We start from the raw sequence: 47,525 nt of genomic DNA on the forward strand, positions 1-47,525 counted from the left end.
GCCGCAGGACTTGCGGTGTCAGTCTGTGGAGCGAGTGTAAGACCAGAGCGGAGTAAATCCGTAAAGGCAACTGCTATGAAGCAGAAACCTAAATTGTGAGGTTTAGGAATCACCGCCCTTCTAGGGCGGTGAGGATGTCAATCTCCCTCTTGTGTCAATTTCAGAGATCGCGTCGCCGTTCCTGCAAGAGTTCTAGAATTCAGTCAAAAAAAGGGTTTTCCCAGTTTGACAAAAGAGGGCTAATCGAGTCCCTGGTCACCTATAAATCAGGATTTGGTCGCGGGAAAAGTGCCCAAGGGTGCGTAAAGCAGGGGGCAGTGGCGATCGCAGATGTATACGCTCTGGAGGATGGGTGACTCCTCCCCAATGTCGGGCTAATGTGCCCAGTAATTCGTCTTGCTGAAGACGAAACCCTTCAATGTCCCAGCCTTGGTTCATGATACTAAACCAGACTAACCCCCGATCGCGGGTAAAGATTACGCCCGCTAAAGCGCTCACAGTTGATAATGTACCCGTTTTAACGATACTATACAGGGGTGGCTGGCGATCGTGAATCGTTCCTCCATCATACCCAACCACCGGAAAAATATCGGCAATACTGAGATGGTAAAACTGTAAATAAGATTGAATGGCCATCAATAACAGGACAGAAGCACGGGGAGACATGCGATTGTCTTGACCTAATCCCGATCCATTGATCAGGTGTAGTTCGGCTGCGGGAATACCGGCAAACGTGCGTGCCATCTCTTCGACCCGATCGCCTCCTCCTAGGGATTGGGCAATGGTTTCCGATAACCGATTGTGACTATAGACATTCATGCGTCTGAGGATCTCCACCAGTGCCAGAGACCGATGATATAACACTGGGGTCAAGGGATTAGGGGGAACTTGGGAACGAATGGAACCGGCGATCGCTACTTGGGGCCGTGGTAAATGATGGGGTAAACTGCGATAGTGATTTTCCAGGTGAGTATCCCAGAGATCGGCGTTAATGCTGCGATAAAACAGTTCCCCCACCGTAGCTAGATCGGTTTTATAGTTCATCCACATCGGGCCCGTAATGATTAAATCGCCGGTAACTTGCGTAATTCCTAATTGATGAAGCTGCTGACCCATGGCGATCGCCTCTTGCCACACCAACAGGGGATCGCCTCCCCCGATAATCACTAAATCCCCTTCCACCACACCATCTTCGATTTTACCGGCGATCGCCACTTGCGTCGTAAACTGATGATAGGGGCCCCACTCTTTCAGAGCCGCTAACGTGGTCGCTACTTTGGTTAAGGAAGCACCAGAAAATAACGCTTTGCCCTGATGGTTAAATAAAATCTGTTCTCCCGATTGTAACCATACACCATGAGCGCTTTGACCGAGGCTTTTTTGACTCCAACTTTTGAGATACGGGTCAATCTGGTTAGCCAGATCAACCGTTGGATCGGAATACAGAACCCATCGAGAGGTATTTTGTTGCCAAGTCACCGGGATTTGCAAAACCGCCTCTAATCCCGCTCGATCTAACCATAAGGCTAGGGGTATTGCACTTAACCATTCCAACACGATCGATCTCCAGTCGCGGAAAACACTCTAAGGTTAACTACCGTTGAAGATGCACCCAGGCTCTCCCATCGCAAGTTGCCTCAATGATTTATCATAAATTTTATGTAACTTAAGATAACATTGTTATGCCCTCAACCGCAGATTTTTTACAGGCTTCTGAGTGGTTTGCGATCGCCACTGGAGTCAGCATTGCCTTTACCGTCCTTTGCTTTTTATTTAAGTGGGGGTTTCGCTTCCGCTTTGTCGGCATCAGTTCGTTTATGGTGGTCTTAACCGTCAGCTTATTTTCCTTGAGCTTAGTTCCCTTTACCCAAACGGTCGTTCCTGGATCGGTGCGTTATTCTCTCGTGTTTGATAATGGCGCAACCCATACTGTGATTGCCGTACCGCCCCAAATTACGGAATCGGAATTAGAAGCAACCCTCAAGCAAGCAGCCATTAACCTCTTTTCCTATGGGCGATCGGCAACCGATAGCGATCGCTTAACCGTACTTGCACGCACCATTGTCCACCCCGACTCCAAAGTATCAGAGGCGATATATTTAGGAAAAGCGGAACAATCCATTTATCAAGGAGACGATCAAAACATTACTGTGGAGATTGACCAACAAAAACTCAAACAACTTCAGACATTGAACCTTTCTTAATCGGGAGATCCAGAGTTCAAATCCTCCCCGCCCTGGAAGGACGGGGTTTCAGCCCCATTTTTGGGGTGAACTTAACTTTGTCCGGGAATCGTAATATCGATCGCCGTCACCTGACCATCGTCACTTAACGCGCTCAAAGGTGGGTTAATTTGTTCTTGATTTCCTACCACCAAGGTCACCATTTTTTCCGGTTTCAAATACTCCTGAGCCACTCGTTGTACATCTTCAATGGTGGTTGCTTCCACACCCCGTTGATATTGGAAAATAAAATCTTCAGGATAGCCATAATAGGAATAGCGCATCAGGCGGGAAAGGGTTTGGGAGGGTTTTTGGAAATTAAACACAAAAGAATTGAGTACCCCATCCTTAGCGGCCGTTAATTCTTGGTCAGTAATCGGGTTTTGGATGATGCGATTCAACTCTTGGCGCAGGGACTCAATAAAGGGAACCGTTGCTTCTGAACGAGTTGAACCCCCAGCAATTAATATCCCTGGATAGTCATAACGAGGACTCCAAACGCCATAGACAGCATAAGCTAACCCTTGACGCGATCGCACCTCATTAAACAAACGACCCCCCAACCCATTCAACACCTCATTCATCACCGACAGGGCAAAAAAGTCAGGATTATCCAACTGTCCCCCCAAATGACCCATCAACACATTGCTCTGAGTCAGTTGGGGTTGATTAACCATAAAGATCCCTTCGGTTTGCGCTTGGGAAACCTGGGGTAGGGGAGGACGCTTAAAATTAGGATTCGGTTGCCAATCTCCAAATGTCGCTTCTAACTTTGCTCGCATTTGGCCTGGATCGAAATCGCCGACCAAACCCAACATCATATTATTGGGGACAAAATACTGTTGATAAAAGTCAATTAAATCCTGCCGTTTAATCGCGTCTAAAGTCTCATATTCCACCGTCCGCGCATAGGGACTTTCTGCCCCATAAATCAACTTCTGAAATTCTCGACTAGCGATATTATCTGGGCTATCATTGCGACGGGCAATACTGCCTTCGAGTTGAGTTTTGGCTAACTCCAGTTGCTGGGGATCAAAGGCCGGTTGACGCAACACTTGGGCAAATAGTCTTAACACCTCATCCGTATCCGGGGTTAGGGCGCTAAAATGGGCGGTAGCAGCCGAGGTACTAATCGAGGTTTCAATGGAAGCGGCTCGATCTTCGAGCGCTCGGTTGAGTTGATCGGGGGTATAGGTTTGGGTTCCCCCACTACGCATCACGGTTCCGACTAACCCCGCTAACCCGACTTTTTCCTGGGGTTCCAGGCGATCGCCCGTATGAAACATCGCTCTTCCCGTCACCAAGGGTAAGTCCCGGTCTTCCATCAAAAAGACCTCAATCCCATTGTCCATCGTAAATTGGGTATACTCTGGAACCGTCACCTCCGGAAGGGGAGGAAAGGTTAACTCGTCGTAGGGCTTGGCCTGAGCTGCAACCGCCGATTCATGCCATTGAACCGTTAAGGTTAAACTGAGTACCATTAAAGCCAGCCACAGCCCCCGAACTATCTTTTTGATCACTCGTCTTACTTGCATCATTGTTTTGGGTAATGGGTAATGGGTAATGGGTTTTAATTACTTGCCGTTAACAAGCGCCCGATGGTGCGATTTTCTGGGGTAAACGTTGTTTTTGCGACGCGCTGAATCGCTTCCGGAGTCACCGCTTCAATGGCTTCAATTTCCTGAAATAAATTGCGCCAAGATCCACTTTTAGCTTCATATTCAGCTAACAAACTGGCTAAACCTGAATTCGAGTCCAATGTGCCGAGTAAACTGGCTTTGGCTTGAGTTTTCACCCGGTCTAATTCTTCTTGGCTCACGGGTTCGGTTTTCAGTCGTTCAATTTCCATGCCTAAAGCTTCTGCTACCCGATCAACCGTACTTCCTGGAGCGGTTAAACTGTAGAACAGCATTAAATTGGGGTATTTATCTCCAGGGAAGCCACTAAACCCAGCCGCAGATAGGGAAACTTGTTTCTCTTCGACTAAGGATTTATACAAGCGAGCCGTGCGCCCATCACTGAGAATCGCCCCCATCAGATCGTAGACCGCGTGATCGGGATGACTTCCGGCTGGCCGGTGATAGCCTTCGAGGTACATGGGCTGGGTGGGTAATTCTAGGGTGACTTCTCGCGTTTCGGTTTGCGGGGGTTCCACCGGTAGATTGACCTTGGGAGTGGGGCGAGCAGGAAAGCGACCAAAATAGGTTTGAGCTAGTTTTTTGACTTCTGAGGTGTTAATATCACCGACGATCGCCACAATTAGATTATTGGGCACATAATAGGTCTCGAAGAAATCTCTCACATCTTGCCGTCTCAGGTTGCGTAAGTCTTCTTCATAGCCGATCACGGGTTGGCGATAGGGATGAACTTTGAAGGCGGCATCTTGGAAGGCTTCAATCATTTTGCCGATGGGGGAATTATCCGTACGCATCCGTCGCTCTTCGAGAATCACGTCTTTTTCTTGATAAAATTCCCGAAATACGGGGTCTAGGAAGCGATCGGATTCTAGGGACATCCACAACTCTAATTTATTAGAAGGCAGGCTAAAGAAGTAGCGAGTAGCATCAGTCGAGGTTGTGGCATTGAGTCCGACTCCTCCGAAGCGTTCGACGATTTGACCAAATTCGTTTTGTTTGATGTATTGGGAGGCTTTTTGATTGATCCGAGTGAATTCGGCTTGTAGGTCTTGCGCTTTTTCGGTATTTCCGTTGGCTTTAGCGGCTTGAATTCGATCGAAGAGGCGATCGAGTTCATCCATTAAGGGTTTTTCGGCTTCATAGTCCGTTGTGCCAATATCTGTCGTTCCCTTAAAGGCTAAGTGTTCCAAGTAATGGGCAACACCGGTTTCACCTACGGGTTCATTGGCTCCGCCGACATCTGCGTAGAGCATGAAGGAGACTACCGGGGCTTGATGGCGTTCTAGGACAATAAATTTGATGCCATTTTCTAGTGTAAAGGTTTTAACTTGTTTTTCAACTTTATCTAAATAGGGTTGAATGGAAAACTCGCTCGAATCTTGAATTAAGGCGATCGCCGGTTGTACCCCCAGTACATAAATACTCAGAAATACACTCAGCAGTATCACGCCTAATTTCTTGAGATTCCCCGGATCGATTGACCAGATGTTTTTCATAATTCACATAACCTTAACTTGTTAGCAATACTGATTACCGATTACCCATTACCGCGCAAAGCCCTATAACTTAAGACTTCACTTTACCAAAGCGGCGATCGCGCTTTTGGAACTCCCATAGCGCCCGATGCATCTGGGCGCGGTCAAAATCCGGCCACAGGGTATCCGTAATATAAATTTCCGAGTAGGCCAACTGCCACAGGAGGAAATTACTAATTCGCATTTCCCCACTGGTGCGAATCAACAGATCCGGATCGCCAATACCTACGGTACACAAATGGCGCTCAAACAAGGCTTGGTCAATATCTTCAGGATTTAATGTGCCCTGTTTCACTTCAGCCGCTAGAGCTTGACAGACTTGTAAAATTTCCTGCCGTCCCCCATAATTCGTCGCCACCGTAAAGCGCATCCCTTGATTTTCCGTCGTGCTGCCCACGCTGCGATGCATTTGTTTTTTCAAGGACTCTGGTAACTCTTGAAGTTTGCCCACTAACTCTAAATGGATCTGGCGCTGCATCAGTTCCGGTAATTCCCATCGCAAGAACTGCTCAATCAACGTCATAATCACGTTAACTTCCTGCTGGGGGCGATTCCAATTTTCTGTAGAAAACGCATAAACCGTCAAGGCTTGAATTCCCCAATCATCACAACAGCGCACCAATTCTCGCAAGGCATCCACCCCACGGGGATGTCCCATAATTCTAGGAAGTCCTCTGCGCTGGGCCCACCGACCATTACCATCCATAATTACTGCAACATGACGAGGAAGCTTTTGGGGATCGAGGTCACTAGGGAGAGTCTTCAAAGTATTGTCAATAATTTGCTTTGCAGTCATTTTTTCTTTTGAGAATCAGAAGAAGGTAAACGGAGTAGGCGTGCAACCATGGCTGCGCCTTGAGAATTGATTTGGCGGCCCAAATTTCGCAAATCGGGGGCTACAGCCTCCCGTTCTACTGATTGAGAGAATTTGGCTTCCAAGAGTTCCTTTAGTTTACTGCTGGTTAAGGGACGATTCAGGAGACCCCCCTCGGCCAGAGAAATAGAGCCAGTTTCTTCAGAAACAACGACGCACAGACAGTTTTCTACCCGGTCAGTAATGCCCATGGCGGCTCGGTGACGAGTGCCCAGCTTACGGGAGGCGGTGCGATCGGATAGGGGTAAAATCACTCCGGCAGCAATAATGCGAGACATGCGAATCCAAACGGCTCCATCATGTAACAGGGTACTGGTTTGGAAAATAGTTTGTAATAACTCCTTGGAGACTTCTGCATTTAACCTTACACCAGGAACTGAAAAATCGCGTTCGTCAATGGGCCCGGTGGTTTCTAAAATCAGCAGTGCCCCGGTTCGATTTTGAGAGAGGTCTTTGACTGCATCGACAATTTCATCAATTACACTCTCAGCTTTGGGGGGAGGTTCCGATGGGGGGAGGAACAAATCAATGATTTGTCCTTGGCCCAATTGTTCTAAGAATCGACGAAACTCGGACTGCAAAATTACAGCCATCGCGACAGCAGAACCAATAACTAATTTGTTTAACACAAAGCTGAGTAGGGTTAAGTTGATGAGGGTACTGATGGCGGTGGCCAGCATTAAAAGAATGAATCCTCGCACCATCCACAAGGTTCGACGTTCACCAATAATCATCAAGACCATGTAGGTCAATATCAAGACCAAGATGAAGTCAACCGTATGCAGCAGGTTTTTTTGAGTATCAGTTAAGTTGGATAACCATTGTGTTAACAGATCTCCCATAGCTAGGGAATAGGGAATAGGGAATAGGGAATAGGGAATGGGGAATGGGGAATGGGGAATGGGGAATGGGGAATACTGCTATATCCTACCTTGGACACTTGAGGCTAGGGACAGATTGAGTCTATCCCTAGCTTCGAGTCTGGGGTGACGGTTAAGAGATGGATTTGAGGCGATCCGGAAGGCGATCGCAGCTCACCAAGTCTTGATAGGTTTCCCGCTCAATAATCACTTGCCCTTGCCCATTTCCCACTAAGATAGCGGCTGGTCGGGTGACGCGGTTATAGTTGGAAGCCATACTATAGTTGTAGGCTCCGGTGGCAAAAATGGCGATCGCCTCTCCGGGTTGCAAGGGGGGAAATTGGGCCTGTTGAATGAGAATATCACCCGATTCACAATGTTTACCCGCTAGGGTTACGGTTTCTGTACAGGCTTCACCCATGCGATCGGCGGCCACCGCACGATAGAGGGCTTGATAGGTGATGGGACGAGCATTGTCGGACATGCCCCCATCCACGGCGATATAGGTTCGCATGTTGGGAATGGCTTTACGGGAGCCAACGGTGTAAGCGGTGATACAGGATGAACCGACTAAGGATCGGCCCGGTTCACAGATGATATGGGGGGGAGCAATTTGGGCGCGATCGCAGGCGGTAACCATGGCGGTACATACTTGTTTTACCCAAGCTTCAATGGAGGGGGGATCGTCCTCTTCCGTATAGCGAATGCCTAAACCCCCGCCCACATTTAAGACTGAGGGAGATAAGCCGATTTCCTTAGCTTTCAGGAACCATTGCACCATCACAGCCGGGAGATCGTGGTGGGGTTCTAGTTCAAAAATCTGCGAGCCGATATGGGCGTGAAATCCTTGGAAATCTAAGCTCTTTTCTTGGGCAATCCCTTCTAAAACGGCTTCAATTTGATTGGGATCGAAGCCAAATTTACTGTCAATATGGCCCGTGCGAATATATTCATGGGTGTGACATTCGATGCCAGGTGTCAGCCGAATCAGGATGGGAACGGTTTTGCCTTGCTCTCGACTAAGTTGGGCTAGGGTTTGCAGTTCTAACCAGTTATCGACAACCACATGACAGCCCACGTCTAGAGCTTCTGCGAGTTCGGTAGCCGATTTATTATTGCCATGGAAGTAAATCCGAGGGGCTTGAACTCCTGCTTGTAGGGCAGTGTAGAGTTCTCCACCAGAAGCTACATCAATGCCTAACCCTTCTGAGGCGGCGATCGCACAAATAGCTAAACAATTCCACGCTTTCGAGGCATATAGAACCGTGGCTTCTCCCGGATAGTAGCGCTTAAAGGCTTCTCGATATTGGCGACAGGCAGCGCGTAAGCCCTCCTCATCGAGGATATAGAGGGGAGAGCCATAGGTTTTCACTAACTCAGAAACAGTTACACCCCCAATGGTTAATTGATCGTTGCTGTTAACTTGAGCCGTTAGGGGCAGTAACTGTTGATTGGGCGATCTCTCACCCACAAGATTTTCGACGGAAGAAAGATAATCTGTGCCACGGGGTGGAGTAATACGGGAGGGTGTCGATACCATAATCTCAGGAAAGCGAGTTCGTCATTCATTATTAATTCGTTCTATACTCTATTGTCCATGGTGAACTGCAAATCACCAATAGTTATCTGTCAATCGGCTCAATACTCCTTTATGAACTCATCTATTGCTGTGCCTTTTGTTCTCCATGCGATCGCCCCAGAACACCTTAACGCCGTGGTTACCCTCGATCGCCTCTGTTTTGGCCAGTTATGGAGTTTGGAGGCTTACCAACGGGAACTCGACAGCCCCAATAGTGAGTTATTGGGTCTATCCTTGGGTGAGGAACTGGTCGGCTTTGGCTGTTATTGGGCGATCGTCGAAGAAGCCCATCTCACCATCTTAGCCATTCATCCCCAGTATCAACACCAAGGCTTAGGGCAAACTCTGCTCTGTGCCTTATTAGACTCCGCCCGCCACCGGGGACTAGAGCGAGCTACCCTAGAAGTCAAAGCCTCCAACCACCGCGCCCTGGGACTCTATCAAAAATTCGGCTTTCTCACCGCCGGACGGCGACGCAATTATTATCAAGAAACCGGTGAAGATGCCCTAGTCCTATGGCTCAAGGGTTTACAATCTCCCCAATTTCCAGAACAGTTAAGCCAGTGGCAACAGCAGAGCATCAATCTAAATCCTTAACCCAGAACAACTACCAGAACAAGTATGAGACAATCTAGAGCGAACTCGATCCAAAACACTCAACCATGACGACCCTCACCAACGTACTGGAAACTCCCCAAGAATGGGATCTTTCCGACCTCTATCAAGGACTCGACGACCCCAAAATTCAACACGATCTCGACCATCTCCAACAGCAAGCCACCACCTTTCGCCAAACCTATCGCGGCCAAATTTCCCAACTTTCCCCAGAGCAAATCCTTAACGGTTTACAACAACTCGAAACCCTCTTTCAGTCCTGTGGATACCTTTGGGCCTATCCCAGCCTAGTCTTTGCCGCCGACACCCGCAACAGCGCCGCCAAGCAACTCCTCGACCGGGTAATGGAAGCCGTCACTACCCTAGAAAATGAAGTCCTCTTCTTTGATTTAGAACTCAAAAATTTATCTGAATCCCAACTCGAACATCTGCAAAACGATCCCCTCTTAGCCTCCTATCGCTATTACCTGCAACAAATTGCCCAGTTTCGCCCCTATGCCCTTTCTGAAGAAGTTGAACAAACCCGAAATCAGGATAATTTAACCGGCCGTAGCGCTTTTATCCAACTGCGCTCTTTGCACCTAGGGGAACAGCAGTATACCCCAGTCACCACCCCAGAAGGAAAAAGGGCCGAAACCGAAGCCGATCTTTCGGCCCTGCGTTTGCATCCTTCCTCAGACATTCGCTATCAATCTTACATTTCCCTACGGGAAGTCATGCAGCAGCATAACTTGCTCTATGGCTATATTCTCAATAGTGTTGCCCAAGATCATAAGCTCGAAAATAAAATGCGGGGTCATGACTCGACTCTCAGCAAACAGCTTTTAGAAGATCGAGTTTCTCGACCCGTGTTTGAAGCGATTATGACTGGCATGGGCGATCGCTACGATCTCTTCCAACGCTATTATCATCTCAAGGCCAAAACCCTAGGCGAACCCATCCGCAGTTGCGATATTTATGCTCCTTGGACACAAGATCCCAGCCCCTCTTTACCCTATAACCTAGGAGTCGAAACTCTCTTAAAGGCCCTAGAGCAATTTGATATTAACTATGCTCGCCGCGCCGAAGAATTTTTCCTCAACAATTGGGTCGATGCCAAAGTCAGACCCGGAAAACTCGGCGGTGCATTTTGTGCCTATAACCATGGCAAACATAGTTATTTATTGCTCTCCTATACCGAGGATTATGACTCCCTGTTTACCTTGGCCCACGAAATGGGTCATGGTTTACATTTTGCCTGGATTGATGACCACCAGAGTTATTTTAACAGCAATCCTCCTATGGTCATGGCTGAGGTCGCTTCTACGTTTAACGAATTGTTGTTATTAGATTTTCTGTTGGCCTCTTCCGATCCGGCCTTAAAGCTCTCCATTTTAACCGGACAACTCGAAGATCAATTAAGCTTACTGTTCCGTCAGAGTACCGTTAGTCGCTTAGAATTACTCATCCATGAGCGAGCCACAGAAGGGAGTTTTGACCACCATTTTGTCAATCAGAAGTGGATGGAGTTGTATGAACAGCTTTGTGGAGAGGCGATTACCCTATTGCCCGAACATCAATATGATTGGGGGAGAATTGGTCATATTTTCTTTAAGCCGTTCTATTGCTATCAATATACTGCTTCCCATATTGTTAGCTTGGCCTGTTATCAGCAATATCGACAACTGGGTAAGGAATTTGTCTCTGGATATTTAGAATTGTTATCCACAGGAGGAAGTGTGGATCAGGTTGAGGCTCTAAAACAGTATGTTGGCGTTGATTTAACCGATCCAGCCACAATTCATCTGGCTCTGGAGTATGTTCAAGGGTTGATCGATCGCTTGGAGGAAACCTTAAGCATTAATAAATCTTGAACCATCACCGCCCATAGCGCAACTAGCCAGAGGCCGTGCCAAACCAGTACCATGCTGGCTCTTGCCAGGGAATTTCCATCAAGGTACAAAACTGCCGAATTTTTGCTGGCCAAGAGGATGAAACCTCAAAATCAAGAGGACTAGCTTTGCCCATCGAACCTAGGGTGACCGACTCGCGCACGTAGATGTAAACAGCTTGCTCTATCCACTGCTTCAAGCGTAAACCCCAACTCTTGCCATCGGGGTTCGATATTTGTCAATGAATACAGCGTTTTTCGATGTTATGAGGTACAGTAATCGAAATGTTCCTTGAGAGTGTTGTCCCATGAAAAGCCTGAAGAATGGGCACGCATAGCGTAAAAAATGGTTTTCCCATTACCCATTACCCATTACCCATTACCGCGCGAAGCGCTGTATATCGCAATCAAGCCTTAGCGTTTGCATTCGATTCCTTAGCCTTAGCCCTAGCTCAAGAGGCGATCGCCTGTGAAATTCAGCAATCTCTTACCCTCGAACAAAAGTCATTCCTTTATCTACCTTTCATGCATAGCGAATCACTGCACATTCATGAAAGAGCAGTAGAATTATTTAGCGAACCGGGATTGGAGTCCAATCTTGAATTTGAATACAAGCACAAAGAAATCATCGAGATATTTGGACGCTATCCCCACAGAAATCATGTGTTAGGTCGCTTGTCTCTACCAGAAGAAACTGAATTTCTCAAACAACCCGATTCATCATTTTAATGGCTTGGCGATATGATGAGTGTACTATCTCTCCTCATTCCGGATGGGCTAACCCTTGTAAAGTTTGTCCTTTTTCCTGCTCGTTTAATCCCTTGCTCTGGAACAACACTTTAAACCCACCTAAACCCAGGGGATCGATGAGCTGATGTAAGGCATCTCGACGGCTTAAGAGTTGGGTAATGGAGAGGGAACTTTCCGATAAGGCGGCTAGGCGATCGCCTAAACCCAAAGCCATTAAAAACAAGCCTTGTTGCGTACAGCCTAATGGCTCTAGTCCCCAGGATTTACCCTCCTGTTCTAGGGTGGTAAAATCTACATGGGCAGTAATATCTTGATAGCCTATATTCACATAGGGGCAATCATGGCGATGGTGGCGGGTATAACATTGGAGGGTTCCGGTGCTGCGTCCGGGTTGATAATATCGCTCGGCAGTATAGCCGTAATCAATGGTGATCACATAACCCCGATCTAAGTGGGTGGCGATCGCCTTTAACCAGTCTAACATCGCTAAATTCACTTCCGTGCGATAGCCCTCTGGATAGGCATCCGAGCATAAATCAATGCCCAAGCGATCGAAATATTTCCCTAATTTCGGCGTAGATAACTCCCCCAACGCCTCCACCAAATTCTCCTCATCGTCCAGGGTAACAAACACTTCTTTCAGCCTCTCCCCAGAACGCACCACTAGATGAACTGGAAATGCATCGACCAATTCATTAGAAAAAAAACAGCCCTGAACTGACCTTAAATCTTCCCAGTTGCACCACTCTACTCTCTGGTTTTCACCTAACCAAGGGGCTAAAGTTTGTTGCTGTACCTGCCTTAAACCGGCAGATTTTTCGATAATCCGATAGTCGAGACTCTGAAAAAACTCAGCATTATTGGCTTCTAATTCTCCTAAAACATCCGCCGCCACTTGTCCCGTTCCCGCGCCCATTTCCACCAGAGAAAAGGGAGCCGGACAGCCCAAAATCTGCCACATTTGCACCCATTGCCGGGCCAAAAGCTGGGCAAAATCTGCCCCTAGACTGGCGGAAGTGAAGTAATCGCCAGATTTGCCAATTTCCGTCTGATAGGCACTGTAATAGCCAAATTCAGGGTGATACAGCACCGATTCCATATACTGGGCAAAGGAAATTTTTTTCCCTGGCGATCGCCGAATTCGAGCCTTGAGCCAGGGATACAACTGGGGATGATTGGACTCTTGCATAACTCCCTATTCTTCCTCTGGCGATGAAGTTCTCACCCGGACAGAATGGGCATGGGAGGGGAGTCCTTCCGCATCGGCTAAGGTCATAATGGCGCTGGCCATTTTATTTAGGGCAGTGGGGGAATATTGAATTAAGCTCGAATGTTTCATAAAGGTTTCGACTCCCAGTGCCGAAGCATAACGGGCTGCTCCTGAAGTGGGTAGGGTATGATTGGGCCCGGCTAAATAATCGCCCACGGCTTCCGGGGTGGAATAGCCCAGGAAAATCGCCCCAGCATGGCGAATTTGGGGCAGCAGATCCCAGGGTTCGGCCACTTCCAGTTCTAGGTGTTCGGGGGCAAACAGATTAGAGAGTTCTACGGCCTCCTGTAGGGAGTCTACCACCACAATTAACCCATAATGGGCGATCGCCTTTTCCGTGAGGATTTGGCGCGGATGGTTAATCAGTTGTTTGTCCACCTCAGCCGCTACTTCCCGTGCTAACGTGCGATCGGTGGTGATTAAAATGGCTGCTGCGATGGGGTCATGTTCCGCTTGAGCTAACAAATCAGTCGCCACATGCACCGGGTTCGCCTCACGATCGGCAATTACCAGCACTTCCGAGGGCCCTGCCAACGAATCAATCCCCACCACTCCATAGACCATTTTCTTAGCTAGGGTGACATAAATATTTCCTGGCCCCGTAATTAAATCTACCTTGGGAACCGTTTGTGTACCATAGGCTAACGCAGCGATCGCCTGAGCGCCTCCCACCCGATAAATCTCGTTCACTCCAGCAAACTGAGCCGCTACCAGCACGGCTGGACTAATGCCTTGATGAGTTCCTGGTGGCGTACACATCACAATCCGGGGCACACCCGCTACCTTCGCCGGTATCGCATTCATCAACACCGTACTCGGATAAGCTGCTCGTCCTCCCGGAATATAAATTCCCGCCCGATCCACCGGCGTATAATGCTTACCTAACACCACCTCATCTTGCGCAAAATGCACCCAAGACTTGGGCATCCGTTGGCGGTGAAACGCCTCAATCTGGCGACTAGCCAATTCAATGGCATCGAGCAGGGGCTTATCCACTTGCTGATAGGCCGCCTCTAATTCTAGGGCACTAACGCGCAACTGACTAACTTCTAGCCGTTGCCCATCAAACTCTTCCGTATAGTCCAAAAGGGCCCCATCGCCGTTGCGCCTTACGGTTTGCAGTACCTGCTGAACCGTCGCCTCTTTATGAACCATTTCCTCATCAAAGGTGCGATCGCAAATGCGCCGTAATTCTGCTTCTGCTTCAGATCGCTGGCTAATAATTCTCAGCATAGGTTAGATTGATTGCCATGTTAAGTCTCCCCATTGACGCAACCCAGACTCCAGATGCAACCCCAGGGTTCCATCCCCTCGATCCAGGCCATCGTCATCACTCTATAGCTTAACGTGGATTTGACGGGTCGGGTAAGATCCAACTCAGCAGAATAAATGCTATACTCAAATGTCTGACACTTTATCTTAGAATCTTAGATCGGGTCTATCCCGAATGCTGTTACTGTTACCCCAACTTTAAACACCGTGCCTAACATCAAGTCTGCTATCAAGCGCGTTCAAATTACTGAGCGCAATCGTCTCCGGAACAAATCCTATAAATCTGCGGTAAGGACTCTGATGAAAAAAATCTTTACCGCCGTTGAAGAGCAAGAGGCAAGCCCTAGCCCAGAAAAAGCGCAGGAAATTCAAACCCTGATGAATCAAGCGTACAGCAAAATTGATAAATCGGTGAAAAGAGGCGTACTTCATCGCAATACGGGCGCTCGTCGTAAAGCCCGTATCGCCAAGGCCCTGAAAAAACTAGAAACACCAGCAGCGGCCTCATAGCGCTGGATTCTCTCCCCTGTTAGTTTGGGGTAAGTTCAGACCACACCTTTAAGTTTACTGTCAATTCACCCCAAACTCCTGACCCCTGGGGGATCGGCCCAAAATTATCCCCCTAAACATTGGGATTCGATCGCCAGGAGTCCCTCACCGATCGCGAGTTGGGTAAAGGGGGTTTGGCTCTCTCCCAACCCGAACATGCTTGTTAAACCCTGAAATCTGGGAGAACCATGCAGTTAATCGATACCCATGTCCACATCAACTTCGATGTGTACAATCAAGAAAGAGAAGATTTAAGGAACCGATGGCGTGGTGCAGAAGTGGTTCAACTGATCCATTCGTGTGTCACTCCCAAGGAATTTGAAAGTATTTCTACCTTAGCCCACCAATATGAGGAACTCTATTTTGCCGTCGGGTTCCATCCCCTAGAGAGTCATAATTGGGTTCCAGAAATCGGGGAGCAAATTTTCAAGTTAGCCCAAAGCGATGCCAAAGTAGTGGCGATCGGAGAAACGGGCTTAGATTTTTACAAAGCCGAGAACCGAGAGCAACAACATCAGGCCCTAGAGGCGCAACTGAAAATTGCCCGTAAACTGGATTTACCGGTGATTATTCACTGTCGGGATGCGGCCGCTCCCTTGGCTGAATACCTGCAACAATTTTACCAAACCCACGGAAAACTCAAGGGAGTCATGCATTGTTGGGGAGGAACCCCAGAAGAAACCCAATGGTTTTTAGACCTAGGGTTTTACATTAGCTTTAGCGGCACAGTCACCTTTAAAAAAGCGACTCAAATTCAAGCATCTTGTCAAAGGGTTCCCGGCGATCGCCTGCTGATCGAAACCGACTGTCCCTTTTTGGCTCCTGTCCCTAAACGAGGCAAACGCAATGAACCCGCCTACGTGCGCTATGTGGCCGAGGCGATCGCCTCCCTGCGAGGCATCCCCTTAGAAACCCTCGCACGCTCAACCACCCAAAACGCCCAAACCCTCTTTCAACTGCCCACCCCATAGGGAACACGGGGATGGGGAGACACGGAAAAATGACCCATTACCCATGACCCATGACCCATTACCCATTACCCATTACCGAAGTTAATGAATCAGATTACCGAAACTTCCACCCAGTTTACCCTACCCGATCTGGTCGAAATCCAACGCTCAAGCTTTCGCTGGTTTCTAGAAGAAGGATTGGTTGAAGAACTCGACAGCTTCTCCCCCATATCAGACTATACCGGAAAACTCGAACTTCATTTCATCGGCAAAAACTATAAACTCAAACGTCCCAAATACGAAGTAGACGAAGCCAAACGTCGGGACGCAACCTACGCCGTACAAATGTACGTCCCCACCCGGCTGATCAACAAAGAAACCGGAGAAATCAAAGAACAAGAAGTCTTCATCGGCGAACTGCCCCTGATGACCGATCGCGGAACCTTTATCATTAACGGGGCAGAACGGGTAATCGTCAACCAGATTGTCCGGTCTCCAGGAGTCTACTACAAATCCGACACCGACAAAAACGGTCGTCGCACCTACAACGCCTCCCTGATTCCCAACCGGGGCGCATGGCTCAAATTTGAAACCGACAAAAACGGCCTCGTTTGGGTGAGAATAGACAAAACCCGCAAACTCTCCGCCCAAGTCCTCCTCAAAGCCCTGGGCATGAGTACCGGGGAAATCCTGGAAGCCCTGCGTCACCCCGACTACTTCCAAAAAACCATCGAAAAAGAAGGAGACTTCTCCGACGAAGAAGCCCTGCTCGAACTCTACCGCAAACTGCGACCGGGAGAACCCCCCACCGTCAACGGCGGGCAACAACTCCTAGAGTCCAGATTCTTCGACCCCAAACGCTATGACCTGGGCAAGGTCGGACGGTATAAACTCAATCGCAAGCTAGGCTTAACCGTCCCCGCCAGTATCAGAGTCCTCACCCCCAAAGACATCCTTTCCGCCATCAACTACCTAATCAACCTGGAATTTGACATGGGTAGCATTGATGACATTGACCACCTGGGAAATCGGCGCATTCGCTCCGTAGGCGAACTGCTACAAAACCAAGTGCGAGTGGGCTTAAATCGCCTAGAACGCATCATCCGCGAACGGATGACCGTTTCAGACTCCGACTCCCTAACTCCGACCTCCCTGGTCAATCCCAAGCCCCTCGTGGCTGCAATCAAAGAGTTCTTCGGCTCCTCCCAGCTCTCCCAGTTCATGGATCAAACCAACCCCCTAGCGGAGCTAACCCACAAACGGCGGTTGAGCGCCCTAGGCCCCGGAGGACTGACCCGCGAACGGGCCGGCTTTGCCGTGCGCGATATTCACCCCTCCCACTACGGTCGCATCTGCCCCATCGAAACCCCAGAAGGCCCCAACGCCGGGTTAATTGGCTCCTTAGCCACCCACGCCAAAGTCAACGAATTTGGCTTTATTGCCACCCCCTACTATCCCGTAGAAAAAGGCTACGTGCGCCGAGACTTAACCCCCATCTTCATGACAGCCGATGAAGAAGATGACCTGCAAGTGGCTCCCGGAGACATTTCTTGCGATGAAAACGGCAAAATCCTGGGGGAAATCATTCCCGTGCGCTATCGCCAGGAATTTACCACTGCCTCCCCCACCCAGGTAGACTATGTGGCCGTTTCTCCGGTGCAGATTATCTCCGTGGCAACGTCCCTGATTCCCTTCCTGGAACATGACGACGCGAACCGGGCCCTGATGGGATCGAACATGCAACGGCAAGCGGTTCCCCTGCTGCGGCCAGAGCGCCCCCTGGTGGGAACAGGACTCGAACCGCAGGCAGCGCGGGACTCTGGGATGGTGATTGTGTCTAAAACCAATGGGGTGGTGAGCTATGTGGATGCCACCCGCATTCAGGTAACCTCCGATCCCGAACCCGATCCTTCCGGATCGGAAGGAGACACCCTGCCTCCGAGGGTGATTCAGTATGAACTGCAAAAATATCAACGGTCAAACCAGGACACCTGTTTATCCCAGCGCCCCATTGTTTATGAAGGCGATCGCGTTTTAATGGGTCAAATTCTGGCCGATGGCAGCGCCACCGAAGGCGGAGAACTGGCCCTCGGTCAAAATATCCTAGTCGCCTACATGCCCTGGGAAGGCTACAATTACGAGGATGCGATCCTGATTTCCGAGCGCCTAGTTTCCGAAGACCTCTATACCTCCATCCACGTCGAAAAATACGAAATTGAAGCCCGGCAAACCAAACTCGGCCCCGAAGAAATTACCCGCGAAATTCCCAACGTCGGTGAAGACTCCCTGCGGAACTTAGACGAAGGGGGTATTATCCGCAAAGGAGCTTGGGTTGAATCTGGGGATATCCTGGTCGGTAAAGTGACCCCCAAAGGGGAATCCGACCAACCCCCAGAAGAAAAACTGCTGCGAGCGATTTTCGGCGAAAAAGCCCGCGATGTCCGGGATAACTCCCTGCGGGTTCCCAACGGAGAGAAGGGGCGCGTGGTGGACGTGCGGATCTTTACCCGCGAGCAAGGGGACGAGCTACCCCCCGGAGCCAACATGGTCGTCCGCGTCTATGTAGCCCAAAAACGGAAGATCCAAGTGGGCGACAAAATGGCAGGACGACATGGGAATAAGGGGATCATTTCCCGGATTTTGCCCCTGGAAGATATGCCCTATTTGCCCGATGGCACACCGGTGGATATTGTCCTCAATCCCCTAGGGGTTCCCTCCCGGATGAATGTGGGTCAGGTGTTTGAATGTCTGTTGGGTTGGGCAGGGGAAAACTTGGAGCGTCGGTTCAAGCTGCAACCCTTTGATGAAATGCACAGCCGGGAAATGTCCAGGGCAACGGTGCATAACAAGCTCAAAGAAGCCGCCCATTATACGGGTAAAGAGTGGCTCTATGACCCCAAAAATGCGGGCAAAATTCAGTTATTTGACGGTCGTACTGGGGAACCCTTTGACCGCCCCATTACCGTGGGTAAAGCCTATATGCTGAAATTGGTTCACCTGGTAGATGATAAGATCCATGCTCGCTCAACGGGCCCCTACTCCCTGGTGACCCAACAGCCCCTCGGTGGTAAAGCTCAACAGGGTGGACAGAGGTTCGGAGAAATGGAAGTTTGGGCCCTGGAAGCCTTTGGCGCGGCCTATACGTTGCAAGAGTTGCTAACAGTGAAATCGGACGACATGCAAGGACGAAATGAGGCCCTGAATGCCATTGTTAAAGGTAAGGCTATTCCTAGGCCGGGAACGCCAGAGTCGTTTAAGGTGCTGATGCGAGAATTGCAGTCCCTGTGTTTAGACATTGGCGTGCATAAAGTTGAAACTCGTGAAGATGGAGATTCCAGTGATGTGGAAATCGACTTAATGCAAGAAGGGTCTGGCCGGCGATCGCCCAATCGACCCACCTATGAATCGATTTCTTCCGATTTCTCTGACTAATAGGAATGGGGGAGTGGGGGAATGGGGGGATAGCCTGTTCCCTGTTCCCCATTACCGATTACCCATTACCGATTACCCATTACCGATTACCGATTACCCATTACCCATTACCCATTCCCATGATCTTCAAAAATCGCGTTATTGATAAAGGCCAACTGAAAAAACTGATTGCTGCTGCCTTTACCGAATATGGCAGCGCTCGCACCTCCCAAATGGCAGACCGGGTGAAAAACTTAGGCTTTCGCTTTGCCACTCGTGCTGGGATCAGTATCAGTGTGGATGATTTGCAGATTCCGCCCTCGAAGCAAGAACTCCTCGAAGCTGCCGAAGAACAAATCCGCGAAATTGAATTGCGCTATTCTAAGGGAGAAATTACGGAAGTGGAACGCTTCCAACGGGTAATTGATACCTGGAATTCCACCAGTGAAGCCCTCAAAGATGAAGTGGTGCGCTATTTTAAGGCCACAAATCCCCTCAACAGTGTGTATATGATGGCCTTTTCTGGGGCACGGGGGAATATTTCCCAGGTGCGCCAGTTGGTGGGAATGCGAGGACTGATGGCTGATCCCCAAGGAGAAATTATTTCCTTGCCCATTAAAACCAATTTCCGGGAAGGGTTAACGGTAACCGAGTATATTATTTCTTCTTACGGAGCTAGAAAGGGTTTGGTAGACACGGCGCTGCGGACGGCAGATAGTGGGTATTTGACCCGGCGCTTAGTGGATGTGTCCCAGGATGTGATTATTCGCGAACTCGACTGTGGAACGGTGCGGGGGATTACCGTTGAGGCCATGACGGATGGCGATCGCATCCTGATTCCCCTAGCCCATCGCCTGTTGGGACGTTCGTTGGCTGAAGATGTGGTCTCCGAAACCGGTGAAGTCGTAGCCCGGCGCAATGATTGGCTCAGTGAAGACCTAGCCCAAATCGTTGCGAAACACACCAAACGAGTGAAAGTGCGATCGCCCCTGACCTGCGAAGCAGCGCGGAGTGTGTGTCAAGCTTGCTACGGTTGGAGTTTGGCCCACCATGCCCCCGTCGATTTAGGGGAAGCTGTGGGAATTATTGCCGCCCAATCCATTGGCGAACCAGGGACACAGCTCACCATGAGAACCTTCCATACCGGTGGGGTCTTCTCCGGTGCTGCCCGTGATATCCTTGCTCCTACCGGTGGTAAAATCAACTATGGAGACCTGAAGACTCGCACCATTGCCGGTGAAGCAGGCAACGAGATTCAGGTAGAAACTGGAGGGGTACTAGAGCTAATCGTGGATGTGGAAATTCGGGAGATGGAAACGGAAGATTCCCCCCTTAACCTGTCCGCCCTCGACCAGAAGAAAAAACACAATATCCACAACATTCCCATTAATGCCGGGTCTCGTCTGTTGGTGGAAGACGGACAAATGATTAAACCCGGAACCATCATCGCCAATACTCCTCCAGCTAGGGCTGCTTCCCGCTCCACGGAAAGAGCAACCAAGGACGTAAGCACCGATATTGCTGGCGAAGTGCGGTTTGAGGGTATTATTCCCGAAGAAAAACGCGATCGCCAAGGATCGACTACTGTCATTGCTCGGACAGGAGGCTTAATTTGGGTTTTATCGGGAGATGTCTATAACCTGCCCTCCGATGCCAAACCTGTGGTCAAAAACCAAGATCAAGTCCAATCCATGGATGTGTTGGCCATGAGCAACATCACCACCAAACATGGGGGAATTGTGCGGCTCCCCGATGGAGAAGAGGGGCGAGAAGTGGAAATTATCACTGCCCAAGTAGTGTTGGATCAGGCAACGGTGACGATACAGGAAAAAGGTAGCAAAGAAATTTACCTGATTACCACCCGCGAGTCTGAGCAATTCTCCTTACTCGCCACTCCAGGCAGTAAGGTCACCTCTGGCCAGGTAGTCGCAGAGTTGATCGATGGCCGCTATCGCACTTCCACGGGAGGAACCATCAAGTATGCGGGCATTGAAACCAAACGGCGCAGTGGTTCTGGGAAGTATGGCCAAGAGGTGGTCAAGGGGGGAACTCTCTTATGGATTCCGGAAGAATCCCATGAAGTCAACAAGGATATTTCCTTACTGCTCGTCGAAGATGGCCAATATGTAGAAGCAGGGGATGAAGTGGTGAAAGATATTTACTGCCAGACTTCCGGGATTGTTACCGTGGTGCAGAAAAATGATATCTTGCGCGAAATCATCATCAAACCCGGTAAGTTGCATCTAATCACCGACCCGGAAGAGATGCCAGCAGAAGGTATGGTGCGGCCTCCAGAAACCGTGATGGGGGAAGAAGTGGAGCAGCTCTCGTTTCTAGAAATTGTGCAAACCCCGGAAGGGATGGGAGCCTTGTTGCGGCCGGTGACAGAGTTTACGGTTTCCGATAATCCTCCGGGGCCTTCAACCTCCACGGGCGAGAAGGATTTGATCCAGTTGCGTACGACTCAACGGTTGCCCTATAAAGATGGAGAGCGGATTAAATCTGTGCAAGGGGTGGATTTGGTGCGGACTCATTTGGTCTTGGAGATTAACCCGGATGATTTTGGGGATGCTTCGGGTGAGGTGAAAAGTTCTTTAGAAGGTTTGGAACTGGTGGCCGATATTGAATTAGTTCAAGATCCAGACCTGTCAGAAACCAATGAAGAGGGCGAAGAAATTGAGGTGATGCGCCTCCAGTTGGTGATCTTAGAATCTTTACTGATTCGCAGAGAGGGTATTGCCGATCTGACTCAAGGACAAATTCAGACTCGACTGTTGGTCAAAGAAGGGGATGAAGTTAACTGTGGGGATGTGATTGCCTCGACAGAAATTCTCTGTAATTCCCCTGGAGAAATTGCGGGACTTAGGCAGGACGATGAGCAGGTGAGACGCTTGCTGGTGGTTCGTCCGAGCGATCGCCTAATGCTGGATCTCGGCGATAAGATCGATCGACTCCAAGTGCAAGAAGGCAATCTTCTCGTGGCCGGTACAGAAGTCGCCCCCGGCATTCGGCTGGACGAATCGAGCCAAGTGGAATTGATTGATAGGACGGATAAAACCTTAATCCTGCGTTTGGCCAGGCCCTATCGGGTGTCTCCGGGAGCAGTTCTGCACCTAGGAGATGGGGGCTTAGTGCAACGGGGGGATAAGTTGGTGCTACTGGTGTTTGAGCGGGCGAAAACGGGGGATATTATTCAGGGTCTGCCCCGGATTGAAGAGTTGCTCGAAGCCCGTAAACCCAAGGAAGGCTGTGTTTTGGCCCGTCGTCCTGGGGAGGTGCAAGCGGTGGAAGGGGAAGACGAAGTGCGATCGATCCGGGTGGTGGAAGTCGATGGCACAATGACGACCTATACCCTATTGCCCGGCCAGAGCTTGATGGTGGTTGAAGGGGAACGGGTAGAAGCGGGAACCCCGATTTCTGATGGCCAACAAAATCCCCATGAATTGCTGGACATTAAGTTTAGCTGGTTCTTAGAGCAGGGAATGTCCCACTATGAGTCCGCCATGTCAGCGTTGGCTGAGGTTCAGCAGTTCTTGGTGGATGCGGTGCAAGGGGTGTATCAGTCCCAAGGGATTGATATTGCCGATAAGCATATTGAGGTGATTGTGCGCCAGATGACTTCTAAAGTGCGCTTGGATGATGGTGGGGATACGACCATGCTTCCGGGTGAGTTGATGGAGTTGTATCAGGTCGAGCAAGTGAATGAGGCTATGTCTATCACGGGAGGAGCGCCCGCTCGGTATACTCCGGTGTTGTTGGGAATTACCAAGGCTTCTTTGAATACGGATAGCTTTATTAGTGCGGCCAGTTTCCAGGAAACGACTCGCGTACTGACGGAGGCGGCGATCGAGGGTAAATCAGACTGGTTAAGGGGTCTGAAGGAAAATGTGATTATCGGGCGCTTGATTCCAGCCGGAACCGGGTTCAATGCTTATGAGGATGGCTTGAGAGGCCAAATTTCTCCAGATTATGATGGGGGTGGGGATCTCGATGATGAAATTGTGGGATCGGGTCTATCTGAGAGCTTCTTGTCTGGCCATGGCTATTCCGGTGCGTCTGAGGATGCCGACTATGGACTGATGTCTGACGATATGCCAGGTAGAGGCGGCCGCAATTCTCCCTATCCAGTTCTGGATGATTCCAAATCCGATGTGGATGATTTGCAGGATTTGGTGGTCGATGACCGCACAGCCTACCGTTTAGATCCGAAATCGAGTGCCGATCAGTCTGGCTCGAAACAGCGTAAAACGTCAAAAGGAAAGTCGAAAAAGTCTGAGCAGGTGGTGGATATGGATGTAGACCTGGATCGGGAAGATATTATTTACGATGATCCGACTGAAGATGATGAGGATTAGACCTTAGATGAGTTCACAGGGTGCGTTATGGCGCACCCTGAACAGGCTAAAAAGCCTTCCTTTCTGGTAAATGGCGCTTGGCTTAGGCTGTGACCAGTAGTGCGGGCATCTTGCCCGCTTGTTAACTGGATTTGACTTAGGTTAAGCCTAACCAGGTGAGGACTCCTTGTCCGGTAACGTATTCAATGACTAGGGTGATGATGAAGCCGACCATGGCTGCTCGACCGTTGAGACGCTCTGCATAATCGTTAAATCCGAGTTTGGGTTGGGGGAGTTTGGGGGTTACGTTGGGTTTGAGTTCAGCCATAATTTCAGGATCGGAGCGGTTAAAGTTTACAATTCTTCATATTGTTTCTCATTGTAATGTAAGTCATGTAATTTGGGTCGTTTCTCTTCGATCTGGGGTAACCGAGAGCAGTTAAGCTGGATCTTGAGGGTTTTTCAGCACGAAGAGGTGATTGATGGATATCGGAGTTCCTAAAGAACGGAAAGATCAAGAATTTCGGGTGGGACTCACCCCTAGTAGTGTGCGGGTGTTGACTGAACGGGGTCATCAGGTTTTTGTGGAAACCTCAGCAGGTGAGGGGGCTGGTTTCGTGGATGGAGATTACTTGGATGTGGGTGCGAAGATTGTGCCTTCTCCAGAGCTGGCCTGGGATCGGGAGTTGGTGGTGAAGGTGAAGGAACCGTTGGCTTCTGAGTATGAGTTTTTGAGTTCTGGGCAGTTATTGTTTACTTATCTGCATTTGGCGGCCGATCGCCCCTTAACAGAGCGCTTAATTAAATCGGGAACTTTGGCGATCGCCTATGAAACGGTAGAATTACCCGATGGTCGCCTCCCCCTACTCACCCCCATGAGCGTCATCGCTGGCCGCCTTTCGGTGCAGTTTGGAGCCAGATTCCTAGAGCGACAACAGGGAGGTCGTGGGGTTCTCCTCGGCGGTATTCCAGGAGTCAGCCCCGGACAAGTGGCGATCTTGGGTGGTGGTGTCGTCGGCACAGAAGCGGCCCGCATTGCCGTAGGGATGGGAGCCAAAGTCCAGATTTTAGATATTAATGTGGAGCGTCTAGCAGACTTAGAAACCCTATTTGGATCGAGGGTGGAACTGCTCTATAGTAATTCGGCCCAAATTGAACGGGTCGTTCCCCAGGCGGATCTGCTTATTGGTGCAGTCTTAGTTCTGGGTCGTCGCGCCCCCCAATTAGTCCCCCGCAATTTAGTCGCCAGGATGAAACCGGGTTCGGTGCTGATTGATGTTTCCGTTGACCAAGGGGGATGTATGGAAACCCTGCACCCCACTTCCCACACCCAACCGGTGTATGTAGAGGAAGGGGTTGTCCATTATGGTGTACCCAATATGCCAGGAGCAGTGCCTTGGACAGCAACCCAAGCCTTAAATAATGCCACCCTTCCCTATGTGTTGCAACTTGCCCATGCGGGAGTCGGCGCTCTGAAGCAAAACCCTGCTTTGGCCAAAGGGGTGAATGTGAAGGATCATCATATTGTCCATCCAGCCATTCACGACTGTTTTCCAGAGTTAGTCAATTAAGGGAATAGGGGATAGGGGATAGGGAATAGGGAATAGGAAAAACCCTATTTTCCCCTCTATCAACAGGGAGTATCTGTTCCAGAACTCCCGTCAGCAACGGGAGTTCTCGTTTTTTCTATCTCCACATAGTCAACTAACTGGGGAAAAAACTCACAAAAATCCGATTCTAGACCTTCATAGTTAGCGCGAATCACTCGATCGGCTGTGGATAAGTTGTTTTGGCGTTTTAAGCGATTGGCTACACGGGTATACGTGAGTTTGAGTCCCTCTAAGGTTTGACATGACCCTAACCAATTTTGATCGACCATCCTCGGTAAACTCTGTTTCAATCTCAGGGGTAAACGGTGTTGGTTGGTTTGTAGAAGGCGATAAATTTCGGCAATAAAACTTTCTAAGGGTTGCAGAGAAAAATTGTGCCAATGATTCGCTAAAAAATGATCGTAGGCAATATCAATGATAATTCCTGAAAGGCGCTGGTAGGGTTTCCCCAACCGCCGCCGACTTTGTAGGGGAATGGGGTGAGTATCCGTAAACTTGTCAACGGCGCGGTGTAAGGCTAGTCCTTGGACTAGGGTGGAACTATAATGATGTTGTGCCTCAGATAAGGGGCCTTTTACAAAGTCACCGAGTAGGTTACCGAGCTGAAATTCGCTATCCTCTCCTGCTAAGAGAAGATGGGCCAAGTAGTTCATGGGAAGGTTTAGAGGATGGCGGAAATTTCATTGATTGTCTGGATGCGGCCTTTGTAGACGGCGTGCAGGAGGCGATCGACGGCAGCTCGTTCTTCTTCAACGAGGGAATCTTCGAGGACAGCAGCTAAGAGACCATAACAGTCCGCTTGGGTTAGGGTGCGGGTCGTGCTGGCTTGGGCAAAGAGTTCGGGTATGGCAAAGGGGAGTAGGCGTAGTTGAATCATAATTTTCGATTAAAACTCATACTATTTTTAGTATGAACGAAAATCTAGGCCATGAGGGTGATGACTATCGAGAAAGGGTGTGATGTTCATCAAGATTTGAGTTGATGTAGATCACTACAATAGGAGTTCTCAATCGTCCTAAATAATGCTTTTCAGGCTTAAAGAGGCTTCGTTGAGTTTTTGTGTGCCGATGCGGGTTTGGGAAATACTGGTGGCGGTTTCTTTGGCTCCTTGGTTAATGGCATTCATGGCTTCTACGACTTGTTGAATGGCGATCGCCTGTTGTTTAATGTTTAAGGAAATTTGCTGGTTGTTCAACACCACATCATTAATGGCTTCGGCGACTCCACTAAAGGCTTGGGCCGTTTTTTGGGCAATATCCACCCCAGTGGTGACCGTTTTTGTACCTTCTTCCGTCACCATCACGGTTGAATTAATTGAGCCTTGAATATCCATTACTAAGGCATTAATTTTATCGGCTGATTTGCGACTTTGATCGGCTAATTTACGGATCTCACTGGCGACGACCGCGAAGCCTTTGCCATGCTCCCCAGCCCGTACTGCTTCGACCGCAGCATTTAAGGCTAACATATTAGTCTGATTGGCTAAATCACTGACTAAGGCGGAAATATTACCAATTTGTCCCGTTTGTTCGCTGAGTAAAACAATTTGCTGGGCGATCGCACTCACTTTTTCCCGTAAATCTTCCATCCCTTGTAGGGTATTATCAACCGCCTGACTGCCTCCTTGGGCTAATTCCAACGCTTGTTGAGCAGCCGAGACCGATGCTTCCGCTTGTTCGGAAACCTGGCGGGAAGAGGCCCCTAATTCATCCATGGTTGTTGTCGTTTCATTGACTGAAGAGGCTTGTTGAGTGGCAGTCCGTTCTTGCTGTTCCACCGTAGCCGCAATTTCTGAGGAAGAGGAGGCAATTTCTTCTGTAGATTGATTAATGATTTTCGCTAATCCTCCGGAAATCCACAAAGCGAAAGACACCGCTACTACAATTAAACATGCCGTTCCTAAAGAAATCACCCCAATTAATGTATTCAAGGAATTTCTAACCTTTTGGGTTTCTGATTCTAGAAAAGATTCTTCAATTGACGAAAATTGCTTTGCCAATTCATCAAAAATCGTTACAAACTCTGTTCCTGCACCAGAATTAAACAGAGCGATCGCTTCATTTCTTTTCCCTTGAGCGATTAAACGATGCACCTGATCTGAAAATTCTTTATATTGATTTTTCAGGCCAACCATTTCATTCAAACGATTCTCTTGTTCTGGATCTTCTACCAAGCTTTTTAGATCGATGGAAACTGTCTCAAACTGCCGCGAATACTCTTCATATTCTTGCAAAAATTGTGGATTTTGAACCGCTAAATAGCCTCGACTGCTGCGAATCATGCCCTGGCCATTCAAGCTTAAACTATCAATGTCTATAATGATATCTTGTACTCTCTCGACCGTCTTAAAGGTGGCAAAAACTTCTTGTGCAGTGACATAAACCCATCCGGACACCACAGCCGTAAAGGTAATGGGAATGGCATAGCCTAATATTAATCGTCCTCTCAACTTCAAATTGGACAACATCTATCTTTCCTCCTCAACAATAAAACTAATTTTCTTCATTAACTTTTAAGTCTGATTGATGCAAAACTTTTTTCAAATCGAGAAGACCTAGCATTTTTTCTTGGTATGCGACTGTTCCCCGGAGATATTCTTCATCAACCACATGGACTGCTGTGGGAATGGGTTTAATTTGCGATTTGGAGAGGTAGATAACATCAAAAACTTCATCCACTACGACACCCACCACCAAATCTTCAGTAGAAATGACTACGGCTCGCAACGGAACCCGATCGTTCTTCACATTTAAAATAGAGCCAATATTGACTAAGGTAACGATTTCTCCCCTCAAATTAATATTGCCCACAATGTGGTTTGGACAGCAAGGGATGGGCGTGACTCGTTCAATGGGCGTAAATTCGCGCACCAGTTCTAAATCTATACCAAAATATTCACCATTTAAACCAATTACAGCAATGGGCATTAAGCCTTTGAGGTCTTCATGGGCGAGAGAGTCTCTTAAGTTTTTCGCCCTGGAACGAAATATTTCTCGCTCTTTTTCACTGGTATGGGGACAAAATAACGGGCGACCGAGGGTATGGGGCTGATCGTTTTCAGAGGGTTCCTCTTCTTCCAAGATCCCCTCTATATCCGTAAGTTCTTCGGTTTCTACGGGTTCGATCAGAGTCTGAGCCTTCAAAATCATGATAATGTGTTGATCGACTTGTACCAGTCCCCTCAGACAAGAATGCATAGATTGAGAAAGAAAGGATTTCCCTAGGGCTTTCCCCAGGGTACGTTTTAACCGTCTCTGGGAAAGCTTAGTGGAGATCTGTGATTCTTCAATCATTTCTACTTCATGGACTTCATTGACAATGAGGCCCATTTTGATGTCTTCAGAGTGCAAGACAATGACACTATCACTGATTTGGTATTCTTGAGCTGCATATCCGAGTCTACATTCGAGATCGATCACGGGAATGATGTTGCCTCTGAGATTAAGAACTCCGGCAAACTCTCGTGCCATTTCCGTAACTGGGGTTAACTCCGGTAAAAAGAAAATTTCTTCTACACACAGAGCATCTATCCCGTAGCGCGAACCGTTCAGGCTAAATGTAATAAACGGTTGTTTTTCCATAATCACGATTGGGAATTTTATTGAAGTTCTTTTAAGCGCTTCTTAATAAAACTCAATAATTCTTCAGGATTATATTCTTCTAATTGTACTATTTTAGCATCTTGGGGATGCTTTTGGAGTAAATCCAGGGCAATGCTCCAAAATTTTCGCGCTTGTATCTTATTCCCTTGTTGGGCATATAGAGAGCCTAAATCTAAATAGGCGGGGATGGATTCAGGTTCTAGATAAATGATGCGCTTTAGGTATAATTTGGCTTGTTCTAAGTCTCCTTTTTCTTCGGAGATTTGCGCCAACAAGTAATAGGGATCGATGGCAAAGGAACTCACAGACAAACACTCATTCGCATACTGGATCGCCAGTTCGAGTTGGCCGAGATTAGCATAGGATTTGGCGATGGAGAGTAGAAGAATGAAGTCCTTGGGATTTTGCTTTAAGTATTGTAGAGATTTTTCTATGGTGTTGCTATATTTTTTTTGCTTAAACAGAGTCTCAATTTCTTGCTGTTTTTGATTGATTTTCGGGGTTACACTATGGGCAATGGCAGCTTTTGAGGGCTGAATTTTTAGGGGGTAGGGGGTGAGGGAAGAATTAGAGGATAGGTGCTGACTCGATTGCTTCGGAGCAAAAGGTAAGGGAAATAGGGGATAAGGGGAATCCAGATTGCGGAACGAGGGGTGAGACGGGGGTGGAGCATAAGGAGTTTGATCGATCAAAGAACATTTTTTTTGATAAATAATTGATGCGGGGAGAACTTTAACTTCAAGACAGTTTAAGTTATGACCATACAGTTCTGTGTGGCTGGTTATTAAATATCCTTTGATTTTGAGGGCTTGACAAAATTTTTCTAGACAAATATCAATGGCTTTTTTGGTGAAGTAAATAAAGACATTACGACAAATAATCAGGTCAAATGCTATTGGTCTTCCGGTGTCTTGTGGGATGGGATCTAGAATTAAGTTACTCGATTGAAACTGAACTATTTTTTGTACGTCGGACTTGATTTTCCAAAGTTTTTGATGGGGCTGAAAGTAGGACTCTCTTAATTTGGGATCGACGAGTCGAAACGACCAATCATTGTATAATCCGGTGTTCGCTTTGGCGATCGCCAGGGCATTGATATCTGTTCCCAGAACCCGCAGATGCCAATTTCTCCAATCGGGAATGAGTTCCATTAACAAAATTGCTAAAGAATATACCTCTTCACCCGTAGAACATCCAGCACTCCAAATCTGTAAACTGGGGCGATCGCCATGCAGAGCATTATCGCCTACCCTGGCATAAGCTTGATGACGTTGGATATTAATCAATTCTGGAAGTAACTGGTTACGCAGAATGTCAATTTGTCCTTGATCCCGAAAAAAATAGCTTTCTCCCGTGGTGAGCATGTCAATCAAGATCTTCCACTCTCGATCGCTGCGATCGCCTTGAGAGACTAAAAATTGATAATAGTCCTCTACAGAAGACATCCGTAAACACCGAGTCCGATGGATAATCTTCTGGCATAAACTGTCACGATCCTTAGAGCGAATCGCTAATCCGGTCTTGTGGTTGATCAACTGAATCAACTGCTCTAACAGGAACACATTAATCATCAGATTCAGTTAACCCCCTTTTTCCTCCAATAGTGTCTGCGTCAAAATTGCTTTATCCTGCTTTTACCACCAGGGTCTGGGTCAATGAGATTTATGGATCAACATCAAGCCCTATCTTTAGTGTCCCTGCTTGCATCGCACCCAAATCTTACAGAGTTTATATATCTTAATCGCTATCCTACCATTGAGCAACCCTCACCCAACTCTTCATGAAGTTTACTTGACAATCGTCAGATCTGGGAATTTCAGACACTATAGTACAAGTATCAGTACCCATTTCCTCTTCAATCCCATAGACTAGAGTGCCTCTCTTACTTGTTGTTGTTTTGCAGTTTTTTTAACATGACTAATCATGAACTCAGAAAAAATTACTCGCCTTCCCATTCCTACCGCCCTATTTCTGCTTCCATATCCCTTGGACAAAGACCCAGTACAATTGACTCTAATGTCCAACCACTAGACTGGATTGAGGGGATCTTTTGGTCTGCTCACCCAGTGACGCTGAGTTTGCAAACGATCAGTCCCCAGATTGAAGCGATCGCGGATTATCCCCTGGAAACTTTCTACAAAAATCCTCACTTTTGGTTGGATGTGATTCATCCTGAAGATCGGGAAAGGGTGAAAGAGCAGTTGCTCGATTTAGTCCATCATCCGTCTCTTCTCAAACTTAGCTACCGTATTATAACGGATCGAAACCAAGTTCAATGGGTACAAACTCAAGCTCGGTTACACCATCCCGATCTAGAGAATTCAGGTCACTTTGCTCCCTCTCAAGGTCTGCTGCAAGGCTTTACCACGACGATTGATCTCCCAGTCCATGCACCAGACTCCTTGGAGGACAGTTTATCGGGTGCTGAAGCGCTTTTCTCTGCTGTTTTGGCCCATTTACCTCATGTGGGCGTTCTGATCTTGGATGGGGATGGGCAAGAAATTTTACGCATGGGTCAACTTTGGCAGGGTGGAGAGAGTGCTGAAGAATTTGACCCCTTGATTCAATTGTGCTTGAGGACAGAAACGGCAATACAAGACTTCAGGATTGACGATCGCACCTATCGAGGCTATTTTTCCCCTTTTTTGACCCCTGAATGGATACCTCTGGAGGCGATCGTCATCGAAGAGATTACAGCGATCGAGCAACACAAGATTGCCCTTCAGGAGAGTCAACATAAATATCAAGCCCTGTTTGACCTGCTCCCGATTGGTTTAGTAATCACCAATCGTCAGGGAAATTTTGTCGAAGTGAATACTGCTGCTGAGAAAATTTTAGGAGTGAGTAAAGACCAACTGATGGAATGGTCTTGTGATACCTTTGAGCAAGTTGCTTTTTTTCCGGAAGCTGATCTTAACTGGCGGAGAAATCAATATTGTGAAGCGGGAATATTAGGAAAAAAGGGGGAAATGACTTGGCTAGAGTTGCACGTTTCAACCTTGCCCGTCAAGGAATATGGTTATGTTTTAAGTTATAGTAATATTACCAACCAAAAACTCGCTGATTTAGCCTTAACTAAACAAGCCGAACGGGAAAGATTAATGCGAATTATGACTCAAAAAATTCGCCAAAGCCTTAATCTAGAAGAGATTTTAGAAACCACCGTGGCACAAGTTCGGTTGATTTTAAACACCGATCGAGTCATGGTTTATCGCTTTAATCCCGATAGCAGTGGTCTCGTGATAGCCGAGTCTTGTCGTTTGGGGGTTACCTCTATGCTAGGCTGGAACATGGGAAATTTACGGGTTTCTGAGCCGGAATGGTTTAAATCCTATTGTCAAGGTAAGATGCAAATGGTTGACGATATCTCTCAAGCGGGATCGGGAATTTCTTACTATCAATTACTCCAAGAATTTCAAGTTAAAGCCAATGTCAGTGTTCCGATTATTTTAACGGCTTTGCCTACTCATAACGATCGGTCTTGTCCCTTTTGTTATCTAGAGGATGAGGAACACAAGTCCCATTATCTTTGGGGACTTTTAATTGTCCATGAATGTGATTCATCCATGGGGTCTCAAAAACACTGGCAACAGTTGGATATTGATTTGCTTAAACAATTGGCGGCACAACTAGCGATCGCCATCGATCAGTCGGTTCTCTATCAGCAACTGGAAAAAGCCAATCAGGAACTCTATGGTTTAGCCATCAGTGACGGTTTAACCCAACTGGCCAATCGTCGCTATTTCGATCAATTGCTCTGCCAAGAATGGCAACGGTTGACCCGAGAACAGCAGCCCCTATCGTTGATTTTATGTGATATTGATTTCTTTAAAAACTATAATGATACTTATGGCCATCAAGCGGGAGATGATTGCCTCAAACAGGTCGCTCTAGCTATTCAGAAGGGGGTTCAGCGTCCTGCGGATAGGGTTGCTCGCTATGGGGGGGAGGAGTTTGCGATCGTGCTGCCGAATACTCCAGCATCGGGAGCCATGGCGATCGCCCAAAGAATTCAAGATCGCGTGCAAGCTCTGGAAATTAGTCATCAAAATTCAACAGCTAGTTCTGTGGTGACGTTGAGTTTAGGCATAGCAACGGTGGTTCCTGTTCCAGAAATCAATCCGGAATGGTTACTCAAAGCAGCCGATCGGGCCCTCTATCAGGCAAAAGCTCAAGGGCGAAATCAGTGGGTTCATGCTAGGGATAATGGGTAATGGGTAATACAGGCTTGTTAATGGCGACTGTTAAGCGAGAAAAACCTAGGGAGCAAGACGCTCCCACTCCAGTAATATCAAGGAATTGGAGGAGTGCGGGCATCTTGCCCGCTTCTCTTTTGCCATTAACCGGACTTGATATGACCCATTACCCAATGGTAACAAGTTGCAGAAAGCGCTGTAACCTTTGCTCTGGCAGATTGGCTTATACCAGACGGGAGTAGTATTCCACCACCAGTAGCTCATTGACTTGTAGGGCAACCCATTCCCGTTGAATCACACCATTGATTTTGGCACTCATTTTGGCTTTGTCAAATTCCAAATGGCTGGGAATGTTGGCTAAACCCGGATATTGCAGATTGGCTTCTACCAGTTTACGGGAGCGATCGCGGTCTCTAACTGCAATTTCTTCGCCCGGTTTACACTGATAACTGGCGATGCTCACCGGACGACCATTAACCGTTACATGGCCATGGTTGACTAACTGGCGAGCGGCGGGGATTGTGGGAGCCATACCCAAACGAAATACGGTATTATCCAACCGCATTTCCAGCAGTTGTAGCAGCACCTGTCCCGTAGAACCGGTGATCCGGCGGGCTTTTTTCACATAGCGTAAAAGCTGCTTTTCGCCCAGACCGTAGTTATAGCGCAGCTTTTGTTTCTCCTCTAGACGGATGGCATACTCTGACTTCTTCTTCCGAGCCTGACCATGTTGACCAGGGGGGTATGACCGTCGAGGAGTTTTACGAGTCAAACCAGGTAAGTCCCCCAAGCGCCGGGTTACCCGTAAGCGCGGGCCTCGGTATCGTGACATCGAATTTCCTCTATTTTCTATTTTGACACAGACTTTTTATTATACTCCTCTCACTTTTCCCAGTCAACATTCATGGGGTGGGGGCGGGTTTACAGAATTAATTTGTCGGTATCATCAATTTGGGGATAACCCGCCCCTACTCATTACTCATGACTTCAAAAACTGGAAGGGGTAATTCTTGTCCATAGGTTTGCTCTAATTGTTCAACCTCTAAAGAGCGAATTAAATTGAGTTGTAGGGTTTCTCCATTCAGGGTTTGGGCATAACTCGCACTGAGGTACGGAAGATAGGAATCATCTTGATGTAAATGGACTTTCAAGAAAGCTAAACTTAAACTCTTCATGGCATTAATGCCGAGAGTATTATCTCTCGGCTTTTCTTGGGCCGATTCTGGAGTAAACGGATTATTATTTTCCGTCGGAGCGCTGACCGAAAAATGGCTTCCAGGAACCATTAAAGCTAGATATTTTTCTGGATGTTGCAACCACAAAAAGGGATAAATTTGTTCAGTGACCACGGGGGTAACGATATCGTGACTACTGGCCATGAGCAGAGTGGGGATATCAATGTTGCCAATTTGTTCTGGGCCAAAAATGACACTACTGAGGGGATAAACGGCGATCGCCGCTTGAACGCGAGGATCGTGTAGCTGGTATTCATCCACATCTATGCTATTGGCACGACATTGCAGGAGTACAGACACATTTAACATCGGATTTTCCAGGGTACATTTTTCGCGCAGGCGTTCTCGATTTAACTCAGCGCCAGCCAAGGATAAAGCCGTAGTTGCGCCCAAGGAATGCCCTAGAATTCCCACATTTTGCACATTGATTCCCTGGGCCCAAGTTACCCCTTCTGCTTGTAAGGTTTCCAATTCATCTAACATTTTTTTGATATCATAGGGACGATCCACAAATTCATCGGGATAAATTTCTGTATTTAACCAACCTTCTAACAGGGCTTGGCGATAAACTAAATTAGACCCAATATGTTCGGGAATCGCCACAGCAAACCCATAGGAAGCCAGATAGGTCGCCGAGTCAACAAAATTACTCCGCGTCGATCCAAATCCATGGGAAATGACAATTAAGGGAGCCGGTTTTTCTTGATTTTCCGGTAAATAGAGGTCGATATCCGACTCTAAAAATTCCCGTGTTTTAACAATTAAAGTCTGTTTGCGAACCCTGAAGGGGCCAGGTTGCAGGATATCAGGCAGAGTATCAGGAATCGGATTGGCGATCGCCTCAGCATTGGCTTGCTCAGTAATCGTTTTTACCACCGAATTCCGATACTGAAAAAACGTAGCTAAAAGATTCTGCAATTCAAAAATCACCCTCGTATTAATCCGAATCCCTTGACTGGGAAAATAGCGCATAATATTCACTAACGTTAATCCCTCTGGATCGTCGGCCGCTAAAATCAAGGCAGATCTCAGGGCATAAAACCCATTTTGCCGCTTCTGAGTTTGCACCAAATATCCTAACCGCTTCAAAACCTCTTCTCCCATAGCGGTATAGGTCATCTGAGAAACAGCCACCGCACTTAAATTAAATTGCTGTTGTAGTAACTGTTGCAACTCATTGAGATCTTCCGGTTTCATAAATTTTGCATAAAACTGAAAATCTGAAGTAATTTCCCCCGTTTTCGCAAACCTATCTAGGGAATCAACCGACATAGCAAACTCTAACGGCCCATAGGTAAAATATATCTTTTCTGCACTGTGAGCGGGTCTGGCTAAACCCGTCAAGAAACTTAACCCGAATAAAAATAATCCATAAAAAATTCTCAGTAAGATAGACTGAATTTTCATAGCTCACTCCTCAATGCGATTCGATCATACAGTATTTTCTAGTATTTTCAGCCCTAATTCATCGGAATATCCGCCTCAACCTGACACCCTTTCCCCACCTCACTCTTGATCTCAAAGTGTCCTCCGATCGCCTGAATCCGGTCTTGCATCCCTTGCAGGCCAAACCCCGTAGAATTGAGATCCCGCTCAAACCCTCGCCCATTATCATGCAACCGCAAACACACCATTCCACTCACCTCCATCACATACACTCCTACCCACGTCGCCTGACTATGACGAGTCACATTTGTCAGGGCCTCCTGCACCACCCGATACAGCGCTGTCGAGCATTTTTTGGACACAGCCGACCTCACCTTAAACTTCGACTCCATGCGAATTCCCGTCGTCTGTTTTACCTCTTGCAATAACTCCCGTAACGCCGCCTCCAACGTCTTCCCCTTCAATGGATCTGCCCGTAGAGCAGACACGGAATGGCGCACATCCTTAAGCGCCTCCTTCCCCAACCGTTGCGCCTCCTTCACATACCCCTGAGCCTTGGGTGGCTCTTGGGCTAAAAACACCGCCGCATTCTCCAACTGAATACTCTGAGCCGTTAAATAATGGCCCACAGAATCATGAATCTCACGGGCAATACGATTACGCTCTTGTAATGCCGCTTGATTTTCCACCAAGAGGGCATATTGGCGCAGTTGCCGATGGGCGTGGGTTAAATCTTCTCGACTTTGCTTTTCACTCAACAGTGCCCCCACCAATAGCAGTACAAATACTAAAACCAGGGCAAATAAGAGAGCCGAATTGAGTGTTAAATGGAAAATAAAACTTTGCGATCGCCCAGATAAAAAAAACATCATATCAGGCGGTCGATCCATCTCCTGGGACAAATAACGAAAAAATCCCACCCGTTTCAGAATCGTTCCCACCAACATGCCCAGAAAGGAAACATAAGCCACCAGCGCCACCATCACCCGTCCGCGCCAGGGAAACATTAAACAGCCTCGAATCACCACCACCAGCAATAGAGCGGAAAAAAAGTTGGCTCCTCGTCCCCCAAACACCACTGCCAACCCACTCAAACCAAACCCCAAAGCCGTATACAGAATCTGATAAATCAAGGGGTGATGGGCTTGGGGTAAGCGCAAACCCATCACCCCCAAACTGGCAATACTGGCCAAAATTCCAGGAATAAACCGGCTGGGATGTCGGGGAGGTGGCGGCATTCGGGGAGGGGGTGGCGGCATTCCCAAATCATGGGGAGGCTGAGGAGGGGGAACATGAGGAACATGGGGAGGAGGCGTAAACGTGGCTAACACCGCAATTCCCAGTAAAATCCATTCTAAGTAAAGTAAAAGATAAAATGGATGATTAAAATAAGATTTCCATCTAAAAAAACGGGCCATGGCTTCCCCCGATCCTCATCTTGCACAAATTTGTGAACCTGTTTTGATCTTACGGGAATGTTTTCACAGAATCGAGGATCTGAGGTCTGCACTTATGTGAACGTCAAATAGTTCTTTCGGACTAAATTAGATTGGTACTAGAGTGCCAGCCAATTTAGGTGATTCGATCCAAGTGGATCGCCGATCGCAATTTATAGGATTGACTTATCCGATAAAAGTTTGGACAATCCGGAGGATTCGATCGTGACAACCAGTTTACCTGCTCCTCAACCGAAAGGTTCTCAAAAGCTTCAGAGCGTTGAGTATGTCTGGAACTTACCCTCTGGGATTATTCCTGGGGCTTTAGCCGCTACTGTACTCAGTTTAGGGGCGATCGCCGGATCGGTCTATCTGCGTTACGGCAATTTTAACTTAACTCAGATTCCCCTCAACACTGAAACCCTTAGCAGCTCCAACCTAATTGGCAAACAGATTAGTTTCTATCGCGCCCCAGATTCTCTCTATCACATCGAATTTGAAATCAGCCAGAACGGACAATCTACCCCCATTCTCTTAAGCCCTGTCGATTTGCGATTAATGATCCCCCAAATTCCTGCCTCCATTCGTGAAAACCAAACCTTAACCCAATGGTTTCTCACCGAACAGGAATTTAATCGACAACGAGTTATTTTTCCGGCAGGTTCCCCAGAAATTCATCTCCGCGATCGATTCATGGGGTATGATCCCCAAGATCTTTCCATCTCCCTCACCAATAATTGCTTAGGTGCAGGCTATTGGGAAGTAGCCATTTTTGCCCAAAATCCAGACGGACAACAAAAAATTTATCAAGGCTATTTTGATTTTCCCAAAGGAGCTTACGCTCGCCTAGTTAGTGAACTCAATGGCGTTGCCTATTGGAATCATGCCCCATCCATCGAACCTTGGCCCGGATTTGATTTCTATAGTGGAATGCCCTTTAATTTAGACTCCCTACGCACAGTCAAGCGTCGCTATCTCATTGATGCTCAAGATTTGAACAACGAAAATATTTTCGCCATCAATGAGCAACTCAGCAAGGCAAAACTCATGGTATTCAATCAACCCCTAGACTCTGTTAAAACCTGGGAAGACTTGCGCCAAGCCAATCCCAAATTTCAAACCTTTGTTCCTCCAGGCATTTATCATCCCGATCGCCTCTGGACAACCGATTATAGTCAGATTGCCCATTTGCAGAGTGCCACAGCTAAAACCATTGAATCACCTTTGGCAGATGAAAAATTACTAGAATTAGAACTTATCTTAAAAAGTCAATCCGGGAAAATTCGTAAATTTGTCGTCAGTGGACTCGATTGGCATCAAATTCCCCAAGTTTCCACGGATCGGTACGATCGGGGACTTTATATTCCCATTGGATTCGCACCTAAATTTACGGAAAATTATCAACAGTTGAAACAAAATCTACCCCACCAGAGTCCCTTATTTAGTGTCATGCTTGATGGATACAATCTAGCCATGAATTATCGCCAGGATATCGGACTTAACGGCTTAGTCGTTCATCGAGATATCCAGAATCCCCATAAATTGCACTTTTATTTTATGTCTTATGAGCGGATTACTTTGGTGAGTCACTATGTTTTAGATTTAACCCAATGGGTGTTAATGGAATATCCAGAACCCGAAGCCATGAGCGCGATTAAAAACTTGGAACACATCCCATCTATGGCTATTTCTCAAGTCGATTTAAATCAAAAAGTCTACACCCAACTGGATCAAGCTTGGCAAGAAAATCCCCAATTTAAGCAACGACTGATCTATCGTGTCTTTGTAGATTCTCAAGGAAGGATTACCGGTTATCTTCCCAGTTCTCCTGAAGCTCAAGATTGGGTAAACAATACCCCATTCTCGGATCTCAGTTTAATTGCTGACTTTGAAGGTACAAGTTTGAACTCTTTCCGAGTCGTTTTGACTCCTATGGGAGGGATAGAAGTCAGTCCTTGGTGGGGATGGAATGGGTAATGGGGAATAGGAAAACTATTGAAATATCCTAGGTAAATATTTAAGGATCAAGATGCTCCCACTCCAGTCCTATCAAAGAATTTGAGGAGTGCGGGCATCTTGCCCGCTTCTCTTTTCCCATTAATCGGATTTGATATTATTTGGTGGCTACTACCGCTAAATTCCACGCCATGCGCTTCATCCCTGGAATCTGTTTTAGCCACCCATCCATCTGTTCCAATCGCCGATATTCTGGTTCCAATCGCTCCTTTTCTAAGATAATCTTTTTCCAATAGCGCTCTTCATTGGGGTTCACTCGTTCAATCAGATAAAAACGGAGGAAAATCCACAAGGTGGCAATCCAAAAGGTATCCCATTGAGTCTGAGCAAATAAGGACTTGACAAAGGGTACGATGTTAATATCTAAAGGATGCTCATCTTCCGTGCGTACTTCAGTCGCCATGCGTCGATAAACATTAATCACTGGATTATGTTTTAACGGTTCCCAAAAACAGACTTTTCCTCCCGGTTTCACCAGCCGATGACATTCTTTCAGCGCCACTTTCACATCGGGAAGATGATGCAAAAGATTAGCGATATAAATAATATCAAAACTATCGTCGGCAAAATCAAAAGCCATGGCATTGCCCACATGCCCTTGAATCTTCACCCCATTGTTTTCAGCTAACTTTAATGCCACTTCCACCATACCGGGAGAATAGTCAGAAGCCACACAGTGAGCGCCCTGTTGGGCAAAATAAACGCTATTTTCCCCGGCTCCACAGCCCACATCTAATAGGGTTTTGCCTTTCACATCGCCTAAGTGATGTAAGATAAAGCGATTTTCGGGAGCGGTGCAAGCTTCAAAATAATCGGCGACCTGAATTTGGTCAATCTCAATGGTGGCAGCCCAGCGATCATGAAATTCTCGTTCTTTTTTTAAGGTTTTTTCTGACATTTAAAAATAAAGTTTTAGGGATCTATTCTAAGTTTAGTTCATCGATTCGCAGATAACAAGTAGTTGTGAACGTTTTGGGGTCAGTTACCCTTAAGCTAAGATTGAGATAGCCCTCGGAATGTGGCTCTAAGGGCAATTCAAACAGGGATGGAGCATCAACACGCAAGCTGGTTTCGCTAAGAGTTTCTGATTCACCTTGTGGATTAACCGAAGATAAGCGTAAGTTAAACTCTGGACAAGTAGCATCAGAAAATACAGGCTTTCCGGTTAAGGTGAAGGGATTAGGGAGAGGATTAATCCAGAGAATATCTAGAGTTTGATTATAATTTTGCTCATTAAAAGAGGTGGCTAGGGTATAGGTATCGGATTGGGGTAAAATCGCAGTTTGAAAGTTAGGATTTAAGGCGATCCATGGCGGTTGATTTCCGGGGCGATCGCCAATCACTTCTTGCATTTGTATAAAAGTCTTCCATGCTGTCTCCACCGAAGTCTCCTTCAGTCGTTGATAAATCACCAGTTTGATGTTATTTTCTAGCTCAAAGTCTAAGGGTAATCGCTCAAAGTCTGCTGCGATTTGCCAATTCTGAGCAAACATATCATAAATAACTTTCTCCACATCGGCTTCTTCGAGGGTAAGATGATGTTGATAGGGTTGAGCAATAATAACATACTTTGCCTGTAAAAACTGTTCTAGAGGATACCAATCTCTCGAATCTACAATTGGCGTTGGCTGGATATAGAGTTTAGAGCTATCTTGACCATATAATTCTTGTTCTGCTGAGATAATTAAGGAGTAATTAAAAATCGAAGATGAGCCAACAAGATACAAAGGTTCTTGATTCGGTGCAAGGCGATGTAGAGTTTGTAGCAGTCGGACTAATTCCGGGTAATCTGAGCGGTAGAGAGGAGGCAAATACAAAGAAAATAGGGTGTTCCGAGGAGGGCGGCTTAAGGGTTGTTCTAGGGGAGTCAACGATAGGGTTAAGTTGAGCATTAAATAACCGATGATTGCCCAAACTAAACCGGTTCTGATAGTTGTACTGGTAGCTCTGATAATGGCCCAAACCAAGAAAATTACACCTAAAATTACTAAGGGAGTGAAATGCAGGGTATAGTGAATGCCTGTATAGCGGAGAATACCGATCCATTCTATGGCGCAGATCGCATAAAAAATTAATACAATACGATAGTGTTGGCGCGATAACTTCCCCCAAGCCATGACCAAGCCTATGAGACTTAAAGCCAGTAAACTGACTCCATAAAAACGAAGGTATTGGTGCAACAGTTGACCATAGGGTCTGACATAGGATTGATAAAGATCCGTATAATTTCTTTGGAGTGCCAACAGTAAATAGGGTCGCGCGATTAGCCCTAATGTGAGCAAGCTGGTTAAGCCAATTAAGGCGATTTTAATTTGATATTCAATCAGGTTATTGATGGCTTTAGGTGTTTGTTGATTCTTTTCTTTAAGATAGGTGAGAAGGCCTTGAAGGATGAAGGTTAGAATGAGGGCAATTCCTGAATAAACAAAATGCCTGCGCCAGACAAAGGCTAAGGTTAATAAAATTCCAATTAGGGGGATTTGCCACCCATGTTTTAAGCGTGTATTTTTTAAGTAAATCCAAAGTGCTAGAGCAATAAATAGGGCGGCTCCAGTGTCTGGATATCCTGTTAATGTGGGTAACCAAGTTGCGGGAATACAGAGGGCGAAAAATACAGTTGACCAGAAGACGAGGGGGGGGGAAATACGGATGAGTTGGGTGGCGATCGCGCCTATAGCTAAGGTGAAGGGGATTAAATAGGCGATCGCCAAACTGAGGATATACCCTAGCCGAGTTTCTCCGAATAGCCACAATCCCGGAATCAAGGGCAGGGTATATAGCTTATTATAGGACTGGTAAAAAGAGACTTGCAGTTCTTGCCAACCCATTGACCAAGATTGACTAAAGGCGGTAAAACTTTCTTGAGTCCAGATTTGATAAGCAGCAAAATCCCAAAAGTGAAAATACTTTTCACTGGAGACATAAAGAATTGTACCACTGCAAACGGTAATGACTAGAAGCACGAAACAAATGATGTGCCCCAACCATGGTTTAATCAAGTTAGCTTTAGTCATACCCCTACTTTAATCTAAGGATAGATTATAAACAACAATGGAACTTTTTGTCAAGCCAACCTATTCTTTTATTGTTCCGATTTATAATGAAGAAAACAATATTCCTGAATTGTATAAGCGTCTCCAGTCGGTGATGGAGCAATTAGAGGGACAGACGGAATTAATTTTGGTTAATGATGGCAGCACGGATGCTTCTTTACGTCTGTTGCGGGAATTGTATCAGAGAGATAACCGGGTTTGCTATTTGAGTTTAGCACGGAATTTTGGTCATCAAATTGCGGTGACTGCGGGGTTGAATTATGCGCGGGGGGAAGCGGTGGTAATTTTGGATGCCGATTTGCAAGATCCGCCGGAGTTAATTCCGGAAATGGTTAAAAAATGGAGAGAAGGCTATCAGGTGGTGTATGCTCAAAGAACGCGCCGACATGAAGAAAAAAAGCGCAAACGATGGACAGCTTACTGGTTTTATCGGATGCTGAGATATTTGGCGGATGTGGAGATTCCGACGGATACGGGGGATTTTTGTTTGATGGATCGGTGTGTGGTGGATCTGCTAAATCAGATGCCGGAGCGCGATCGCTACATTCGAGGTTTGCGAGCTTGGATTGGCTTCGAGCAAACGGCGATTTTATACGAGCGTAGTCCCCGGTTTTCCGGTGAGGTGAAATATACGTTTGCCAAGTCGCTCTCTCTGGCGATTAATGGAATTGTATCTTTTTCTAAGGTTCCCTTACGTTTATCTACTTATCTAGGTTTAGGGGCGGCGGCGATCGCCCTTTTCATGGCTCTACTCGTCTTCTATTGGCGCATTGTTGCCCCTACTGCTCCCCTCACCGGGTTTGCCACCATCCTGATTGCCATCTTCTTTCTGGGAGCTGTACAATTGGTCAGCATCGGCATTCTGGGCGAATATATCGGCCGCATCTACGAACAAGTCAAAGGTCGGCCCCTCTATACCCTAGCAGAAATTCGAGGTTGGGAAAAGGGCGATCGCCCTAGGGATGGGTGAGGGAGTAGAACCGGGAACCTTACTTTTTAGGCAATACATGGCGAATTCCGCCTCGATTTCCTCGTGTATCGTCTTGGTAGCGAGGGATAATATGAATCGTGGCATGGCCCATTTTTTGACCTGCCGCATGATTGACATTAATGCCCACATTAAAGCCATCAGGCTGAAATTCTTGGGTTAACATCTCTTGTACTTTATTAGCCATAAACCAGCAAGCTGATTGTTCCTTAAAGGGCAATTCAAAATAATTGGCAATATGACGTTTAGGTACAATCAACACATGACCCTTACTCACGGGGTAACCATCAAACATGGCATAGGCTGTTGCTGATTCCGTGAGTAACCTTAAGCTTTTGCGGGGATTGCAAAAAATGCAGCGATCGCTAGAATGTCTTTGATAATTGTAGTGAACATATTCGTAGATTTGGCAAGACTCATCGATGTGAATGGACTTAAAGGGCAATTTAACGATACATTGATAGGTGGGTTTTTGATGCACATAATGTTGTCTAAAGCCCTCTCTTTTAATATCTCGCCTGACGGCATAATAGGCTTTTCCGCCCGGTTTCAAGAGATGAGATACTTCCATGATTACAGTGGCTTGTTCTTCAGGAAATAAGACATTGAGAACATAAAAACAAATAATGGTATCAAATTTATTCTGGGGATGGTCGGGAAAATAGTGAGGATCGTAGCCTTTAATCTGAAACCCTTGTTTAGAGAGAATTTTAACGTCATTACCTAACCCACAGCCAAAGTCTAGAATCTGTCCTTGCAATCGGTTTCTTTCTAATAAAAACCGCCCTGGAAAGGATAAAAATTGACGGTCAATAGCAGTGAGATGGCTGTATTTATTGGTTGGCTTTTTCATAAATTAGGTAATGGGTAGTGGGTAATGGGTAATGGCGAGGGGTTAAGATAATGTACATTTTGTCAACTTCTAAATATAGAGTCAAGAAAATAGGCGAAGACGATTTATGGATTATTCAAGGAAGCAGCAAAACTGGGTTTTCCCTATTCCCGACTCCCCACTCCCCATTACCAAAGCGAAGCGCTGTATGATTGAATGTCTAGGGAAACAGATCGGGAGTATTCTGGATTTTGGCTACGGAATTACGAAGCTATGTTTTTATTGATAACCTGCAACCCCAGCACGCTGCCTATATTGGTACGGTGGCTTTAGGCTTTCTGCCTTTACCGGGAGATACGTCGTTGTGGGTTGAGGTTGCTCCAGGGATTGAAATTAATCGGATTACGGATGTGGCGCTGAAGGCGACGCGGGTTCGCCCGGCGGTTCAGTTTGTGGAGCGGCTCTATGGACTGTTGGAGATTCATTCAGCTAGTCAGGGGGAAACGCGGGCGGCAGGACAGGCGATTTTAGATGCTTTGGGGGTGAAAGAGCGCGATCGCCTGAAACCGCGCGTGATTTCGAGCCAAATTATCCGCAATATTGACCCCCATCAAACCCAGTTGATTAACCGCAACCGTCGTGGACAGATGATTTTGTCGGGGCAAACTCTCTATGTTTTGGAGGTGCAACCGGCTGCCTATGCTGCTTTGGCGGCGAATGAGTCGGAAAAGGCGGCGCTGATTAATATTTTGCAAATCCAAGCGGTGGGGATTTTTGGTCGTCTTTATTTGGGGGGCGAAGAACGGGATATTATCGCCGCTTCTCAAGCAGCGCTGGCGGCGATCGAGAATATTTCGGGACGGGAAAATCCTCCGCCTGATACTCAATAAGTGATGGAAGTAAGTGATTATGGCGAATTCTGAACATTTAGCAGTATTGTATCGCGGCATCCCTGCCTGGCAGAAGTGGAGAATGGCTCATCCAGAGATTACCCCGGATCTGAGTGAGACGGATTTGGGGGGGTATCGGCTCCCAGGGATTGATTTAGCGGGTGTGGATTTGAGACGGGTGAATTTATCGCGCACGGATTTGGAGGGGGCAAATCTGGATCGGGCTTCTTTGAGTGGGGCGATCGCCTCTTGCTCCCTTTTAAGGCAGGCTTGCTTCACCCAAAGTCAGGCGATCGGCACACAGTTCAAACAAGCGGATTTAAGCAGAGCTGATTTAAGCGGGGCGAATTTTACGGGTGCAGATTTAACTGAAGCGAATTTAGAGGGAGCCAATCTGCGAGGGGCTTCTTTAAGCGGTGCAAATCTGATGCGAGCTAATCTTAAAGATGCGGATTTAAGCGATACGAATTTACGGCGCTCTAACTTAAGTTATGCCAATTGTCGAGAAGCTAACCTCAGTGGAGCGGTTCTGATCGATGCCATTTTACATCACGCGGAGTTGATTAACGCCCATCTTCATCGCGTGGATTTAAGCCAGGCTAATTTAAGTGAAGCTCATTTAGGGGGAGCCTATTTATGGGGGGCAAATTTAAGGGATGCAGATTTGTATCATACGGATTTAAGATGGGCTAATTTAAGCCGGGCAAATTTCATCGGCGCTCGGTTAAACGATGCTTATTTGCGGGGCGCGATTTTGAATTCAACGCAGTTTGAGGGTAATGGGTAATGAGTAATATCACATACAGCGCTTCGCGCTGTGATGGGGGGATGGGGGGAACAAACAGCAGACTGGGTAGCACTTTGAGCCATTTTAGCTATGGTTCAAAACAGTCATTAATGTACCTCATAACAGCGAAAACTGCTGTAAATTATTTTTGGCCACCATTTCTATTATGGCGCACTCCCTTCCCTTTTGTCAACCCTTAACCGCAGAAATTTCCTCAATAATTTTCATCGTTTCCACCGAAACCGTACAGACGCGCAACAGCAAATCAACCACCGTTTCCTTATAGTCGATGAAGCGATAGGTATTGAACTTTTCCCGAATCGTAGCATCGCGGGGTTTCTTTTCCTTATATTGGTCGAGTATCCATTCTAGAGCGCAACGGTTACCCAGTTTATAGTCCCACGCCCTTGGGGGAATATGTTTCAGCGTGGTGATATTGTCCAGGATAATTTCATGGTTAATTTTGTCCGCTTTCAATTTTGGTTGATAGGTTTGGGTTTCTTTCAGGGGAATATCCACGCGCTCCAGGGGATAGGGTTCAACAGTTTCAAAATTCAGGTGCAGATGCATCAGTTGCTCTCCCCAGTTTGCCCATTGGAAAAAATCATCATAAAACGGTAGTCGGGGAAAGTCGCGCTTCAGGTTGAGTTCGTATTTTTCTCGGTAGTGGGGGTTATGGAGAACGGCATAGGTATAGTGGAAAATATCGAGTTTGGTGATAGTCCTCATCTCCAGCTCCTCTCCCGCAGCATTTGCCCTCACCCCTAGCCCCTCTCCCGCAGGAGAGGGGGATGTAAGTCCCTCTCCCGTGGGAGAGGGATATAGGGAGAGGGCATCCCCGGAAACACTGCCCCTCACCCCCAGCCCCTCTCCCGCAGGAGAGGGGAGTATAAGTTCCTCTCCCGTGGGAGAGGGATATAGGGAGAGGGCAATCCTCGCTAAAACATCAATCAAATTCTCCGTAACCTCTTCATTCTTAAAGCGCAAAACCCGAAATCCATGGTCAGCGAACCAATTATCCCTATCTGCATCTCGCTCTTTTTGCTGTTCATGAATTCCCCCATCGACTTCAATCACCAACTTCGCCCCATGGCAATAGAAATCAACAATACATTGACCAATATTATGTTGCCTCCTAAACTTTGCCCCCTGTAACCGTTTCGCTCGTAAACATTCCCATAAGATTTGTTCTGCCGGGGTTTGACTTTGGCGAAGTTCTTTTGCTCGTTGCAGCAGAGCTTCGGGAATCATTCGCCTTGCTCCGGCTAATTGACTGACATCTTGCCCAGGGTTGTGCCCTCTCTCTTTCATGTCCGAAGGAAAATCTCTCTCCCCAGGGAGAGAGACTTCTGCCCCCCTTCTCCCGTGGGAGAAGGGGTTGGGGGAAGAGGGCACAGCCTGATGCGGAGAATCTTGCCCTCTCTCTAAATCTCTCTCCCCAGGGAGAGAGACTTCTGTTCCCCTTCTCCCGTGGGAGAAGGGGCTGGGGGAAGAGGGCACGCCTTCATCTTGCCCAGGGTTGTGCCCTCTCTCTAAATCTCTCTCCCCAGGGAGAGAGACTTCTGATACTCCCCTTCTCCCGTGGGAGAAGGGGCTGGGGGAAGAGGGCACAGCCTGATGCGGAGAATCTTGCCCTCTCTCTAAATCTCTCTCCCACGGGAGAGAGACTTCTGATGCTCCCCTTCTCCCGGGGGAGAAGGGGCTGGGGGAAGAGGGCCCAGCCTGGTGCGGAGGGTTGTGCCCTCTCTCTAAATCTCTCTCCCACG

The 47,525-nt window shown here is 47.4% G+C and carries 34 protein-coding genes and 3 pseudogenes; 14 read left to right on the plus strand and 23 right to left on the minus strand.

Features of this window, described 5'->3' with window-relative positions; all coding sequences use genetic code 11:
- Positions 1 to 255: 255 nt before the first annotated feature.
- Positions 256 to 1,557 (minus strand): D-alanyl-D-alanine carboxypeptidase, encoded by a 1,302-nt coding sequence (locus PJF56_RS08340; protein ID WP_283762197.1) that lies wholly within the window; start codon positions 1,555 to 1,557, stop codon positions 256 to 258.
- A 125-nt stretch (positions 1,558 to 1,682) separates the two neighbouring features.
- Here PJF56_RS08340 and PJF56_RS08345 point away from each other — a divergent pair, with 125 nt between their 5' ends.
- Complete coding sequence (locus PJF56_RS08345; RefSeq protein ID WP_283762198.1) at positions 1,683 to 2,204, plus strand: Ycf51 family protein; 522 nt, start codon at positions 1,683 to 1,685, stop codon at positions 2,202 to 2,204.
- Between the two features lie 71 nt (positions 2,205 to 2,275).
- Here the strand turns inward: PJF56_RS08345 and PJF56_RS08350 are convergent, their stop codons facing one another.
- The 5 genes from PJF56_RS08350 to lysA all read right to left on the minus strand — a co-directional run bounded on the left by PJF56_RS08350 (position 2,276) and on the right by lysA (position 8,668).
- Positions 2,276 to 3,757 (minus strand): M16 family metallopeptidase, encoded by a 1,482-nt coding sequence (locus tag PJF56_RS08350; protein WP_347179490.1) that lies wholly within the window; start codon positions 3,755 to 3,757, stop codon positions 2,276 to 2,278.
- Positions 3,758 to 3,792: 35 nt separating this feature from the next.
- On the minus strand, positions 3,793 to 5,355 hold the full coding sequence (locus tag PJF56_RS08355; RefSeq protein ID WP_283762200.1) for a M16 family metallopeptidase: 1,563 nt from the start codon (positions 5,353 to 5,355) through the stop codon (positions 3,793 to 3,795).
- A 70-nt stretch (positions 5,356 to 5,425) separates the two neighbouring features.
- Complete coding sequence (gene uppS / locus PJF56_RS08360; protein ID WP_283762201.1) at positions 5,426 to 6,190, minus strand: undecaprenyl pyrophosphate synthase; 765 nt, start codon at positions 6,188 to 6,190, stop codon at positions 5,426 to 5,428.
- Complete coding sequence (gene cdaA, locus PJF56_RS08365; RefSeq protein WP_283762202.1) at positions 6,187 to 7,110, minus strand: diadenylate cyclase CdaA; 924 nt, start codon at positions 7,108 to 7,110, stop codon at positions 6,187 to 6,189. Before cdaA ends, uppS begins: the two co-directional genes overlap by 4 nt.
- A 151-nt stretch (positions 7,111 to 7,261) precedes the next feature.
- Positions 7,262 to 8,668, minus strand: a complete 1,407-nt coding sequence (lysA, locus tag PJF56_RS08370) for a diaminopimelate decarboxylase (protein ID WP_283762203.1) — start codon at positions 8,666 to 8,668, stop codon at positions 7,262 to 7,264.
- A 111-nt stretch (positions 8,669 to 8,779) separates the two neighbouring features.
- Here lysA and rimI point away from each other — a divergent pair, with 111 nt between their 5' ends.
- Both rimI and PJF56_RS08380 read left to right on the plus strand, forming a co-directional pair.
- Positions 8,780 to 9,304 (plus strand): ribosomal protein S18-alanine N-acetyltransferase, encoded by a 525-nt coding sequence (rimI, locus tag PJF56_RS08375; RefSeq protein ID WP_283762204.1) that lies wholly within the window; start codon positions 8,780 to 8,782, stop codon positions 9,302 to 9,304.
- A 65-nt stretch (positions 9,305 to 9,369) separates the two neighbouring features.
- Positions 9,370 to 11,175, plus strand: coding sequence for a M3 family oligoendopeptidase (locus tag PJF56_RS08380; RefSeq protein ID WP_283762205.1), 1,806 nt, complete (start codon positions 9,370 to 9,372; stop codon positions 11,173 to 11,175).
- A 22-nt stretch (positions 11,176 to 11,197) separates the two neighbouring features.
- Here PJF56_RS08380 and PJF56_RS08385 read toward each other — a convergent pair whose 3' ends face one another.
- A complete protein-coding gene (locus PJF56_RS08385; protein WP_283762206.1) occupies positions 11,198 to 11,392 on the minus strand; it encodes a hypothetical protein in 195 nt (64 codons plus the stop codon).
- A 202-nt stretch (positions 11,393 to 11,594) separates the two neighbouring features.
- On the opposite strand from PJF56_RS08385, the pseudogene PJF56_RS08390 reads away from it, so the two are divergent.
- Positions 11,595 to 11,921 (plus strand): annotated as a pseudogene (locus PJF56_RS08390) (DUF924 family protein); the annotation flags it as partial.
- 34 nt (positions 11,922 to 11,955) lie between these two features.
- On the opposite strand, the gene PJF56_RS08395 reads toward PJF56_RS08390, so the two are convergent.
- Both PJF56_RS08395 and hisD read right to left on the minus strand, forming a co-directional pair.
- A complete protein-coding gene (locus PJF56_RS08395) occupies positions 11,956 to 13,131 on the minus strand; it encodes a class I SAM-dependent methyltransferase (RefSeq protein ID WP_283762208.1) in 1,176 nt (391 codons plus the stop codon).
- A gap of 6 nt (positions 13,132 to 13,137) precedes the next feature.
- Positions 13,138 to 14,445, minus strand: coding sequence for a histidinol dehydrogenase (hisD, locus tag PJF56_RS08400; protein ID WP_283762209.1), 1,308 nt, complete (start codon positions 14,443 to 14,445; stop codon positions 13,138 to 13,140).
- A 246-nt stretch (positions 14,446 to 14,691) separates the two neighbouring features.
- Between hisD and rpsT the strand changes: the two genes are divergently transcribed.
- From rpsT to PJF56_RS08420, 4 genes are all read left to right on the plus strand, one after another.
- Positions 14,692 to 14,994 (plus strand): 30S ribosomal protein S20, encoded by a 303-nt coding sequence (gene rpsT / locus PJF56_RS08405; protein WP_283762210.1) that lies wholly within the window; start codon positions 14,692 to 14,694, stop codon positions 14,992 to 14,994.
- Between the two features lie 227 nt (positions 14,995 to 15,221).
- Positions 15,222 to 16,004 (plus strand): TatD family hydrolase, encoded by a 783-nt coding sequence (locus PJF56_RS08410; protein ID WP_283762211.1) that lies wholly within the window; start codon positions 15,222 to 15,224, stop codon positions 16,002 to 16,004.
- 84 nt (positions 16,005 to 16,088) lie between these two features.
- Entirely contained in the window at positions 16,089 to 19,415 is a 3,327-nt protein-coding gene (rpoB, locus tag PJF56_RS08415) for a DNA-directed RNA polymerase subunit beta (RefSeq protein ID WP_283762212.1), read from the plus strand.
- Between the two features lie 119 nt (positions 19,416 to 19,534).
- Positions 19,535 to 23,749: a DNA-directed RNA polymerase subunit beta' gene (locus PJF56_RS08420; protein WP_283762213.1), complete on the plus strand. Its 4,215-nt coding sequence runs from the start codon at positions 19,535 to 19,537 to the stop codon at positions 23,747 to 23,749.
- 136 nt (positions 23,750 to 23,885) lie between these two features.
- Here PJF56_RS08420 and PJF56_RS08425 read toward each other — a convergent pair whose 3' ends face one another.
- Positions 23,886 to 24,056 (minus strand): hypothetical protein, encoded by a 171-nt coding sequence (locus PJF56_RS08425; protein WP_283762214.1) that lies wholly within the window; start codon positions 24,054 to 24,056, stop codon positions 23,886 to 23,888.
- A 154-nt stretch (positions 24,057 to 24,210) separates the two neighbouring features.
- Between PJF56_RS08425 and ald the strand changes: the two genes are divergently transcribed.
- Entirely contained in the window at positions 24,211 to 25,299 is a 1,089-nt protein-coding gene (gene ald / locus PJF56_RS08430; RefSeq protein ID WP_283762215.1) for an alanine dehydrogenase, read from the plus strand.
- 59 nt (positions 25,300 to 25,358) lie between these two features.
- Here the strand turns inward: ald and PJF56_RS08435 are convergent, their stop codons facing one another.
- The 5 genes from PJF56_RS08435 to PJF56_RS08455 form a co-directional block, all read right to left on the minus strand.
- Positions 25,359 to 25,991: an acyl carrier protein phosphodiesterase gene (locus tag PJF56_RS08435; protein ID WP_283762216.1), complete on the minus strand. Its 633-nt coding sequence runs from the start codon at positions 25,989 to 25,991 to the stop codon at positions 25,359 to 25,361.
- 8 nt (positions 25,992 to 25,999) lie between these two features.
- Entirely contained in the window at positions 26,000 to 26,215 is a 216-nt protein-coding gene (locus tag PJF56_RS08440) for a hypothetical protein (protein WP_283762217.1), read from the minus strand.
- A gap of 138 nt (positions 26,216 to 26,353) precedes the next feature.
- Complete coding sequence (locus PJF56_RS08445; RefSeq protein WP_283762218.1) at positions 26,354 to 27,805, minus strand: methyl-accepting chemotaxis protein; 1,452 nt, start codon at positions 27,803 to 27,805, stop codon at positions 26,354 to 26,356.
- 25 nt (positions 27,806 to 27,830) lie between these two features.
- Positions 27,831 to 28,919, minus strand: a complete 1,089-nt coding sequence (locus PJF56_RS08450) for a chemotaxis protein CheW (protein ID WP_283762219.1) — start codon at positions 28,917 to 28,919, stop codon at positions 27,831 to 27,833.
- A gap of 17 nt (positions 28,920 to 28,936) precedes the next feature.
- The gene (locus PJF56_RS08455) at positions 28,937 to 30,511 is read right to left on the minus strand and encodes a CheR family methyltransferase (protein WP_283762220.1); all 1,575 of its coding nucleotides are present in this window, start codon (positions 30,509 to 30,511) and stop codon (positions 28,937 to 28,939) included.
- A gap of 507 nt (positions 30,512 to 31,018) precedes the next feature.
- On the opposite strand from PJF56_RS08455, the gene PJF56_RS08460 reads away from it, so the two are divergent.
- Positions 31,019 to 33,154: a diguanylate cyclase domain-containing protein gene (locus PJF56_RS08460; RefSeq protein ID WP_283762221.1), complete on the plus strand. Its 2,136-nt coding sequence runs from the start codon at positions 31,019 to 31,021 to the stop codon at positions 33,152 to 33,154.
- A 205-nt stretch (positions 33,155 to 33,359) separates the two neighbouring features.
- On the opposite strand, the gene rpsD is transcribed toward PJF56_RS08460, so the two are convergent.
- The 3 genes from rpsD to PJF56_RS08475 all read right to left on the minus strand — a co-directional run bounded on the left by rpsD (position 33,360) and on the right by PJF56_RS08475 (position 37,175).
- The gene (gene rpsD / locus PJF56_RS08465; RefSeq protein ID WP_283762222.1) at positions 33,360 to 33,968 is read right to left on the minus strand and encodes a 30S ribosomal protein S4; all 609 of its coding nucleotides are present in this window, start codon (positions 33,966 to 33,968) and stop codon (positions 33,360 to 33,362) included.
- 136 nt (positions 33,969 to 34,104) lie between these two features.
- A complete protein-coding gene (locus PJF56_RS08470; protein WP_283762223.1) occupies positions 34,105 to 35,778 on the minus strand; it encodes an alpha/beta hydrolase in 1,674 nt (557 codons plus the stop codon).
- A gap of 53 nt (positions 35,779 to 35,831) precedes the next feature.
- Positions 35,832 to 37,175 carry a sensor histidine kinase gene (locus tag PJF56_RS08475; protein WP_283762224.1) on the minus strand — a complete coding sequence of 448 codons (1,344 nt, stop codon included), beginning with the start codon at positions 37,173 to 37,175 and terminating at the stop codon, positions 35,832 to 35,834.
- 243 nt (positions 37,176 to 37,418) lie between these two features.
- On the opposite strand from PJF56_RS08475, the gene PJF56_RS08480 reads away from it, so the two are divergent.
- Positions 37,419 to 39,170, plus strand: coding sequence for a hypothetical protein (locus PJF56_RS08480; RefSeq protein WP_283762225.1), 1,752 nt, complete (start codon positions 37,419 to 37,421; stop codon positions 39,168 to 39,170).
- Between the two features lie 136 nt (positions 39,171 to 39,306).
- On the opposite strand, the gene PJF56_RS08485 is transcribed toward PJF56_RS08480, so the two are convergent.
- Together PJF56_RS08485 and PJF56_RS08490 are read right to left on the minus strand one after the other, a co-directional pair.
- Entirely contained in the window at positions 39,307 to 40,107 is an 801-nt protein-coding gene (locus PJF56_RS08485; protein ID WP_283762226.1) for a class I SAM-dependent methyltransferase, read from the minus strand.
- A 22-nt stretch (positions 40,108 to 40,129) separates the two neighbouring features.
- Positions 40,130 to 42,223, minus strand: coding sequence for a hypothetical protein (locus tag PJF56_RS08490; protein WP_283762227.1), 2,094 nt, complete (start codon positions 42,221 to 42,223; stop codon positions 40,130 to 40,132).
- Positions 42,224 to 42,260: 37 nt separating this feature from the next.
- Between PJF56_RS08490 and PJF56_RS08495 the strand changes: the two genes are divergently transcribed.
- The gene (locus PJF56_RS08495; RefSeq protein ID WP_283762228.1) at positions 42,261 to 43,232 is read left to right on the plus strand and encodes a glycosyltransferase family 2 protein; all 972 of its coding nucleotides are present in this window, start codon (positions 42,261 to 42,263) and stop codon (positions 43,230 to 43,232) included.
- A 19-nt stretch (positions 43,233 to 43,251) separates the two neighbouring features.
- On the opposite strand, the gene PJF56_RS08500 is transcribed toward PJF56_RS08495, so the two are convergent.
- Positions 43,252 to 44,103, minus strand: coding sequence for a bifunctional class I SAM-dependent methyltransferase/HIT family protein (locus tag PJF56_RS08500; RefSeq protein WP_283762229.1), 852 nt, complete (start codon positions 44,101 to 44,103; stop codon positions 43,252 to 43,254).
- A 230-nt stretch (positions 44,104 to 44,333) separates the two neighbouring features.
- Between PJF56_RS08500 and ccmP the strand changes: the two genes are divergently transcribed.
- Together ccmP and PJF56_RS08510 are read left to right on the plus strand one after the other, a co-directional pair.
- Positions 44,334 to 44,972 carry a beta-carboxysome protein CcmP gene (gene ccmP, locus PJF56_RS08505; RefSeq protein ID WP_283762230.1) on the plus strand — a complete coding sequence of 213 codons (639 nt, stop codon included), beginning with the start codon at positions 44,334 to 44,336 and terminating at the stop codon, positions 44,970 to 44,972.
- A gap of 19 nt (positions 44,973 to 44,991) precedes the next feature.
- Entirely contained in the window at positions 44,992 to 45,759 is a 768-nt protein-coding gene (locus tag PJF56_RS08510) for a pentapeptide repeat-containing protein (protein WP_283762231.1), read from the plus strand.
- Positions 45,760 to 45,948: 189 nt separating this feature from the next.
- Here PJF56_RS08510 and PJF56_RS22120 read toward each other — a convergent pair.
- Together PJF56_RS22120 and PJF56_RS22125 are read right to left on the minus strand one after the other, a co-directional pair.
- Positions 45,949 to 46,482: pseudogene (locus tag PJF56_RS22120) on the minus strand (type ISP restriction/modification enzyme); the annotation flags it as partial.
- Between the two features lie 213 nt (positions 46,483 to 46,695).
- Positions 46,696 to 47,070: pseudogene (locus PJF56_RS22125) on the minus strand (endonuclease domain-containing protein); the annotation flags it as partial.
- Between the last annotated feature and the right edge of the window lie 455 nt (positions 47,071 to 47,525).

This window comes from Roseofilum halophilum BLCC-M91, from assembly GCF_030068445.1.
GTDB classification, from domain to species: domain Bacteria; phylum Cyanobacteriota; class Cyanobacteriia; order Cyanobacteriales; family Desertifilaceae; genus Roseofilum; species Roseofilum halophilum.

Coding starts and splice junctions, on each gene's coding strand:
- rpoB (WP_283762212.1), top strand. CDS start 16,089: ATGAATCAGATTACCGAAACTTCCACCCAGTTTACCCTACCCGATCTG.
- rimI (WP_283762204.1), top strand. CDS start 8,780: ATGAACTCATCTATTGCTGTGCCTTTTGTTCTCCATGCGATCGCCCCA.
- PJF56_RS08445 (WP_283762218.1), bottom strand. CDS start 27,805: ATGTTGTCCAATTTGAAGTTGAGAGGACGATTAATATTAGGCTATGCC.
- PJF56_RS08425 (WP_283762214.1), bottom strand. CDS start 24,056: ATGGCTGAACTCAAACCCAACGTAACCCCCAAACTCCCCCAACCCAAA.
- PJF56_RS08380 (WP_283762205.1), top strand. CDS start 9,370: ATGACGACCCTCACCAACGTACTGGAAACTCCCCAAGAATGGGATCTT.
- hisD (WP_283762209.1), bottom strand. CDS start 14,445: ATGCTGAGAATTATTAGCCAGCGATCTGAAGCAGAAGCAGAATTACGG.
- rpsD (WP_283762222.1), bottom strand. CDS start 33,968: ATGTCACGATACCGAGGCCCGCGCTTACGGGTAACCCGGCGCTTGGGG.
- uppS (WP_283762201.1), bottom strand. CDS start 6,190: ATGACTGCAAAGCAAATTATTGACAATACTTTGAAGACTCTCCCTAGT.
- PJF56_RS08490 (WP_283762227.1), bottom strand. CDS start 42,223: ATGACTAAAGCTAACTTGATTAAACCATGGTTGGGGCACATCATTTGT.
- PJF56_RS08420 (WP_283762213.1), top strand. CDS start 19,535: ATGATCTTCAAAAATCGCGTTATTGATAAAGGCCAACTGAAAAAACTG.
- PJF56_RS08450 (WP_283762219.1), bottom strand. CDS start 28,919: ATGGAAAAACAACCGTTTATTACATTTAGCCTGAACGGTTCGCGCTAC.
- PJF56_RS08455 (WP_283762220.1), bottom strand. CDS start 30,511: ATGATTAATGTGTTCCTGTTAGAGCAGTTGATTCAGTTGATCAACCAC.
- PJF56_RS08435 (WP_283762216.1), bottom strand. CDS start 25,991: ATGAACTACTTGGCCCATCTTCTCTTAGCAGGAGAGGATAGCGAATTT.
- PJF56_RS08475 (WP_283762224.1), bottom strand. CDS start 37,175: ATGGCCCGTTTTTTTAGATGGAAATCTTATTTTAATCATCCATTTTAT.
- PJF56_RS08485 (WP_283762226.1), bottom strand. CDS start 40,107: ATGTCAGAAAAAACCTTAAAAAAAGAACGAGAATTTCATGATCGCTGG.
- PJF56_RS08395 (WP_283762208.1), bottom strand. CDS start 13,131: ATGCAAGAGTCCAATCATCCCCAGTTGTATCCCTGGCTCAAGGCTCGA.
- PJF56_RS08470 (WP_283762223.1), bottom strand. CDS start 35,778: ATGAAAATTCAGTCTATCTTACTGAGAATTTTTTATGGATTATTTTTA.
- PJF56_RS08345 (WP_283762198.1), top strand. CDS start 1,683: ATGCCCTCAACCGCAGATTTTTTACAGGCTTCTGAGTGGTTTGCGATC.
- PJF56_RS08510 (WP_283762231.1), top strand. CDS start 44,992: ATGGCGAATTCTGAACATTTAGCAGTATTGTATCGCGGCATCCCTGCC.
- PJF56_RS08350 (WP_347179490.1), bottom strand. CDS start 3,757: ATGCAAGTAAGACGAGTGATCAAAAAGATAGTTCGGGGGCTGTGGCTG.
- PJF56_RS08410 (WP_283762211.1), top strand. CDS start 15,222: ATGCAGTTAATCGATACCCATGTCCACATCAACTTCGATGTGTACAAT.
- PJF56_RS08495 (WP_283762228.1), top strand. CDS start 42,261: ATGGAACTTTTTGTCAAGCCAACCTATTCTTTTATTGTTCCGATTTAT.
- PJF56_RS08355 (WP_283762200.1), bottom strand. CDS start 5,355: ATGAAAAACATCTGGTCAATCGATCCGGGGAATCTCAAGAAATTAGGC.
- lysA (WP_283762203.1), bottom strand. CDS start 8,668: ATGGTATCGACACCCTCCCGTATTACTCCACCCCGTGGCACAGATTAT.
- PJF56_RS08440 (WP_283762217.1), bottom strand. CDS start 26,215: ATGATTCAACTACGCCTACTCCCCTTTGCCATACCCGAACTCTTTGCC.
- ald (WP_283762215.1), top strand. CDS start 24,211: ATGGATATCGGAGTTCCTAAAGAACGGAAAGATCAAGAATTTCGGGTG.
- PJF56_RS08500 (WP_283762229.1), bottom strand. CDS start 44,103: ATGAAAAAGCCAACCAATAAATACAGCCATCTCACTGCTATTGACCGT.
- cdaA (WP_283762202.1), bottom strand. CDS start 7,110: ATGGGAGATCTGTTAACACAATGGTTATCCAACTTAACTGATACTCAA.